Consider the following 57,671-nt stretch of genomic DNA (forward strand, 5'->3'; position numbering starts at 1 on the left):
AATCTCGCATCACATCGGGGAGATAATGAAGAGTAGCAATAATTTCATGAATACCATGACGTTTGAGCAAATTGATGATGTGTTCTGCAATGGGTCTGTTTAAAACTGGAACCATCGGCTTAGGTAGGTTACAAGTCAATGGACGTAACCTTGTCCCAGAACCTCCAGCCATTAAAACAGCACGCATATAACCTCCTACTCTCTATGATGATCAATTATTAAATGTAAACTATTTTTTCGTAATATTAAATCATTATTTATCTTTCTTAATTGAAATACTGTGGTTTCTGTTACTTAAAAATAACTTCAGTTCGGTTTAAAAATATCTGATAAAGGCAGGTTTCAGGTAGCAGGTTTAATATGATAAAAATACCATCAGTCATTACCTCAATTGCGACAAAACATAGCTTTTATTTATCTAAATGATAATAATTATAAGTAGAAAGAATATAAGATCATGAAAAATGTAGCTAAAATTTCACTGTGGGAACATAAATTATTAAATAATCGGCTTATACTGAAGAATCTAAATATCAAAGAAATTTAATAAAAAGTGAATAATATGCCTAAATTTCAATTAATCAGCAATGAGCAACCAATTACTTCTCAAAGTGATTCCCAGCAATTTCTGACACAACAACCAGTTCATCATAACTTCTCTTCAGAAAAAACTTATCATTACAAGTCAGAAAAACGTTATCTAGCTTGGAAAGTAGCCACCAATTTGGGATTGAGTTTTAGATATGCTTGGCAGGGAGTAAAATATGCCTTTACCACTCAACGCAATTTTCGGATTCACACGGTAATGACTAGCGTGGCTTTAGCTTTAGGATTTTATCTTCATGCAACCACTGTCGAAATGGCTTTAATTTCCCTGACTTGTGCTATGGTAATGGTTTTGGAATTGTTGAATACTGCTTTGGAGTCTGTAGTTGATCTTACCGTCAAGCAGACTTATCATGACTTAGCAAAAATTGCCAAAGATTGTGCGGCAGGAGCTGTTTTAATTGGTTCTATGGCTTCTCTATTGGTGGCAGGTTTTATTTTGTTACCTCATGGGATAGACTTAATAATCTCAATCTTAAGCTAAAAATTATATAGAGGAGAAAACAGGTTGATTCTGGTTATCGATAATTACGATAGTTTTACTTACAATTTAGTACAGTATCTAGGTGAACTAGCTACGGATTACAAGGTAGCACAGGACATTAGGGTTGTTCGCAATGATCAAATTTCTTTAGCAGAAATTTCCGCTTTAAAGCCAGATGCGATCGTAATTTCTCCCGGTCCTGGAACTCCTGATTCTGCTGGTATTTGTTTAGAATTAGTCGAAAAATTAGGTCAAGAATATCCCATTTTAGGGGTTTGTTTGGGACATCAGACTATTGGACAGGTTTTTGGGGGAAAAGTGGTATCCGCACCAGTGTTAATGCACGGAAAAACATCAGAAATTAAACACAACAACATCGGAGTTTTTCAAGATTTACCTAACCCTTTGACCGCCACTCGTTATCATAGTTTAATTGTGGAAAAAGAGACTATTCCCCCTGTTTTAGAAATAACTGCATGGACAGAAGATGGAATTGTAATGGGAATTCGTCATCAAGAATTTAGACATATTCAAGGAGTTCAATTTCATCCTGAGAGCATCCTTACCGATTCTGGGTTAAAATTATTAGGCAATTTCCTGAAAGATTTAGATTAATGAGTATGAAACGCCGTGATTGGATTCGCTTCACAAGCTGTGGTTTGTTAACTACTTTTTTAACTCTCAAGTATTCTCCCTCTAGCTCTGCTCAAAATAATACGGGGGTTACAATTCAATGGCTAGGTCATAGTGCTTTTGTTTTCAGCAATCCTCAAGCGAAAATTTTGGTTAATCCTTTTACGCCTTTAGGTTGTACCGCAGGATACCCCAAACCAAATCCAGAAGTAGAAATTGTGATGATTAGCAGTCGCTTGTTAGATGAAGGTTCGGCGGCAGGTTTACCAAATAATCCTCAATTAATGGTTGAACCGGGGGTATATCAAGTAAAAGCGATCGAATTTCAGGGCATCAAAACTTTTCATGACAGAGAAGGAGGTAGAAGATTTGGTGATAACGTGGCATGGAAATGGACTCAGGGAGGTTTAAAAATTCTTCATTTGGGGGGAATCGCCTCTCCCATTGATATTGAACAAAGAATTCTTATGGGTTCTCCTGATGTCTTATTTGTACCTGTAGGGGGAAGTGCTAAAGCCTATAATGCCCAAGAAGCGATCGCAGCTATTAAGGCTTTAAATCCCAAAGTTGTCTTCCCCACTCAATATTTAACCGATGCGGCTGAACCGGGGAAATGCGACTTAGCAAGGGTAGATGAATTTTTAGAACTAGCCAAGCAAGAAGAGGATATGGGTATCAAAATCATTCAGGGAAACCAAACTACCATCAAACCCCAAGACTTACCGCCAAAAGGTACTTTAATTAGAGTTTTCAGCAATTAGTGAATAGATTTCTCCAAAAGGACAAGGGGCAAAGGGCAAAGGTAAATAGTTGATAATTAATAACTTCTAACTCTTAACTCCTAACTCCTAACTAGTTTCTCTCTAACACCCCAATACCCCAAAACCGTAAGGGTTGAATATATTAAACCTTTACCACCTGCAACCCGAAACCTCTTTCTAAACTTTGAACTCAAAAAAATATGACTTCTTCCCGTTGGTTAAAAACTCTTAATCCTTATCTATTTCTCCTTCCTGCTTTAATAGTTTTAGGGATTATTGTCTTTTTTCCCGCAATACAGGCTTTTTCTCTGAGTTTTACCCGTTACGAATATGATTTAACTCAACCACCTGAATGGATTGGTTGGGAAAACTTTCGACAGTTGAGCGAAGACAAGGTATTTCGACAGACTTTAATTAATACCTTTATCTATTTACTTGGTGTTGTACCTCCTTTAGTTATTCTCTCTCTATTGTTAGCGATTCTTGTCAATCAGAAATTAAAAGCAATTACTTGGTTTCGAGGAGCTTACTATACACCTGTAGTTGTTTCCATGGTAGTGGCAGGATTGGCTTGGAAGGGTCTTTATTGGTCAAATGGTCTTTTTAATCAATTTTTGCGTAGCATAGGCTTAGAGGACGGCATTCCTTGGTTAACTAGCCCTAATTGGGCAATCTGGAGCTTAATGATTGTCACCATTTGGAAAGGTTTAGGGTACTACATGGTTATCTATTTGGCAGGATTACAAAGTATTTCCCCAGAATTGTATGAAGCAGGTGCAATTGACGGTTCAGATGGTTGGCGTAAACATCTTGATATTACAATCCCTTTGATGAGTCCTTATATTTTTTTGGTGGCAGTAATTTCAGCATTAAGTGCAACTAAAGTTTTTGAAGAAGTTTATCTTCTCACTCAGGGAGGCCCCCGCAACGCTTCTAAAACAGTAGTCTATTATCTTTATGAAAAAGCATTTAAAGAGTTAGACATTAGTTATGCTTGTACGATGGGATTAGTTTTATTTGTTTTTATTTTAGTTTTATCAATTGCTAATTTATATCTTTCAAAAAGAGTCAATAATTAGGGGTTGGTGGAAAATGGTGTTATGACCATAAGCAATAAGCCAGAGTATGATTTATTATTAATTGAAGTTAATTACTGTTTTACATTTTTCTCTTAACTCTCAATAAAAATAAAATCAATTTATCTACTTTTTTTATCTTATAAACATTGTAATTGTTTGTGTAAATAACGTTGTCCTGATCTACTACTATAAAACAGTAAATCTGTCAAAACTTTAAGGGCTAAAGATAGTTTTTGTTCTTGATTCAAATTGAGGGATAAATTTTCTTCTGATTCAGATAAACTAGAGAAGTTATCAAGATATTCTTTGACTATTCCATAGTAGTTATTCTGTTCAGAGTTTTCTATTTGTTCAAGCAAAGAACAAGCCCTTCTGATTAATTCTTCGTTTTTTTGCAATACTTTACTTATATATTCTACCACTAAATCAAGCTCAGATTTACTAATAGGAATAACCATTGATTCTAGTTTAATTCCTAGTGCTAAAACACCTAAATAAATTAGCTTTATTTTATTAGGAGTAAGGTTCACTTTTTCTACATCAATAAAATTTTCTTGCCCGTTATCTTGTTCTTCTAACATATCACTACAATATGAATAAAATAGTTTTTAAATTACCAGAAACTTTTGCTTATAATCTTTTTAAGCTCAATCAAATAGATTGTTATTTATACGATACCTTAACTTCTACTAATGACCAAGTATGGTTACTGGAAAAGCAAAATAATATTCCCTTTCCATTCGTGGTTATGGCAAAGCAACAAACTGCAGGAAAAGGGCAAAGAGGTAATATTTGGCGATCGCATCTCGGTGGTTTATACTTAAGTTTAGGTTTAGAGTTAAACTTGCCTGTTGATTGTTTACACCATCTTACCCTATTCAGTGCAAGCGAGATCGCATCTGAGTTTAATAAGATAAAAATTCCTGTCGCCATTAAGTGGTTAAACGACTTGATTTTGGAAGGCAAAAAATTAGGGGGTATTTTATGGGAAACAAAAATAGAGAAATCGATAATCAAAAAAGCGGTTATTGGAATTGGCATTAATTATCAAAATAATTCTCCAACCAATGGAATCAGTTTAAACGATTATTTGTGTGTTGGTGAAAATCCTGATATTGATAGTATAGAAAAAATAGGTTTTTTCGTGATTAAAGCAATAATGAATGGTTATTACTTTTACAAAAATTATGGCATTGATTCTGTCATCAAAGAATATAATAGCCGACTTTATAATCACAAAGAAACAGCACTAATTAATCAGCAAAAAGGAGAAATATTAGGAGTTAATAAAAACGCTCATTTATTGATGAAAGTTTGCTCTCAAAATGCAAAAACTATCATCAAGTTATCTCCTGAAAAATATAGTATTAGTTACAATAAAAATTCTCAAGGATACTTTGTATTAGAAGGAAAATAAAGTTATTTAACCTCAGTTTGACTTAAAAATATCAGATAAAGTAAGGTATCAGGTTCAACGAAGTAATGATAATTATTAATAAATAGAAGTAACAAAATCAGGAGTTTTTATTCTTAACTATTATCTATTTGCTTTTTCTTTTCCTTGACTTACTAAAAAAATCTAATCTAAGTTATAAAAATATAATCACAATAGGTTTTAAAAGACTTATCCTCAAATATTTCGATTATTCGATAGCCTGATAAAGTATTAGCAATTTGAAAATGGGGTTTATGTCTGTCAATTTGAAACATTGTTGATGGAGTAAGAAAAAGATGTATATTTTGATAGGAAATATAGCTTTCTTGGTGATAATGTCCACAAAAAAATCTAAAAGTCTTGTTTGATATAGTTGAGAGTTTTTCTTTGATAATTTCCCAGTTTGCCAATGAGTGGTTATTATCCATAAATGGAGAAGCACAAGTCATAGGAGGATGATGGATAAAAATAATTGTATTGTCATCCGTGGATTCAATTAACCAATCAATTTGAGTATCAGAAAGTAATTTATCATTAGTATCTAAACATAAAATATTTATGCCTGACAAATTTAATTGATAGTTAAGTTTATTTTTTTCAATATCAATCAGAAACGGCAAATTAAAAACCTGTTTCATGTTATCAACATTATCATGATTACCTGCCATCCAAATAATTTTACTGTTATAGTTTTCTGTTTTTTTTGCTAACCACTCATAAGAATTTAAACTACCCTTATCGCTAATATCCCCAGAAAAAATAATTAAGTCAAAATCTTTTTTTTCAATAGTTTGCTCAAAAACCATGGCCAGTTTATCATAAACATTATGCCCATGAGTTGTGGATTTTTCGTCAAGATGAGTGTCTGTGATTTGTAATATTTTTTTTATTGCTACTACCATTTATTTTTATCAATAAAAATACTTAAAATTCTTCCCGTTAAAAGAACGATTGCCGTGTTTTAGTTTTATTCTATAGTAAAAGACTAATATTCCCACTTTGAAAAAGTAACGCTTTACTTATATGTCTTGTTACATTTTCCCTACTATCCATGAAAAAACACATATCTTAATTCTTGACTGACTAACCAATCAGAAAATAAATACATAGAATAACCGAACTAAAAATGACGGAAAACCAGAAAGAATAAAATATTATAGTTTTTCTTGTTGATTTATAATAGAAAGTGAATTAAAAATAAGATTTTTTAGTAATAATTATTTACATTTTTTCCTAGTTATTAGTAATTAATAATTAATCACTCTGAAAACAAGGAGAATTATTTTTTTATGAATGGTAACATCAGAGTCGGCAGTTTATTTGGCATTCCTTTTTATATCAATCCCTCATGGTTTTTGATTTTAGGGTTAATGACTTTAACTTTTGGTACAGATTTAGCCTATCAAACAAATTTACCCGGTTTAGTTCCTTTTTTATTGGGATTAGTTGCTTCTTTACTGCTATTTTCTTCCGTTTTAGCCCATGAATTGGGGCATAGTTTTGTAGCAATTAGTCAGGGAATAGAAGTAAAATCAATTACATTGTTTATTTTTGGGGGTCTAGCCGCCCTTGAAAAAGAGTCTAAAACCCCTGAACAGGCTTTTCTCGTGGCGATCGCAGGTCCTGTGGTCAGTTTAATCCTTTTTGCGATTTTCCTCATCATAGAAACGAATTTCACTTTACCTATAGCACTACAACTAATAGTATCTCTCTTAGCAACCATTAACCTTGTCTTGGCATTATTTAATATGATCCCCGGATTACCCTTAGATGGTGGTAATGTATTAAAAGCCATTGTGTGGAAAATTACAGGTAATCCCCAGAAAGGAGTAATTTTTGCGGGGCGTTTTGGACAGTTTTTTGGTTGGACAGCTATTACTATAGGGGCAATGGGAACATTAGGAGTAATTCCTTTTGGTAATTTTTGGACTGTCTTAATTGGTTGGTTTTTACTGCAAAATGCGGGAACGGCGGCACAATCTGCCCAATTAGAAGATAAATTGAATCATTACTACGCTAAAGATGCGATTTCTCCCGAAAGTCCTGTTATTCAAGGTAATTTAACTATCAGACAATTTGTTAACGAATACGTAATTGGCAAACAACCATGGCGTAAATTCCTCGTCACCGATGAAGATGGTATTTTAACAGGTGTGTTGCATCTGGATGACATAAGAGCGATCGCAACTTCTCAATGGAATGAAGTATTTGTACATCAAGTGATGAAATCAAAAGAAGAAGTAAAAACCGTTGTGGATACTTTATCTTTATTGGAAGTGGTTAAACTTTTAGAACAACAGCAGGATTTGGAATTAACAGTAGTTAAAGAAAATGGTTTTGTTGTGGGATTAATTGAGAAACAAGGTATCATTAAGTTTTTACAATCTCAAGTAGCATAAAAATTCTTACTCATTAGCTCAGTATTATTTTTATTCCATTTTTATTTGACAGTATTTTTCTTCTTAGAGAAATCCACAACTCAGGTTAATTGAAACATCAAATCTACGCTAAACTTGGTTAAATACAAAATCTTGCTTTTTCTGGTTAGGATTGATTAAGTATCGACTATGCAAAATTTACGGACACCAGTGATTAACTATTACCAAGTATTGGGCATTTCTAGTGATGCCTCTCCTGAAGACGTTAAAAAAGCCTTTCGCACCTTAGCAAGACGCTATCACCCCGATGTTAATCCGGGAGATCAAAATTCTGAGGAAATGTTCAAGCAAATTAATGAAGCCTACGACATCCTATCTGATTACACAAAACGTCAACAGTATGATAGTCAATTTCTGGGTGGCAAACGTAGATTTGTTGGTAGTCAAACGAAAAAACGCCCTAGTAATGGCTTTCCTTTTCCTAATGCTAATATTGGCGGTTTTTGGCAAGATAATGTTCGATCCTCTAATGGTGCTTCCTCTGGTAATAAAAATTCTACTTATCGCCCCAATTCTCCTAATATCGGTGATTTTCGTCCGGGGACTACTAAAACCATCAAGTCCACCCCCTCTCCTCGCACCCAACCCAAAGACATTGAGGCTAAACTGACTTTACCTCTGACTAAAGCCTATGAAGGGGGAAGGGAAAGAATCAGATTGGAAGATGGGCGATCGCTTGAAGTAGATATGCCACCATGTATGTATCATGGGCAAAAAATACGCTTGAAAGGTCAAGGTATTAAAGGAGGAGATTTGTATTTAAAGATTTTAATTGAACCTCATCCCTTTTTCACTCTACAAGGTTCTGATATTTCCTGTGAAGTTCCTTTGACTCCATCTGAAGCAATAGTTGGAGGTGCGATCGAAGTTCCTACCATTGATGGTTTAGTGAAAATGAATGTTCCTGCTGGGGTAAAATCAGGACAAAGATTAAAATTAGCCAATAAAGGTTATCCTAATATACGAGGAGAAAGAGGAGATCAATTAGTTATTATTAATATTGTTATCCCACCTGAAGTGAGCGAGGAGGAGAAGGAGCTATACGCCAAAATCAGGGAAGTGGAACAATTTAAACCCCGTCAAGATTTTATTGATCTTTATACACATACACGATTGTAAAAAAAATATAGAATCATCGGGTCAAAGCTAATTACAAATTCCTAAAGGTCTATTGTGTTAGCATCTTAATAAAGAGAAACCATCCTCTAGTTAAAATTAACTGGATATTCCTACATCCTAAATATAGAGTTTTGAGACGAGTTAATTGAATATGAAAATTACTAAACGTGGGCTAATTTTGGGAGCAACTGCCTTAGCTGTTTCTAGTGTTGCTATGACAGGTATTGGCTTAAGGGTGTCCCAAAGTCAAGCATTTTTTGAAGATAGCCCCAAAGAAATCGTTGATGAAGTTTGGCAAGTAATTAATAGACAATATGTAGATGCCACTTTTAATGGAGAAGATTGGCGAGGAATTAGACAAGAGTATCTCGACAAGGAATATAGCGATAAGGAAGAAGCCTATGAAGCAGTCAAGGAAATGCTGAAGAAGCTCAATGACCCTTATACTCGTTTTATGAATCCTGAAGAGTTTAAGAGTATGCAAATTGATACTTCAGGAGAGTTAACAGGGGTAGGAATCCAAATCACAAAAGAAGAAGAAACCAATAATATTGTCGTTATTTCTCCCATTGAAGATACTCCTGCGGCTGAGGCTGGTATTATTTCTAAAGATATTATTCGCAAAGTTGATGGTAAAAATACCGAGGGGATGGAGTTGAATGACGTTGTTTCTCTAATTCGTGGCAAACCCGGTACTCAGGTAACGTTAACTATTGAAAGGGAAGGAAAAGTAAAAGATTATACTCTCACTAGAGCCAAAATTGAAATTCATCCTGTAAGAGCAAGAATCGAAAATACTCCTAACTTAGGAAAAATTGGCTATATTCGTTTGGTTCAATTTAGTGGTAATGCCGCCCAAGAAATGAAAGATGCGATCGAACTTGGGGAAAAAGAAAATGTAAATGGTTATATCCTAGATCTGCGATCGAATCCCGGTGGTTTGTTATATTCCAGTGTAGAAATTGCCAGAATGTTTATCGATAAAGGTCGAATCGTCTCTACTGTTGACAGAGTTGGAGAAGTGGATGTTCACAATGCTAATGGTAGCGTTTTAACCAATAAACCTATTGTTGTTCTCGTCGATGGTGGTTCTGCTAGTGCCAGTGAAATTCTCTCCGGTGCATTGCAAGATTATCATAGAGCAACAGTTGTGGGAACACAAACTTTTGGTAAAGGTTTAGTACAATCGGTCAGAGGCTTAGGGGATGGTTCAGGATTAGCGGTAACTATCGCTAAATATCTAACTCCAAAGGGCAGAGACATCAATAAAGAAGGAATAACTCCTGATGTTGTCTATGAAATGACAGATGCGGAAAAAGAAGTTCTGATCCAAGACCGTGATAAAATCGGTACTCCAGAAGATGCTCAATATCGCAAAGCCTTAGAAATACTTTCCCAACAGGTGGCGAAAAAATAATTAATAGGTTACAGGTTTCAGGTGTTAGGGGATTGGGGTATTGGGGTGTTAGGGAAGCGTGTTAATTAAACACTTTTGCCCCTTGCCTCGCCTGAGTTCGATGATAAAAACCCTGTAGAGTAAAGCATAAGAGGGATCATTAACTCTCTTGATACCGATAAAAACTATTAAACTTAGAAAAAAAGATGTAAAATCAATTTGTTTATTATTTTTGTCAATACACCTAAGTTTTAACTCCGAACTCCGAACTCAGGTTGCCTCTTGCCCTTTTCAATCAATTAAGAGAATAAATTTTGCCGTCAATCAGAATACGACTAATACCTTTTGCTTTGAGGTAGATAGAGGTTTTCTGTAACATTTTACCGTCAGGCACTTTGATGACCTTTCCTTTGCGATCGCAAAATCGTTTAGCAACTTTATGATTATCGAAAATAGGTAGGGTTAATTGTAAAATTTCTGACCCGGGTATTTTCCCCAGATGTCCAAAATCTTTGAGGGGCTTAGTCACCAACTCCGCATAACGATCAATCACAAGATAACAAACTTTAGGGAAAGTAGCATTTTCTAGGGGTAGCACTTGTAACTGACTTTCGGCAATAGGATTAGAAACAATGAGTTTTTTCTCTATTTCTTCATCCTCGAAATCTTCCTCGGCTTCTTCATCTTCTTCTATGTCTTCTATTTCATCTTCCATATCCTCTCCATACATTGCCGCCAAAACTTGGACAGACTCTAATACTTCTTCCTCCTCTTCGTTAATTTCTATTTCTTCTGATTGTGCCTCTAGTATCACATGATTAGCTGTTTTATCTTTTTCCTTAAGTTGTATTTTTGGGGTTACGGAAATGTTCTCTTGATGAAGAGAAATTGTTTTTAATTCCTGTGTTTCTGAAGATAAAGATAAATTCTCGTTTTCGTCTTCAAAATATAAATTTAACTGTGCCTCTTCTTGATCTTGTTTAATGGTGCTAGAATCCTCATCAATATCATTTTCCATAGCATCTTTGGAGGAGTGATCGATTATTTTTTCCTCCATTTCCTCCTCGGGGTTTTTTGTGGTACGTGCTAAACGTTTTTCTTGAATTAAATCTTCGTATTCCGTTTCCGTGAGACTATTTTTAAGAAAACGACTCACTGTAGAACTGCTTACCCCAAAACGTACCGCCAATGTTGAGGTTGTCTCGTTGGTATTGCGATATAAAGATAATATTTCTTGGCGATCGCCATCGGATAATTTTCTTGGACTCATAATCTCAACCCTACCCCAATTAATTAAGCGTCTAACTCAAACAAACTATTGCCATTATTAATGTGACTGATATTAGTTATGTTTGTCAAGAATAGCTCAAATAACAGTAGCATAGAAACGTTAAATTAGTGTATGTTGATGAGGATGAGAATAAATAATCAACCACGAGAATTGTTAAGTAAAATATAAAATCCATCACCACTGCTTATGTCTATTTTTAGTTTTAAACCAGCATTGTTAGTTTTAGCAGACGGCACTGCCTATCAGGGTTACTCCTGCGGCGCTACAGGAACAACTTTTGGAGAGGTTGTTTTCAACACGGGAATGACAGGTTATCAAGAAGTGATGACAGACCCCAGTTACTGCGGACAAATAGTTACTTTTACTTATCCTGAATTGGGAAATACAGGAATTAACCCAGAAGATGATGAATCCCATCAACCCCACATTAAAGGTGTTATTGCCCGTAATATATGCGATCGCCCCAGTAATTGGCGTTCTACCCAATCCCTTCCAGACTATCTAAAACAACATAATATTATTGCTATCTACGGCATCGACACCCGTGACCTAACTCGCCGTTTACGCATCTCTGGTGCGATGAATGGAGCTATATCCACAGAAACCCTAGATCCAGAAGAATTATTAATTCAACTTCGTACAGTGCCTTCTATGGCAGGTTTAAACCTTGTTAAAGAAGTGACCACCAAAGAAGTTTACGAATGGCATGAAAGCACGAATTCTGAATGGGAATTTAGTCCTAAAGCCAGTTTAGCGGATAAGGAAAAATATACAGTAGTTGCCATCGATTTTGGTATCAAACGTAATATTCTTCGCCGTCTAGCGAGTTATGGTTGTAAAGTAATTGTTGTTCCTGCTAATACCTCCCCCGAAGAAATCCTCAAATATAATCCTGATGGTATATTCCTCTCCAACGGACCGGGGGACCCCTCTGCGGTAGCCGAAGGTATTGCCACAGCAAAAGCTCTTTTAGAGGCGAAAAAGCCCACTTTCGGGATTTGTATGGGACATCAAATTCTTGGTTTATCTCTAGGGGCACAAACCTTTAAACTAAAATTCGGACATAGAGGTTTAAACCAACCTGCAGGATTAAAACAAAAAGTAGAAATTACCAGCCAAAATCATGGTTTTGCGGTGACAGAAGAATCTTTAGGGGCGGATGTAGAAATAACCCATCTCAACCTTAATGATCATACTGTGGCAGGTTTGAAACACAAGAATCTACCATTTTTCTCAGTACAATATCATCCTGAAGCAAGTCCAGGCCCTCATGATGCTGATTATTTGTTTGAACAATTTGTAAAATTAATGAGGGATAATAAATAACCTGAGTTTGGGATAAATTTTTATCTATGAGTGATGGCGACAAGGGCAAAAGGCAAAGTTAAAAGGGCAATGGGCAAAGGTAAATAATGTTGGGGTGAATAATTAAAAACTCCGAACACTCATTACTCGTTACTTATTACTTTCTCCCAACACCCACAACCTGAAACCTGACACCTCCGAACTCGTTTCTCCCCAACACCCCAATACCCGAGCTACCCCTCTATGACATCACTTTTAAAGGTGAATTGATGGCATAATCTTTCCATTTATCTTGATTATCCATCAAAATTAGTTGGGGCGAATTTTGCTTACCATAGGCTTTGATGGAATCTATTTCTAAGCTGAAAACACCTGCCCGAAAAGTGGGATTATATGCACCATCATATTCAAATTTACTCAACATTAGCTGTAAAGAGTAAACTTTGGTTTGATCAAATTTATCTGCATTGATGGTTTTCGCCCGAAATACAGGTATTAAATCTCTGAAAGGTATATCAATAGTCATCCAAACATTCGCAATCGTATTAAAGGAATAACAATAACTGATACCGTCCCATTTTCCCTCACAACGGGTAATAAATTTGTATCTATTTCCATCTCCTTGTACTCTCAATCGGATACCCTCATAAGCCGATAAATCCCAAGGGGGATTAAAATTTTTGCTTCTCACAGACACAAAACCGCCGTTGTTATCTGTCGAGACGTTGCCAGTAAAGATGGCTTTATCTTCCTTAAAAAATAAGTTACTACTACTCACTCCTCCCATTACCACATCATCTACTGCACCCCAAATATATCTCTGATTTTCATTGCTATGGCGTAAGTCACATAAAATGATTTCACTGGGAAAAAGTTGTTGATTAATCAGATTGATTAAATTATTAATACCAGGTTGAGGAAAACAAAAAATGCGATCGACTCTTTCCAATAAATGGGGTGATAAACTGTCTTGGAGAAAGTTGATTTTTATAATTTCAGTTTGTTCAGAAGGATTAAGATTAAACGAAGATGTGTTAAGAATACGCAGAGGTATATTTTGTTTTTGAAGATTGTTGAGGGTTTCTTGGGCTAAAGGACTATGATCATAACAAATTAGAGTAAAATTCATGGTTGAAATTAGAGGTGAAGTTTTGTGTTGAGAAATATTGAAAAAATTTGTAAAACAGTTAAAAAAAGGAATAACCTCAAAAAAAGTAAGAGTTTCCCATAATTGTTTGATGTTCATAACTTAAAATTATTTCAGTAAACCATAAGAATATTTGACTTAACTAAGTTTTAGCCTGATTGTGGTTTTAATTTCACTATTTTCATTAATAACGGGCTTAAGAGTTAAAAAAAGTAAAGTTTTAAGCGACTAAATAAGAACCCAAAGAATAAATACCAAAAATTAGTAATATCGCTCCACTAATAGGATTAATCCACTGGGTAATAACTCGTAAATTTAATAAACTTTTTAATGTGCCTGTAAATGTACCTGCTAATATCAAAGGAAAAACATATCCAATTGCATAACTTACCAGTAATAAAGAACTTAAAAATATATTTTCGCTACTGGCAACAAAAGCTAATAGTGTTATCAAAACAGGGGTACTACATGGAGAGGCAATTAAACCAAAAGTTAGTCCTAGAAGATAGGATTTAAGGCTATTAGGAAAGTTATCTTTTACCCAATTACTAGCATCCCAATTAGGAAATTTTAAAGGTACTATTTCTAATAAATTTAAACCCATTAAAATTGCGATCGCACTTACAAATATTGGTAATCCAGTACCAATTTGACCATAAACCCTACCTAATAAAGCGGCGAAAACTCCCAACAAAGCAAGAGTTGTCGCTAATCCTAAAGCAAAATACGCTGATTGCAAAAAAGAAGATAATCTCCCTTTACTTTCATAACCGCCAATATAAGCAATAGTTAGAGGAAGCATCGATAACATACAAGGAGTTAAACTGGTGATTAAACCAGTTACAAAAATAATCAAAAAACTAAAAATAGAGACTTGATGTAATTGATTATTAACTAATTCGTTGGCAAACTGTTGTAGATAATAAAGTTGATTAGAAAAAGACTCTAACATATTTATTTTTTTACGATTAGAATATTGACTGCTTTTGCCCTAATCTATGATACACCGACAGAAGCTAAGACGCATTTATCCATATGATTTAGTGTTATTTATTTTGGTCCAAAATATGAAAATAAAATTTATTACTGATTATTTTATCTCGCTACCAAAAATTTCCATTATTGTCAATTCTCTATAAGTATTTTGAATTAGATTGATCTTAATCAAATAGATATTGAATTTTATAAAAATAAATTATAAGATTAAAGATGGATAGAATTTTGATGTAGTGTTATTCAAAAACTATTGCAATTATCTAAGAAAAGCAAATATATTTTAAATAAATATTCTTCGCAAACACGTAACATTTATTGCTAAGTAAAGATTGCAAAAAAAATATTTTGTATAATAATAAAAAACAAAATTATATAGATTAAATCAATTTAATTAGATTTAAAACGCCATTAAATTTAAGCTAAATAAAAATCATGTCTAAAACTAAAACTCAAGAAGAAAAAAATTTAGAGGAGAAAAAACTAAGAGAAATATTGATACTTCTTGATCAACTTTTTCGTAGAGAAGAAGCTACAGCAAAAGGAATTGTTGGCTGTCTCTATGATATTGCCACTATCAATTTAATTAATAAGTATTGTCCACTATGGGGAATCAACGCAACTCTCAAATATCTAACTCGTTTTCCTCGCCCTTTAGCCAAATCTTTGGGAGTAAAACTATATTTACAACCCAAATGTCCTCAATTAATAACAGATTGGTTATATAGCCTTGTTGAGTTTCCCGAAAAACAAACTACTGCTATTGAACCTGAAATAATAGAAACAGAATTGTTGCCAACTATTAGAAAAAACCGTTTAGAAATAGAATCTTTAAGACATAAAGTAAAACTTTTAACGGGTACTTTAGTGACAACTTTTATCTTGTTTAGTAGTGGTTTTGCTTGGGTATCTTACAATTTACAAATGAATCCTATGGAGTTATTAACTACTTCTACATTCATAGAAAATGAAAAGTAGCTATCATCTCTGTTCAACGAATGTCTGTTCAACGAATGACAAGTTACCCCGATTCTTTAGCAAGAAAAAATCGCTGATTCAGATAAATTCCTAATTCCTAATTTTTCAAGGATTTAAACCCACCAAGGTTTTTCCCCTGTGCGAGGATCATTTTCCATCCAAGGAGAAATCCTGATATAATCACCGTCAATATTTATATGTGCTAATTTTAACGGTAAAGGGGCAGGACCTCGAACAACTCTTCCCTCCTCATCGTACCTTGACCCATGACAGGGACACTGAAATTGATTTTCATTACCATTCCAGGGAAAAGTACAACCTAAATGAGTACAGTTATCGACAATTCCCCAAGGATGTAATGTTCCATCATCTTTAATAGTTAAGTAAGTTGGTTCTCCTGCTAAACCCGCTACTAAAGCTCTTGTTCCCATCGGTTCTGCTAAAATTTGAGAAGCAGGAATTAAATTACCATTAACATCTTTCGCCAAAATCGAGCCGTCTTCTCCCACATCAGAAGGGGGAATAAAAAATTTTCCAACAGGATATAATACTCCACCAGCCGTAACTGCGATCGCCGCTCCTGTGATAAAATTTAGTAAATTTCGTCTCGACATTGATGCACTTTGATCATAAGGAAAACTCTGTTCCATAATCTATATGTCCCCTAATTTTTGTTTACATTCTGTTGTTTTTGAAGTCTATTCTGCGTGAAATCAAGATAGAAAGAGCCACATCATATCTCGGTTAATTTTGTTTAGAACCAGATAAAATCTAGTATTTGATATTAGTATTTAGAACTTTCACGGGCGTTGTTAGTATTAATACCCAATACGGTGTAAAGAAAGCAAAAACCAAATACACCACTAATTGTTAACAATACCGATGCAGTCGCTAAACCAAGACCTAAAGCAGTTCCATCATAGATGAATAAGCCTAAATAGCCTAAAATAGAAGCAAAAATTAAACGCAAAAAGCGATCGCTTTTTCCCACATTGTTTAACATCATTTTTCAACCCCAATTGATTTTTTATTGAATCGAAATGCTATGACAAAATAAATAATTACTGTTGATCGTTATTTTGTTTACAAATCTTAATCAACTAATTATCATTATATAACTAAATAGCAATATTGACAATTCTACAAAATAATGAACTTCAAATTAAGCTCTTATGATCAACCTTCTTCACTTCCAGTAGGTCTTAATTCTTCCATAATAGTAAAAGAAACATGATTAATTGCTAATTGACCAATAGAAGTTGTTTCCTTATTAATCAACTCCCCTTCACTTTTTAAGGTTTCAAAAGGTACATCTTTCGCCATTTCCACATGATACCAAGATAAACCCATAAAGAATCGAGTGGGATAAATATTAGAATCTTCTAAATCATCTGGGTTAGACTCCATCGGCAACCAACCAATACCAGGCAAATAAAACTCCATCCAGACATGATTAAAATCTGGCACTAAAGGTATCCCAAAATGGAGTACTTTTAATGGACATTTGTAGCGACCAACCGTGCGACAGGCAATTCCATTTAATCTTGATAAAGCCAGTAACAAACCCAAATATTCACCGCAAGAACCAACGCCCCTTTTTAAAACAATATCAGGGGTGTCAATATGAGGCTTAATACCGTAAGTCAAATGATCATAGACATAATTACGAATATTATACATTTTGCGTAATAGATTTGTTTCTGAACCTCTAGCATCTTCTGCCGCCCTTAAAATAACATCTGTATTCATTGCCAAATTATCATCATCAACCAAATATTTACTTTCGTATTCAGGCGACAATGGAGGTAATGCTTCACAATCACGGGGCTTTAATTGATACTTAATGCTCCAAACCTCTAATATCACCCGCCAACCAAAAACATAGCGCTCATCAGTGTTAAATTCTGGGAACTTAAATAATGCAACTTTTTGACCTTGATAATCTTCTTCTATATATGGCAAACCAACTGCTTCGATACTTTTTATTTTTTGTCTCGCACTCTCTGTGGGTAGAGCAATACGCCATTCTAAATTTTTAAGTTCTAAATGATCTAACGGAGAAATTTCTTCTACATAAGTCATTTCTAACAAAAAGCCATTAGAAAGAGTATATTTATTTTCTTCATCAAAATAGAAATATAAAGGATGAATAAAAGTGCGATCGCGATATAATAATTCATGATTCGGTTCTGCATTGGGATTATCACGAATATAAGGCTCTTGATCACTATAAGCTACATATAAAGTCTCCTTTCCTGTTTTTTCATCATAGTAAAAAGCCAAAGCCGTAGGAGATTCAAAAGGAGTTAAAATACTATATTTAACTTCTCCTGTCGCCCTATCCAAGCAATATACAGTTTGTTCAATAGAGTCACATAACCAAATTTCTTCTCCTTTTACGGTAATATTTTCCGCACCAATACCCGGAGCATAAAATTTAGTAATTGCAGTACCATCCAAAGAATAAACTAGAATATGTCCTGTTCTCTGGGTTGTAATGTAAATAGTATTTTCCCAAACCGCAATTCCATTAGCAGGATAAGAAAGAGAAAAAGCACAAAAAGGCTTAGAAGTAATAACAAGATTATCCTTTTCCCATTCAATGGAACAATAATAAATATACTCCCTACTTGTAAACCATAGCTTATTCTCAGAAATACACAGCCCCTTTGCACCAATAAAATCTTGCCAAGAAGAATTGTTGACAATTTTCGTGACACTATTCTTCGGATTAATTAATAATAGATAACCATTACGAGAATCGATCGCCAATAAATGATTATCAATAAAAATAAGACCATCAACAGAAGTAGCAATAATTGGTCTAATAGTTGCAGAAAAAGCAGATTCACAAAAAGGAGAATTCATATCAAGTTAAAATAATTTGATTATCTGACCACAATTTATTTTAATTAGTCAGTCGTTATCAACCATTAGACAACATAACAAATTTATTTCCCTAGGAATTGCTTATGATGAACAATTAAGAGACATAAATAAAAAATCACCTACACAATGTGAGGTGATTCTTTGTCTTTGATGTTTCGATGAAAGATAGAATTGTAAAGAATGAATGTTGAAGCTGGCATGGAACTATTGTCCCACTCGGTCTCCCAAGCAGTATCGTCGCCGCTACTATGTTTCACCCACGAGTTCGGGATGGTTCGTAGTGGTTCCATAATGCTAATCACACCAGCTATACTCTCGAAGGAACAACCTTCAAGACTGCATAGAATTTTATAGTTCCTTAGGTCAAGATGACGGTCTATTAGTACACTTCGGCTTCATACATTACTGCACTTCCACCTTGTGCCTATTTACGGGTCTTCTTCCCGTGACCTTACACCAGAATACTCATCTTGAGGTGGGCTTCCCACTTAGATGCTTTCAGCGGTTATCCTCTCCGCACTTGGCTACCCTGCGTTTACCGTTGGCACGATAACAGGTACACCAGCGGTGCGTCCTTCCCGGTCCTCTCGTACTAAGGAAGGCTCCTCTCAATATTCTCACGCTTACACCGGATATGGACCGAACTGTCTCACGACGTTCTGAACCCAGCTCACGTACCGCTTTAATGGGCGAACAGCCCAACCCTTGGGACGTACTTCCGCCCCAGGTTGCGATGAGCCGACATCGAGGTGCCAAACCTCCCCGTCGATGTGAACTCTTGGGGGAGATCAGCCTGTTATCCCTAGAGTAACTTTTATCCGTTGAGCGACGGCCCTTCCACACAGCACCGTCGGATCACTAAGACCGTGTTTCCACCCTGCTCGACTTGTTGGTCTCGCAGTCAAGCTACCTTCTGCCTTTGCACTCTTCGACTGATTTCCAACCAGTCTGAGGTAACCTTTGTACGCCTCCGTTACCATTTTGGAGGCGACCGCCCCAGTCAAACTACCCACCTGAAACTGTCCTCAAATGAGTTAGAATTCTAGCTAGCAGAGAGTGGTATCTCACCGTTGGCTCTGTATCCCCCACAAGGAATACTTCTTCGCCTCCCACCTATCCTGCGCACTGCCAGCCCGAACACAATTCCAAGCTATAGTAAAGCTTCATAGGGTCTTTCTGTCCAAGTGTAAGTAGTCCGTATCTTCACAGACAATCCTATTTCGCCGAGCCTCTCTCCGAGACAGCTCCCAGATCGTTACGCCTTTCGTGCGGGTCGGAACTTACCCGACAAGGAATTTCGCTACCTTAGGACCGTTATAGTTACGGCCGCCGTTCACCGGGGCTTCAGTCGCTAGCTTCACTTTCGCTGACCAACTTCTTTAACCTTCCGGCACTGGGCAGGCGTCAGCCCCTATACCTCCTCTTTCGAGTTTGCAGAGACCTATGTTTTTGCTAAACAGTCGCCTGGGACTCTTCACTGCGACCACCTCTCGGTGGCACCCCTTCTCCCTAAGTTACGGGGTCATTTTGCCGAGTTCCTTGGAGAGAGTTACCTCGCTCCCCTTCGTATTCTCTACGTGCCCACCTGTGTCGGTTTCGGGTACCGGGACTTAATTCTCAACATTACTACAGCTTTTCTTGCCGCTATCTTTCCACACTCACGATTACTCGCTCCCAATCCACTCAGGGTGTGCTTAGTTTTCACGGGTCCCTGTAGCAACTCCAATTAAGCCACGCAGGAATATTTACCTGCTTGCCATCGACTACGCTTTTCGCTTCGCCTTAGGTCCGGGCTAACTCTCCACGGACGAACCTTCTGGAGAAACCCTTGGGCTTTCGGGGTTAGGGATTCTCACCCTAATTTTCGCTACTTAAGCCGACATTCTCACTTCTATCTCGTCCACATCTGCTTGCCGCTAATGCTTCACCCTTAATAGAACGCTCCCCTACCACTACAATGTAGTCCATAGCTTCGGTGACTAACTTAGCCCCGTTCATTTTCGGCGCAGGAGCGCTTGACCAGTGAGCTATTACGCACTCTTTCAAGGATTGCTGCTTCTAGGCAAACCTCCTGGTTGTCTAAGCACTCCCACCTCCTTTCTCACTTAGTTAGTACTTGGGGACCTTAGCTGATGGTCTGGGCTGTTTCCCTCTTGACGATGAAGCTTATCCCCCACCGTCTCACTAGTGCTACCATTCATCGGTATTCTGAGTTTGTCTCATCTTGGTACCAGTCTCCCAGCCCGCAACGAAACAGTGCTTTACCCCCGATGACCTTTCACACCGCTGCGCCTCAACACATTTCGGGGAGAACCAGCTAGCTCTTGGTTCGATTGGCATTTCACCCCTAACCACACCTCCTCCGCCAATTTTTCAACATTGGTCGGTTCGGACCTCCACTACCTGTTACGGTAGCTTCATCCTGGACATGGTTAGATCACCAAGGTTCGGGTCTACAAACCGTGACTAACGCCCTTTTCGGACTCGGTTTCCCTTTGGCTTCGACTTTTCATCTTAACCCGCCACGACCTGTAAGTCGCCGGCTCATTCTTCAACAGGCACACGGTCATCCCTTCTAATGAGACTCCCATTGCTTGTAAGCCGATGGTTTCATGTTCTTTTTCACTCCCCTCCCGGGGTTCTTTTCACCTTTCCCTCGCGGTACTTTTCTCTATCGGTCACACAGTAGTATTTAGCCTTACCACGTGGTCGTGGCTGATTCACCAGGGATTCCACTTATCCCTGACTACTCGGGATTCACCTATGCCTTGTCAGTTTTCAATTACAGGACTTTCACCTTCTTTGGTCTAGTTTTCAGCTAGTTCATTTAACTTTCTTGGTCACTTTTTGGTGTCCCACTACCCCATTCTCCTTAGACAATGGTTTAGGCTTTTCCCGCTTCGCTCGCCGCTACTAGGGGAATCACTTTTGTTTTCTCTTCCTCTGGCTACTAAGATGTTTCAGTTCACCAGGTTCGCTCATCACCTAAATCATAGGTGTGTTTTTAGGGTTGCCCCATTCGGACATCCTCGGCTCTACGTCTGCTTCCGACTCCCCGAGGCTTTTCGCAGGTTGCTACGTCCTTCTTCGCCTCTGTGTGCCTAGGTATCCACCATCGGCCCTTCTTTTCTTGACCTTTTTTTCCCTATTTTTCTATGCAGTTTTCAAGGTTCTCACTGAACACCATGTTCAGCAGTAGCGATTTCTCACCGTGCTAAACTTTGTTCTTCTGGAGGTAAGCGGACTCGAACCGCTGACATCCTGCTTGCAAAGCAGGCGCTCTACCAACTGAGCTATACCCCCAATGGGCCATCCTGGACTTGAACCAGGGACCTCACCCTTATCAGGGGTGCGCTCTAACCACCTGAGCTAATAGCCCCAACACCTCTTTCTTTATTTTCCTAGCCACCCCCATTTCCTTGCTGACTTCTTAATAGAAGTCTCCCTTAAAGGAGGTGATCCAGCCACACCTTCCGGTACGGCTACCTTGTTACGACTTCACCCCAGTCACTAGTCCCACCTTCGGCGTCTCCTTCCACTTGGGTTAGAATAACGACTTCGGGCGTGACCAACTTCCATGGTGTGACGGGCGGTGTGTACAAGACCCGGGAACGGATTCACCGCAGTATGCTGACCTGCGATTACTAGCGATTCCTCCTTCATGCAGGCGAGTTTCAGCCTGCAATCTGAACTGTGGCTGGGTTTGATGAGATTCGCTCCACCTCGCGGTTTCGCTCCCCTTTGTCCCAACCATTGTAGTACGTGTGTAGCCCAAGACGTAAGGGGCATGCTGACTTGACGTCATCCCCACCTTCCTCCGAGTTCTCCCCGGCGGTCTCCCTAGAGTCCCCAACTTAATGCTGGCAACTAAGGACGAGGGTTGCGCTCGTTGCGGGACTTAACCCAACATCTCACGACACGAGCTGACGACAGCCATGCACCACCTGTCTCTGCGTTCCCTTAGGCACTCTCAACTTTCATCAAGATTCGCAGGATGTCAAGCCTTGGTAAGGTTCTTCGCGTTGCATCGAATTAAACCACATACTCCACCGCTTGTGCGGGTCCCCGTCAATTCCTTTGAGTTTCACACTTGCGTGCGTACTCCCCAGGCGGGATACTTAACGCGTTAGCTTCGGCACAGTCCCTTTTACAGCACTACGCCTAGTATCCATCGTTTACCGCTAGGACTACAGGGGTATCTAATCCCTTTCGCTCCCCTAGCTTTCGTCCCTCAGTGTCAGTATATGCCCAGTAGAGCGCCTTCGCCACTGGTGTTCTTCCTAATCTCTACGCATTTCACCGCTACACTAGGAATTCCCTCTACCCCTACTATACTCTAGCTCTTCAGTTTCCACTCCCTTTCCGAAGTTGAGCTTCGGTCTTTGAAAGCAGACTTGAAGTGCCACCTACGGACTCTTTACGCCCAATGATTCCGGATAACGCTTGCATCCTCCGTATTACCGCGGCTGCTGGCACGGAGTTAGCCGATGCTTACATTAGGTACCGTCATTTTTTTCTTCCCTAAGTTTTGAGGTTTACAACCCAAGAGCCTTCCTCCCTCACGCGGTATTGCTCCGTCAGGCTTTCGCCCATTGCGGAAAATTCCCCACTGCTGCCTCCCGTAGGAGTCTGGGCCGTGTCTCAGTCCCAGTGTGGCTGCTCATCCTCTCAGACCAGCTACTGATCGTCGCCATGGTAAGCCTTTACCTCACCATCTAGCTAATCAGACGCGAGCCCCTCTCAAGGCGATAAATCTTTTACCTATTCGGCTCATCCGGTATTAGCAGTCGTTTCCAACTGTTGTCCCCGACCTTGAGGCAGGTTCTCACGCGTTCCTCACCCGTCCGCCACTAGCTCCGAAGAGCCCGTTCGACTTGCATGTGTTAGGCATACCGCCAGCGTTCATCCTGAGCCAGGATCAAACTCTCCATAGTGGTTATTACTCACAATTGCTTGTTTTCACAACCTGATTCCTGTTTTTTTGTTTTTCAATTAAATGAATTGAACAAGGATTATTATTTGGTTATGATGGCTAGAAAAATATTGAATTATCGAGGTTCGTGGTGTGTCAGAGTTGAGCGTGGTGGCTCAATCGCACAAATACTAATATAACTAACCTTTTTTTATTTGGCAACTTTTTCTACATACTTTTTTCCTTTTTCTTCCTCTTTATTCTCTGAAAGCTATATATATCAAGGATTAAAATTTTTAAGATTATTCTTGTTTTTTTTATTGAAGGTATCGATTGGTGTTTTATGAGGAAAAGTATGGACACTATATCTGTTTTAGTGGTGGTATTATTTCCCAAAATTATGCTTTAGATATTATTCAGATTCTTTCCTTTCCTTGAGAATCACACTTGCAAAGGTTTAGTATTATGCTTTAATGTCCATGTGTTATCAAAAATCTAAGCAAAAAAAGATGAGCATTGCTCACCCTAAGCTAGACGATTATTTAGAGGCGGTTTATGTCTTTGTTCGAGCCAATAACTACCATTGATAAACCTTTTGTTAATACAAATTGTGGTGGTGGATTAATAATAAATTTATCATCATTCCCAACAGCTAATACATTGAGTCCATATCTGCTTCTGAGTTTCATTTCAGCTAGAGTTTTTCCATCAAATTCTTCGGGAATCGCTATTTCAACAATACTGTTGTCTGGGTCTAATTCAAAACGATCTAATATTCCGGGCTTAGTAAGGGTATAAGCTAATTCGCATCCTGCTTCGTATTCAGGATATACAACTAAATCTGCACCAACTTTTTTGAGGAGTTTTCCGTGGGTCTCTGAAGATGCTTTAGCTACTATATATTTAACTCCTGCTTCTTTGAGGTTTAAAGTTGTTATGATACTCTCCTCTAAGTAGTTTCCGATCGCAACTATAACAGTATCTAATTCAAAAATCCCAGCTTCTTTTAAAGCACTAGCTTCGGTACAATCTAAACGAATAGCACTAGAGGCGATTTTGTCGGTTAATGCTTGAGCAACCAACTTTTCTTCTACATCAGCACCCAATACGTCATAGCCCATATTGTAAAGAGTTTCGCATACTGCCCTGCCAAATCTTCCCAAACCGATAACAGCAAACTGACGAGTTTCTCTTCTTAGATTACTCAAAAATTTTAAAGAACCTAAATCTAAGTTAAAAAAGGTTCTGAATCTTTGATAATTGTCTAAATTGGGTTGGGTTTGTTTATTTTCCGCCATAATTTGTTAACCTACTAAAAGATTTTCTTCGGGATATTCAATTCGACTGGGACGAGGATCACCAACAATAGCCGCCATAAATAATAATACTCCCACTCGCCCTAAGTACATTGTAAAAACAATTGCGAGTTTGGAAAGAGTAGATAGACTTGCGGTTATACCTGTAGATAAACCTACAGTGGCAAATGCAGAAATCACTTCAAAAAGAATTGCTAAAAACTCAAAGTCAGAATGAAGTAGAGAAATAAAAAATGTAATAGAAACAACGGTGACACCAGAGCCAAATACTACTGCCATCGCTTTCAGAATAAGGGATACAGGCACTTCTCTTTTGTGCATAATTACTTGTTCTTGACCTCTTAGAACTGCTCTCGTACTATTAAAAAGAATGCTTAAAGTAGTGGTTTTGATACCACCTCCCGTACCACTGGGGGATGCACCAATAAACATTAAACCAATAGTGATAAATAGTCCTGCTTTAGTCATAGCGGCAATATCGATGGAATTAAAACCCGCAGTTCTCGTGGTGACAGACTGAAACCAAGCGACAAGTAATTTATCTTTGAATGATAGAAGAGCGAATGTTTCTAAGTTATGAAATTCGGTGATAAAAAATCCGATCGCACCCAAAATTAAAAGAATAATTGTTGTTCTAGTGACAACCTTAAAGTTGAGGGAAAATTCATAATGGGGATGTACTTTTTGTTTAAAGAAATCAAGAATCCAAAGACAAAATTCTATTATTACCTGATAGCCAATACCACCAAGAATAATTAAGGTTGTGATTACAATATTTATGGGTATCGAAGTTTGATATTGAATTAGACTGTCAGGAAAAAGACTAAATCCTGCGTTGTTCCATGCACTTACAGAATGAAATACGGCAAACCATATTCCGTTTTGCCAACCATAATCTTGGGAAAATGCCGAATATAGAATAAGTGCGGCGAAGAATTCAAGAATAAAAGTCGTGACAAAAATGGAAATAACCAAATTGCGGCTTCCTTGCAAAAAAGGTCGGTCAAAAGATTCATTAATAGCAATTTTTTGCCTAAAATCAAATTTTTTACCGATAAGGAGAATTAAAAAAGTGCTAGTTGTCATGTAGCCTAGTCCACCTATTTGGATTAAGCAGAGAATTATTAACTCCCCCCAAAAGGAAAAATATGTGCCTGTATCTACGACAATTAAACCCGTTACACAAACAGCAGAAGTAGATGTAAATAAGGCAGTAATAAAACTACCCCAATTCCCTGTTTCAATGGCAAAAGGCATCATGAGAAGAATTGTACCAACAGAGATGACAGCAATAAATCCGAGACAAATAGTTCTGGCAATGGTCATTTCACATTTAGCAATTAGATATTGAATTTATGTTGAATGTAAAGTACATAGATTACCTTTGTGCGAATGAGGTTTAAGGAATTAAGCATCTACAATACTAAAATACTAATATACGGGGAATATATTTCTACAATTTTTTTAGTTCCCTCAGATGTCAAACATTATTGGGTTGATTTAGTACCACAATGAAATTGTATTTAAACCAAGAATGACAAGGTTGAGATTGTTAGCTATTTCTCAAAATGGAAATTTTAGCTTGTTAAGACCTAAATTTTTAGTCAGATTAGTTATTCCTATTCCTCATTCAGAGTCAAAGTAATCTTAATTTTTATGAAATGGAAAAATCTTTTGCAAGAAAAAAAATACTATGTTGAAATTATTGATTAAGGGCTTCCAATACTTTTTCATGAATGTTGCCATTGCTAACCACTACACCTCTATTTTCCATCATCTTAGTGGCACTGAAAAAGTCTAAAGGTTTGCCGTACATATCTGTAACTTTACCTCCAGCCTCTTCAACAACGATCGCACCTGCGGCGTGATCCCAGATATTTTCTCTGTAATCAGGATATTTTGGAGAAGGTAAGCGTAGATAAAGAGCGGCTTCTCCACTGGCAACAATACCATACTTAGCTTGAGAATCAACTCTGACGGATTGACTCGTAATTCCTACTGCTTGTGCGATCGCATTTTGTCTTTCTTGGTCTCCATGACTGGCTTCAACACTTTCTACAAAACGAAAACGTTGTACATCATCATTACTAACAACTTGTAATTTAGTCATTTCTCCGCCATTTAAGGGCATTCGATAACTTCCTTCTCCTCTTGCCGCTACAAAGATACAACCTTGCTCCTGAGTTTGATTAATGTTCAAAGCGGGACATCCTAAAATCCCTAATTTAACCTCTCCATCTTCAATTAAAGCAAGTGCGATCGCATATTGATCTTGTCTTAAAAAACCTTTTGTACCATCAATGGGGTCTAAAGTCCAAAAACGACGACCAACTTTGCCATTACCGTAGTCAATCCAGTCTAAAACCTGATTTTCCGAAGCATCATCAATAATTTGCTTTACATATTCTGTTATTTTCGTCAGCGTGTTTTTCTGTTCAGATTGTCTTAACTCTGTCGCATCTTCTTCCCCGACAATGGGAGTATCAGGAAAAATATCTTTTAAGGCTTTACAAATAATTGCCTGAGAACCAAAGTCAGCCACAGTAACAGGACTTTTGTCTTGTTTTTCTAAAGCAGGGGGAATATCTTGTCTAACTTTTTGACATAGTTCAGAGGCTTGTAAAACAGCCGAAATAGCGATTTCTTTTTCTTTTTGATACATAAAATTACAAAACTTTTCTTTGAACACTAATCATTATCAATGATTCCCTACACTTTGACTATTTTTTCTCGGTGCTTAGTCAAACAAGCTAAAGAGGGAAAAAAGTTTTTTTCATGTTATAATGCTCTTTAGGAAAAAGCTCTACTATAAAAAATGCTTAGTAAACTTAGGGAATGTAAGCGTTTACTTTGACTGGAGAAATCAGAATCAAAACACTTTATCTAATAGAAATTAATATCTTAAGTCTGTTTCTCTGAATTTCTTTCTGGGGTTCAAGTGGGTACTCTAAGATTATCTGCTCTTTTGATTTGTTATCAGAAGTTGATAGTGCCTCTTTCTATTTACTCTGAAAATAGTCAAAGTTTTTGAGAAGAGTAAAAAACCATGAGCGAAGTGGGACTATCCCGCTTTTTTTATTGTCTTTTGACTATGTAACTGAAAAATTTGTCTGAGAAAAATCATTCTATGACTCATCCTCTAATACCTTCTATTTTGGAACTAGCTGAACCTATTGCCCAAAAATTAAACCTTGAAATTGCAAATATAGTTTTTCAAACGAACAAAAATCCACCTGTGTTGAGAATAGATATAAAAAGTGTTGGCGGAGACACCAGTTTAGATGATTGTGAAAAAATGAGTCGTCAACTAGAGGAAATTCTTGATGTGGAAAACACTCTTCCCTCTGCCTATGTTTTGGAAATTTCTAGTCCTGGAATTGGTAATAACTTAGAGAGCGATCGAGAATTTGTCAGCTTTAAAGGTTTTCCCGTCATTGTCGAAACTAATACGATATTCAAGAAAAAAAACCGATGGGAAGGCACATTACAAGGTAGAGATGATCAATTTGTCTATATAAATAGTAAAGGTAAAATTACAAAAATTCCCAGAGACATTATCCAATCAGTGCAATTACATAATCCCAGTTAATTTTTCCTAACTACATCATCAAACATACAAATATATTATTTTATTTTCAAAAATCTATGAGCATCGTTAAATTATCAGGTTTACAAGCCTTAATTAGTGAAATTAGTCAAACCCACAATTTACCCAGAACTTCCGTAGAAGAAGCCCTTAGAGAAGCATTATTTAAAGGCTATGAGCGTTTTCGTCGGTCTAAATTAGGAGAAAAAGCACACAATATGTTACCTCCTGAATATTTTGATAATTTCCGAGTAGAATTGGATTTAGAAGAGGAAGGCTTTAGAGTTTTAGCCCTAAAAATGGTGACAGATTCTGTGGAAGAGCCTGATCATCAAATTGCTTTAGCTGAAGTTCAAGAGTTTAATGAAGAAGTACAATTAGGTAATGAAGTTTTAGTTGATGTTACGCCTGAACAGAAGGATTTTGGTCGCATGGCGGCGATGCAAACAAAGCAAGTCTTGCAACAAAAACTAAAAGAGCAACAAAGGGCTATTATTCAAGCAGAATTTACGGAGTTGGAAGGAACAGTTCTTTCTGCTAAGGTATTACGCTTCGAGGGACAGTCTGTAATTATGACGGTGCAAAGTGCTTATGGAAGACCAGAAGTTGAAGCTGAATTACCAAGAGGAGAGCAACTAAGCAGTGATAACTATCGTGCCAATGCCACTTTCAAGGTTTATTTAAAACGGGTAAAAGAGGGGGTTCATCGAGGTGCCCAATTAATAGTATCCCGTGCTGATGCTGGTTTAGTCGTTTATTTATTTGCCAATGAAGTGCCAGAAATTGAGGAAGGAATTATTCGCATTGTGGCTATTTCAAGAGAAGCGAATCCCAGTAAACCAGATATTACAGCAAGAACAAAAATAGCTGTAGATACCCTAGAAAGGGATGTTGATCCTGTCGGGGCTTGTATCGGTGCAAGAGGTTCTCGTATTCAGGCAGTAGTGAATGAACTTAAGGGAGAAAAAATAGATGTTATTCGTTGGTCCCCAGATCCTGCTACTTACATAGCAAATGCTTTGAGTCCAGCTAAAATAGACATCGTAGAACTGATTGACCCTGATGAAAAACAGTCTTTAGTGGTAGTTCCCGATAATCACTTTAGTCTTGCTATTGGTAAGGATGGGCAAAATGTTCGTTTAGCGGCACGTCTCACAGGATGGAAAATTGACATCAAAAAGAAATCTGACTATTTGAATGAGGAAGCTGAATAAAATTAAAAATTACCGCCGTTGTATTAGTTGTCAGAAAATCGATCATAAAAATAATTTTTTTAGGGTGGTGAAAAATAATGCCCAACAAATTATTACTGTTGATCAAGGAATGGGAAGATCAGCTTACATTTGCAAAAATGTCGATTGTGTTGCGATCGCAGAAAAAAAACGCCTAGCAAAAGCCCTTAAAACGCCCATTTCCTCAGACATCTATCAACAATTGTGGCAAAAACTCAAAGAAATGAAAAACACTGTAAAATAAGAATCAGGATAATTATGACTTAATTTTTCTTAATAGATTCTTGATTATTTGTAAATCAAAATAGTCATAATATTGTAGATGTTCAACAACAGACCATTTTTTATGAATATAAATAATTTCATCTGATTAAACACTGTTATATCAAACATCTTAAAACTTTCTTAAAGTCACTCAAAAAACGCAAAATATAGTAAACTTAAGGCAATTTGTGGATGAAAAACGGAAAAGTAAGAATATACGATTTATCAAAAGAGCTTGCATTAGACAACAAGGACGTATTAGAAATATGTTCTAAGTTATCCATTGAGGTAAAAAATCATAGTAGTACCATCACTGAATCCCAAGCACAAGATATTAAAGAAGCAGTAAAAAAAGCCTCCATGACATCGGCACAAAATCCAGCAAACAAAAACACCCCTGACAAATTGAAAACCCCCTCCACCAGCATTAAAAAGCCCAATAAAAAGCAGGAAATATTGGCTGTGTACAAAAATGATAGACAGTCAGAACAGGAAAAAAATAACGCTAACTCCCCTGTATTGTTAAGTCCTCCTCGCCCTCCTCAGCCTTCAAAGGACTATAAAAAAACTCCTAATCATTCGGAAATGGTACAGGAAAATGATAATAACTCCCCAAATAATGTTCAAAGTATGGATAAAAGTCTTAAGCAACCTCCAGCACGTCCCTCTTTAGTCGAAAAACCAGAGTTAAAAAGTCCTTCTGCCCCCGAATTGAAAAAGCCAACTACTATCAGTAAAACTAATAATAAAGAAGGTGATGATAAAAAAGTAGTTAGCCGTGGTGAAGTATCTGTGTCCACTTCAGAAGAAGAAAAAAGGGCAAAAGGCAAAAATAATAACAAAGCTAAAAACAACTCTCGCCGCACTAAAAATAATCAAAATTTACCCCGTCGTAACGATAAAGAAAGTATCAGCAGTGGAAAATTTATAGGAGAAGAAAAAGATTCTCTTCCGAAACCTGCTAAACCCATAGTTATTAAGGATGCAAAAAATTCAGCCGATTCAGATAAGCTCAAATTATCACCAAAACCAAAACTACAAAAACCCCCTCAACGTCCTCCTGCGATCATTGACACTGATTTAGATGATGATGATTTAGAAACCAAAGCAAAAGGTAGTGATGAAGATGATTTGGATTCAGAACCAATGTTGCTGGAAAAACCAAAAATCAGAAAGCCAAAACAGAAAAAATCAACCACGGAAAACTCTTCTTGGGATGATGAAGACGATGATTCTGATAAATCAGGTAAAAAAGATGCGAAGAAAGTCAAGAAGCGTCGCTCCTTAGTCATTGATGATGATGATGACTTAGAAGATTATTTTGATGATGATCAAGAAGATTCTACGGTTATCGATTTAGCTTTAGCTCGTCCTCCTAAACAGAAAAAAGAAGCCACAAAAGCTACAGAAAAAACTCGTGCACCTAAAAAACAACCTGTTAGAAAGGATAAATCGGAAACTAAGTCCGAAAGAAAAGGAAAACAGGAGAAACAAGAAAAACCAGAATTTATCGTCCTTAAAAGTGCTCCTACGGTTCGGGAATTAGCAGACTTATTAGTTACTCCCGATACTGAAGTCATTAAACTTCTTTTCTTCAAAGGAATTGCCGTAAATATCACTGAAACTGTCGATTTAGAGATTGCGGAAATGGTGGCCAAAGAGTTGGGAGTGGAAGTAATTACGGAAGAGGAAAAAGCTAGTGCGGCTAAAACAGATATGTTAACAGAGGGAGATTTAGACAAACTGCAAAAACGTCCTCCTGTTGTAACAATTATGGGTCACGTAGATCATGGTAAAACAACCCTTCTTGATTCCATAAGAAACACAAAGGTAGTTCAGGGAGAAGCAGGGGGCATTACTCAACATATTGGTGCTTATCATGTAGATGTAGAACATGAGGGAGAAACTCAACAAATTGTGTTCTTAGATACTCCGGGTCACGAAGCCTTTACTGCAATGAGAGCAAGAGGTACAAAAGTCACTGATATTGCCGTGTTGGTGGTGGCGGCAGATGACGGAGTACGTCCTCAAACAAAAGAAGCTATTAGTCATGCTCGGGCGGCAAAAGTCCCCATTGTTGTGGCTATTAACAAAATTGATAAGAACGAAGCAAATCCCGATCGCGTCAAACAGGAATTAGCTGAATTAGAATTAGTTCCAGAGGATTGGGGAGGTGATACCGTCATGGTCCCTGTAAGTGCTTTAACTGGTGATAACTTAGATGCTCTTTTAGAGATGATAGTCTTAGTCTCTGAAGTGGAAGAATTATTAGCTAATCCAGATCGCAACGCTAAGGGAACTGTAATTGAAGCCCATTTAGATCGTGCAAGAGGACCTGTGGCAACATTGTTAGTACAAAATGGTACATTGAGAGTTGGTGATGTCATTGTTGCTGGTTCTGTAATGGGTAAAATTCGGGCGATGATCGATGATCGAGGTACAAAAGTAGAAGTTGCGAGTCCTTCTTTTGCCGTTGAAATTCTGGGTTTAAGTGAACTTCCAGAAGCAGGAGATGAGTTTGAAGTTTATTCCAATGAAAAAGACGCAAGAGCGATCGCAGAAAGCAGAGCGTCCGCAAAACGTGATAATCGCTTACAACAGGCAATGTCATCTCGCCGGGTGAGTTTAAGTAGCTTATCAGCACAAGCACAACAAGGAGAACTAAAAGAACTTAATTTGATTCTTAAAGCCGATGTACAGGGTTCTGTTGAAGCTATTTTAGGTTCATTAAAACAACTACCTCAAAATGAAGTACAAATCCGAGTCTTATTATCAGGTGCAGGAGAAGTAACAGAAACAGATGTAGATTTAGCCGCAGCTTCTGGAGCGGTAGTTATCGGATTTAATACAACTCTTGCACCCGGTGCACGCCAAGCCGCCGAACAAGAAGGGGTAGATATTCGAGAATATAACGTCATCTATAAATTATTAGATGAAATAGAAGGTGCAATGGAAGGCTTATTAGATCCAGAGGAAGTGGAAGAAAGTCTAGGAAGAGCTGAAGTGAGAGCCGTTTTCTCCGTTGGAAAAGGAGCTGTGGCAGGATGTTATGTCTTGTCAGGCAAAGTTGTCCGTAATCGCTTTATTCGAGTATTACGCAACGGAACAGAAATTTATAATGGTAATTTAGATTCTTTACGCCGTGTCAAAGACGATGTTAAAGAAGTTGCCTCTGGTTTTGAATGCGGTATTGCTGTTAATAAATTTAGCCAGTGGCAAGAAGGAGATATTATCGAGGCTTATGAAATGGTCTTTAAACGTCGTACTCTTTCCGCTTAATTACAAAGGTGTAAAAAGGTGTGAAATACACCTACACCTCTATTAGACATTTTTAGATATTTAAGGTTTAGATTAGGTGTTAGCTATTTTTACTCTTCGCCTTAGATGGTTTTTCTTGAGCAAAATAATTAATCTATTCAACTTTTTGTCGAGACCATTTTGTCATCTGCCAAGTCATAATAAACAAGATACCAGAAATTAAAGCTCCTAAATTCCATTTAACGGATTGTTTAATTAAAGATTTTCTTCGTTGATTATTAGCTAAATCGGTTTGACTATTCAACTGATTTCGAGAACTTGTAATAAATTCTCCCAATCTCTGCTTCGCTTCAGTCAATTGTTGATCATTTTCAATGGTTGGAGCATTATTGTTACTTAGTTGGCTTATCAATATCTGCATTTCCTCTCGACTTTTGACATCTTTCAGTCTTGTTTCTACTTGCTCTAAAACTTCCAATCTTTGATTAGTTTGTTCTGTTAATCGGGTGGTTGCTTGAGTATCAATACGAATAGTATTAATAACCCCCAAAGGTACTGCCAAAATAAATAAAACACCTGCAATTAAACATAACCATGATAAGGCAGTTAAAACTAAATATTCCCATCCTTTTCTCAGATAATTGCCCCCAAAAAAAATAAAGAGTAGAGCAATAAAAGGAATTGCAACTCTTTCTACTACTTCACCTAAAGTTTGAAATTCCCACTGAGGATTTAAAAAATTGGGGGGAATAAAAATGGCCGCTAAATCTAAAGCAAATAGAACTAAAAAACCATAGCCAATTAAACGCCATAGGACTAAAGACCTTAGCATATTTAAGCTGAAATTTCCTAATTTATCGACTTTTTGCGTCAATTTGGCTTGATAATCGCTATTATATTCTTGATTATCAGAATAAGTCGAATTTATATTTTCTTGATCAAATTGAGTCATTGAGGTTAAGTAATAAAATGTTGTGTTTAATCAAAAAGTAAAAGATTTTAATATTTTTTGTTAGTAATAACACTTAAGTATAACACTGACAAAAAGTTAGTATGAAAAATAAAAGTTAAGATTTTTGTCAAGTAATATATTGATGATTATCTATAGATACTTTCAATGAAAATAAATTCAAAATGCAGATTATAATGAAATGATGAATTAGTGACAAAGAATAATCCCGTGACTGATACACAATTAAAACAAGTAAAAGAAGAAGAAAGAAAGCCTAATCAGAATAAAAAAAATTCTTCCTCCTCAAAGTCTGGGAAAAAATGGCTCGTGTGGGGAAGTGTCTTATTGATTGGTAGCGCAGGAACTATTGGTTGGTTTTTTTGGCAAAATCGTCAGGTTGCAACTTCTGCAGGAGTTAGTAACACTATGCCCCCTGTACCAGTTACCCTTAGCACCCTAGAAACAGAACCCATCAAAACAAGCACTGATGTACTTGGGACATTGGAGGCAAGTCAAACAGTCAATCTACAATCAGAAATTGAAGGAAGATTGGTGGATATATTGGTTCGAGAAGGGCAAAATGTGAATAGAGGAGAGGTCTTGTTTGCCTTAGAAAGCGATTCGTTACAAGCCCAACTAGATTCTGCTCGGGCAACTTTAGCTTCTCGTCAAGCTCAGTTAGCGGAACTGGAAGCCGGAAGTCGTCCAGAAGAAATTGCGTCTGCTCAAGCCCGACTCAACAGGGCAAAAATTAGATTAACTAATGCGAAAAAAGGTTCTTCCCAAGAGGAAATTGCCCAAGCTCAAGCACAATTAGAGTCTGCTAAAGCTCAAAATGAGTTAGCACAACAGAGATTAAATCGTTATCGTAATTTGAGAGACGAAGGTGCGATTTCTAGTGATCAGTTTGATAGTTTTGCCACGGAAGCAAAAACGGCTAAAGCCAATTTAGAACAAGCTCAAAGACGTTTAAATCAATTACAAGAAGGCACACAATCTGATGTGAGAGCATTACAAGCAGAAGTGGAAGAAGCCGAACAAAATTTGTTGTTGTTACAAAATGGAGCAAGACAGGAGGAAATAGATCAAGCTAGAGCCTCTGTGCGGGAAGCAGAAGCAAATGTGAGAAGATTAACGGTGGAATTAGACAAAACAATGATTAAAGCTCCGATCGCAGGTAAAATTAGTAATATACCCGTTAAGGTCGGTGATTTTATTGAAACAGATACCACATTGACCAGTATCACTCAAAATGATCTTTTAGAATTAAACATATCTGTACCATTAGAAAAAGCTCCTGATCTTGAATTGGGTTTACCAGTAGAAGTTTTAAATGCTCAAGAAGAAGTAATAGCGGTGGGAAAAATTGATTTTATTTCTCCGAATGTTACATCTGACTCCCAATTAGTTTTGGCAAAAGCCTTCTTCAGCAATGATGTTCAAAACAAATTATTAAATCGCCAATTCATTCCTGCCCGAATTGTTTGGGATAGTAGTCGAGGAATTTTAGTACCTTCTAGTGCTATTTTCCGTATTGGTGGTCAAGGTTTTGTATTTGTAGCTGAAAAAAACCCTGAAGGAGAGGGATTAATTGCCAAACAAAGACCGATTAAATTGGGCGAAATCTACGACAATGCTTATGAGGTTTTGGAGGGTTTACAAGCAGGTGAAAAGATTATTAGTGCTGGAATTTTAAAGGTACAAGAAGGTAGTCCCATACAGGAAATGCCTGAAAATGAGACTAAACCCATTAATTCTAGTAATTAATTCAGGTTCTTACTTCTGAAAACTAAAATCAAAAACAAACCCAATTCATATATTTAATTATGTTTTTATCTGGCTCTTTTTACCATATTTTGAAATAAAAATTAATATTAAGTGTCGAGCTTCAGGAGAGTAAATGAGCAACAAATAGGTACTAGATACCCATTAACGATTTTAGTATTATCAGTAATTTTAGATGTAAACGAGACAAGATACTGAGATGATTGATTTTTTTATTAAACGACCTGTTTTTTCATCCGTAACGGCATTAATTATTCTTTTTGTGGGTTTAATATCCCTTTTTAATTTGCCCTTAGCTCAATTTCCTGAAATTAGTCCAGTGCAGATACAGGTAGCGGCTAATTATGACGGAGCAAGTGCTGAGGTGGTAGAAAATGCAGTTACTACTGTTTTAGAACGTCAAATTAATGGAACTCCGGGATTGAGATATATAACCTCTAGTAGTTCCAATAGCGGTACAAGCACTATCACCGCAACCTTTGCTTCTGATGTGGATCAGGATTTGGCGGCTGTGGACGTACAAAATAGGGTTTCAGTGGCTGAGGCTCAATTACCAGAAAGTGTGCAACGAAATGGTGTTAGTGTCACTAAGCAATCTAATAATATTCTTTTAGGGATTGGACTTTATAGCGAAGATAACCGCTATGATAACCTTTTTATGAGTAATTATGCGGATTTGTATTTAGTTGATCCATTAAAACGGATTAATGGGGTGGCAGATGTGCGCATTTTTGGGGAAAGACGCTATGCAATGCGCTTATGGTTAGATCCTGAAAAGTTGTCTAGTCGTGGCTTAACAACCACTGACGTGATTCAAGCAGTTTCCGCTCAAAATAATCAAATTGGGGCGGGGAAAATAGGTGCTGAACCTGTCCCAGATGGGCAGGAGTTTCAAATTGATTTAAGGGCGGTTAGTCAATTAACTTCTGCACAGGAATTTGAGAATTTATTACTCAAAACTGATGCTAATGGTGCTTTGGTAAGGTTCAAAGATGTGGGTAGAGTTGAGTTGGGGGCGGAAGATTATACTTCTTTCTTACGTTATCGTCGGCAATCAGCCGTGGGATTGGGGATTTATCAGTTAACGGGTTCTAATGCTTTGGAGGTGGCAAGGCAGGTAAAAACACAAATAGAGGAGTTGTCTAAGACTTTTCCTCCGGGATTAAAATATGAGATTGCATTTGATACAACCCTTTATGTTCAAGAATCGCTACGAGAAGTGGTTAATACTTTATTTATTGCGGTTTTTTTGGTAATTTTGATTATTTTAGTGTTTTTGCAGAACTGGCGAACTACGTTGATTCCCGCGGTGACAATTCCTCTTTCTTTAATTGGTACTTTTGCTTTTGTGAAGGTATTTGATTTTTCCATCAATAGTTTAACTTTATTTGGTTTGACTTTAGCAACGGGGATGGTGGTAGATGATGCGATCGTAGTTGTGGAACAGATTGACCGCTATATTGAAGATAAGGATATGAGTCCTTTTAAAGCGGCTCAGTTAGGGATGAAACAGTTAACAGGAGCAGTAATAGCTACTTCTTTGGTGTTAATGGCGGTGTTTGTACCTGTGGCTTTCTTTCCGGGTACGACAGGGGCTTTATATCGTCAGTTTGCTTTAACGATCGCATTTTCTATTGCTATTTCTACTTTTTTGGCTTTAACTTTAACTCCCTCTTTATGTGCATTATTGTTAAGACATCATCAAAAATTACCAGCATGGTTACAAGTTCCTTGCGATATTTTCAACAGCTTTTTAGACAATGTAACGAAATCTTACCGTCGTAGTTTAGTCGGTTTAGTAAGGATGCGAACTATCGTTATTGCTGTTTTTGTTTTGCTTTTAGCAGGTACAGGATGGCTTTATATTACAATACCTCAAAGTTTCTTACCAGAAGAAGATCAAGGCTATTTTATCACTATTGTTCAAGCACCTGAAGGGGTATCGCTACAATATACTAGCGATGTAATGGAGAAGATCGAAAAAACTATTTTAGAAGAACCTGAAGTTCAAGCAACCTTTGGGGTGGGGGGTTTTGCATTTAGTGGTAATAGTTCCAACTCTGGGGTGATTTTTACCCCTCTTAAACCTTGGGGAGAAAGAAGAAGTCCAGAGCAGTCAGCAGAGGCGGTAATTGGTCGTTTATGGGGTAAGTTTGCCATGATTCCAGAGGCGAGAATTCTTCCTTTAAATCCTCCAGCCATTCGAGGTTTAGGTAGTTTTGGCGGTTTTACTTACCAGTTGCAAGATTTGCGTAGTGATGGTGACATCAATTCTATGATGGAGGTTTTGGGTAGTTTATTGGGACAGGCTAACCAAACAGAGGGTTTAACAAGGGTTTTTACGACCTTTACAGCTAATAGCCCCGAATTAGTTATTGATATTAACCGCAATAAAGCCCAAGCTCTCAATGTCAATATTGATGAAGTTTTTCGGACTTTGCAAACGGCTTTTGGCTCTAGTTATGTTAATGATTTTTCCTTACAAAACAGGACTTATAGAGTTTATGTACAAGCAGATGGTAAGTTCCGCACCCATCCTGATGACATTGAAGAGTTATATGTTCGTAGTGCTAACGGTACGATGATTCCTTTATCTAATTTGGCAACTATTACTCCTAGCACCAGTCCTCAAGTTATCAATCACTATAATTTATTTCGTTCGATCGAGGTTAGTGGTTCTGCCAGTGTGGGGGCAAGTTCAGGAGATGCGATCGCAGCTATGGAGAGGTTATCTGCTCAAATTTTACCGAGAGGTTTTGGCTATCAATGGTCTGGGCAATCTTTAGAGGAAATTGTTTCAGGAGGACAAGCACCGATTATCTTTGGTTTAGGGTTATTATTCGTTTTCTTAGTTTTAGCGGCACTATATGAAAATTATATTGATCCTTTAATCATTCTTTTAGCTGTACCGTTGGCTATCTTAGGAGCATTGTTAGCACAAATGTCTAGGGGATTTTCCTTTGACGTTTACAGTCAAATTGGTTTAGTGATGTTGATTGGTTTAGCTAGTAAAAACTCAATTTTGATTGTTGAATTTGCGAATCAATTACGCAATGAGGGTTTGCCCATTGTCAAAGCTGCGATCGAAGCCTCACAAGCTCGACTCAGACCCATTTTAATGACGGCATTTTCCACTCTTTTAGGTATTTTACCTCTTGCGATCGCTACTGGGGCAGGTTCAGCTAGTCGTCAATCATTAGGTACAGTCGTATTTGGAGGAATGTTAGTGGCAACTTTCTTGAGTTTATTTGTTGTGCCAATTGTCTATATTGTAATCAAAATGTTTACCGAAAAATTTGTACCCACTCAAAACATTGTTTCCGAGGAAAAACTAAGCTAAGTTCGGAGTATTGTGTTAGGAGTTAAAATTAAGAGAGATAATAGTCCTTGAAATCTAAAACTCTAATCAACTATTAAACCATTGTATTTTTAGTAAATTATGAACTTAATCAGTATAGAAAAAGAAAAACTAGCTATTTCACCTCTACAATTACATTACTTGGGCGATCGCACCCTTAGACAAAATGCGAAAAGAATCAACAAAATAGATGATAGTGTCAGAGAGTTAGCCAAACAAATGTTGCAAACCATGTACACAGAAAACGGTATTGGTTTAGCCGCGCCCCAAATAGGTGTACACAAACAAATGATTGTCGTCGATTGTCAACCCGATAATCCTGCATCTCAAGCAATGGTATTAATAAATCCTGAAATTACAAAATTCAGTAAAGATTTATGTGTTGCCGAAGAAGGTTGTTTAAGCATCCCCAACGTTTTTCTTGACGTAATTCGTCCTCGAAATATAGAACTTACCTATAAAGATGAATCAGGCAAAAAACATAAAATTAAAGCATCTGGATTACTTTCCCGTGTAATTCAGCACGAAATGGATCATCTTCATGGCATATTATTTGTAGATAGGGTAAAAAATAGTATTGCTTTAGGAGAAGAATTGAAGAAAAAAGGTTTTTCCATCGAAGCAGTTCAACCAGTTCATTAGAAAAAATGGGGTTTGGAGTAAAAATCAAGAGCTATTCAGGAAAAAACTAGATAAATTGATTTTATTTCTCAGAACATATAATGAAGCTAGGAATAAATACCTGATCAAGATATAATTTTGTTGTTTGTTTATAAAAAATATTAAGGAAAATACCATGGCAGAAAAAAAAGGATTCGGTTTAGGCTTAGGTAAAATGAAAGAACTAGCTAACGCCTTCCAAAAAGCTCAACAAATTCAGGAAGATGCTAAAAAATTGCAGGAAGAATTAGAAACCATGCAAATTGAAGGGCAGTGCGAAAACGGTTTAGTTGTAGTCACCATGAGTGGCAATCAAGAGCCTTTAAAAGTAGAAATAAAACCCGAAGCTATGGGAGAAGGAGCAGAAAAACTTTCTGAAATGGTGACAGAAGCTGTTAGAAACGCATATCAAATTTCTACTACTACTATGCGTGAAAAAATGGAAGCGTTAACAGGTAATCTTGGTTTACCCGGAATGTAGTTCAATTAGTGAATAGGTTATAGAAGGGCAAAGGGCAAAGTTAAAAGGGCAAGGGGCAAGGGGCAAGGGGCAAGGGGCAAGGGGCAAAGGTGAAGAATTAAGAATTAAAAACTCCTAACCCCGAACTCCTAACTCCTGACTTCTACTTATTTTATTACTTGTTATTTTGGGCTTTATTTATTAAGGAAAAATGGAGAAAACAAAACTATTATTTGTCTGTTTAGGGAATATATGTCGATCGCCTTCAGCAGAAAATATCATGAATCACTTAATAGAAAAAAAAGGTTTAACGGAACAATTTGAGTGTGATTCCGCAGGAACATCAAATTATCACATCGGTTCATCGCCTGATAGAAGAATGAAGGAAGCGGCTAGAAAAAGAGGCATAGAATTGAGAGGAAAGGCAAGACAAATAGAAGAATTTGACTTGGAGTATTATGACTTAATTTTGGCAATGGATAAGTCTAATTATCACAATATTTTAGCTTTAGATCCCAAAGGCAAATATAAACACAAAGTTAAATTAATGTGTGATTTTGCTAAAAATTTTACAGATCAAGAAGTACCTGATCCCTATTATGGTGGAGAATCAGGTTTTAATTATGTCATCGATTTATTATTAGATGCTTGTCAAGGATTACTAGATTATTGTCAAGAGAAAATGGTGAAAGGCTAATTTTTTTTAGAATCTTCTTTTTTCCCATAATTAATTGAGTTCAATGAAAAAATCATTGAATAATCAGGATTTGAAACCTATTAATTATAGTTTATGTCAACTATCAACACTGTTGCCTGTTGCCCATTCCCCATTGCCTACCTTAATCAACAATTTTAGATCTAATCTAAAGTGTAACTATTCCCCTGTCTGCACTCTCCATAAATTGCTATAGACTCCGCCTTTTGTAACTAAATCCTCGTGTTTACCTTGTTCGACAATCTGCCCTTTTTCTAAAACATAAATACAGTCTGCGTGGCGAATGGTAGAAAGACGATGGGCAATCATAATGGTTGTTCTATTTTCTGTAATATGAGTTAAAGAACGTGCGATCGCAGCTTCAGTGTCATTGTCAACGGCAGATGTAGCTTCATCAAGGATGAGAATAGGAGGGTTTTTGAGAATAGCCCTAGCAATAGATAAACGTTGTCTTTGCCCCCCTGATAATTTCTGCCCTCTTTCTCCGACGATAGTATCATATGCTTCAGGTAATGACATGATAAAATCGTGGGCTTCTGCCATTTTTGCGGCGTTGATAATTTCCTCATCACTAACATGGGGATTACCATAGGCGATATTTTCCCTTACACTGCCATGAAATAAAAACACTTCCTGAGATACTAAACCAATGGCACGACGTAAATCATAAAGCACTATTTCTCTTATATCCATACCATCAAGAGTAATGCTTCCTTTTTGAATCTCATAGAAACGTAATAATAACTTAACTATGGTACTCTTTCCCGAACCTGTTGAACCAACAATGGCAATAGTTGCCCCCGCAGGTATTTCTAAATTAAATTCTTCGATAACTGGTTGTCTTTGATGATAGGCAAAGGTAATATGATTAAATGCGATCGCACCTTTCACATTTTCTAAGGCTAGGGGAGTATCTCCCGAATGAATGGTAATAGGAGTATCTAGTAAATCCATAACTCTGGCAGTGGAAGCCATCGCCCGTTGATATAAGTCTAAAGTTTGCCCAAGACGAGTTAAAGGCCATAATAACCTTTGGGTCATAAATACTAATACGCTATAAGTACCTACTGCTAAATTGCCTTTCTCTACTTCCATCCCCCCGAATAAAAGAATCGCAGTAAAAGCCACTAAAATCACTAAACGAATTAAAGGCACAAAAGCCGCACTCAGAGCGATCGCTTTTTGGTTACTATCTAAATAGGCTTCACTATCTTTTCTTACCCGTTGAATTTCATAATGTTCTGTGGTGAAACTTTTGATGGTTGTAATGCCCGTCAAATTATTGGCTAGTCTGCCATTAAGTAAACTAACCTTTTCTCTCACATCACCATAACGAGGGGCTAATAGTTTTTGAAATGCGATCGCACCCCAAATAATTACAGGAATTGGAAGAATTGTCATCCAAGCAGTAGAAGGAGAAAGAAAGAAAAAAGCTCCACTGATAATAACCACAGTAGTTAAAACCTGTAAAATTTCATTTGCCCCCACATCCAAAAATCTTTCTAACTGGTTAATATCATCATTCAAAATCGACAACAATCTTCCCGTGCTACGACTTTCAAAATACTCCAATTCCAAATCCTGAATATGACTATAAGCATTAAGCCTTAAATCATGTTGAATATTCTGAGCTAAATTACGCCATAAACGCTCGTATCCATACTCAAAAAGCGATTCTAAACCCCATATAATGACCGATAGTATCGTTAAAACTGTTAATTGACCAAAAACATCCTTCACTCCAAATTTAGCGATGATAGAGTCTTGTTTTTGAACAACCACATCCACTGCCGCCCCAATTAACACAGGAGGAGCTAAATCAAACAACTTGTTAAGAATAGAACAGGTTACAGCTTGATAAATGGAAGAGCGATATTTACGAGAGTATTTCAACAACCGTGATAGAGGATGATTGATGTCAGAATTCATGAATAGGAAGATATAATTTTGATTGAAATATAAGTCTTTATTATAAAACTAGACTGCATGAACTAGACGTATTCCGATGCAATCTCTGAATAACAGCTTGGTGTTTCAGCAAGAATATTTGATGTAGTTAGGTTTCAGGCAACAGGTAACAGTAAAAAATCAACTATTTCCTTGTAGAAATTGATTTTAGTTTAATTTTGCATTCGTGTTTAATCAAAGAGTTTAAAATGCTGATAGTTTTTCCATGAAAACCTAAGCTAAGAAGCATTTACAAGTAAATTTTCAAGTAAATTAATGAGCTATCAAAACAGATGCTATAATTTTGTCATAAGCTAATCAAAAAGCCTTTACCCTTCCACGATGGATAAGTCATGAAATCTCAATCGGAATTACAAACAAAACCTTGGTGGAATCGTCCTTTATTTGGTGGAGTTAGTTTGATAGAAAGGATTTGGGGGGCTTTAAATCGTCAAGAAATACCTGAATTAGCATTATCGCTACATGATACTGAATTCGAGGAGTTAGAAAAGATTTTTCCGACAATGAAAATGCTTGATAATGAGCAATATACGGATGAGTTTTTGCTATATATAAGAATCAAGAATAAAGTAGAAAATAACTTAGAAGAATATAAGGGTTTACATACTTTTATTAAAATTTTTAGCTTTACTACTAGGCATATTAATTATTTTCGTACTATCAGAAGAATAGAGCTAGATTTTCAGGGTAAGACTCAGGTAGAATTATATAATTTTATCGACGAACAATTAAACTTAACTTCTGACCCTAATTTATTTAATCAGATAGTAATAGAAGAAATTGATAGACTGATAAATATTATTCGTAATGAACCAACTAAAGAGGCTTTATTATCTTATAAAAATGCGATCGATGCTATTAGTAAAGATGAGATAGGTTTAAATTTATTAATCTTATTTAAAAAATATAATCTAAGTGACTATTCAATTTTTAATGTTATCAATGCAATCTTAAAAAAATTAAAAAAACAGAATTTAGAAACGTTGAAGGCTTTAGTATTAGTGGTTAAAGTTAACTATGATGAATTAGAAAAACTAGGGCATCTAGTTGGTATTCCTAATAATGAAGATAAGGTTATTATTTATGCAAAAATCCTTCAGTATATAGCACTTTCTTACCGTTATGAAAATTTACTTTATCGTTTTAATCAACTTTTGGAAGTAGTCAAAAATTGGAATAAGCAATATCAAACCTTACTACAAATTAGACAGGAATATCCTAGTCATAAATATAAAATACCAGAGTCTTTTCTGAAAACTATTCCGGGGGAATATATATATAATAAATATCAAGAATTTATTTAGATTAATTTCAGTTTGGTATAAGGGCAGATTTGGCAGAGTAATGAGTAATAATTATTCTTCTTTCTTCCTTAGCCTTTTGTTTGTTGTGCTTTTTCTTTTAACGAGTATAGTAACCAAGCAAAGTAAGCGGTAAGGGTTTCAGCAACAATACTACTGAAGCGAAATAAGGCAACAACGATAATTATTTTATCACGGGGAAAGATAGTTGGATCTAAAGATGCGATCGCAACTGCTTCAAAAATACCTAAACCGCCGGGGGCACCGGGTACAATTAAACCAATTAACCATGCGAAACTAAAAGCAGTCAATATTTGAGGAATTAAGATAACATTTAAGTCAATAAAAGGTATCATTAAAGCCATAAAAGCACTACCTCTTAAAAGCAAAAAAAATAGCTCTCCCATTAAAGGTAAAAAAGGATATTTATTTAATTGAATATTTGTCTCTACTTTCCCTTTATTTATTACTAATTTCTTCAAAACTGGGTTAATAAATTTAGGATGAATTCCCATTAAAACTATTAATATAAAAATTAATAATAGGGAAAAAATAAAAGGAGAAAACTTTACTTCTAAAATTCCTAAACTAACGCTAAATATGGTAATTAATAAAGATGCGATCGCCATTAACAAAGGTTCAAGAACCACAGGAAAAGTTCCCAAGGCAATACTATCACCTTGATTTTGAATTGCTTTTACCCTGCCTACAAAATGCCATATATTACCCGGAATATACTTACTGATATTCGTAATTAAGTAAATTTTTATCGCAGAAAAACCACCTAGTTTACAGTTAAATAAAGCTAAAATCCAAGTCCATACCCAAGCCGAAAAAACATGAGCAAAACTATTTAATATTAAACTAATAAAAATAAGTAAAAAAAGATAATTATTAAATTCTACACTTGTAATGCTACGCCAATTATTAATAATAGTAGTGGCTAAAAAAAATAGAGTTATTCCAAAAATAAAATAGCGAAAAAACTGCTTTAATAACTTCATTAACCTGAGTTCGGGATAAATTTTCATCTATGAGTGATGACGAAAAGGCAATAGGGAATAGGCAATAGGCAACGATGCACAGAAGAATAGTTGATAATTACTCATTACTCCCCTAAACCTGAAACCTGCAACCTGACACCTATTTCCGAACTCCGAACTCCTAATTCTGGTTATTGAACTTTTTTAAACATAGTCATAGACAATGGAGGAACGGTTATTTCTAAAGCATAAGGCCAGGGGCAATGATTCCAATCTTTAGTTTTCACTTTTTGATTTACTACTCCACTACCACCATATTTAAGATCATCGGTGTTCATGATTTCTTCATAAGTACCAGCCTCGTTGACTCCTAACCAATAGTGATAGTAAACGTCGGGTTTGAAGTTACACACTACCACTAAGACTTCGTGAGTGTTTTTATCTCTACGCATAAAAGTAAGCATACTGCGTCCTGCGTCATGGCAATCAATCCATTGGAATCCATCATGGCTGAAGTCATCGGTATAAAGGGCAGGTTGACTGCGGTATAAAGTATGCAAATCTTTGACTAATTGTTGTAATTGACGGTGAGGTTGCCAATCTAATAACCACCAGTCGAGATCGAGAAAATATTTCCATTCTCGTCGTTGTCCTAATTCCATGCCCATAAAGAGAGTTTTCTTACCGGGATGGGCGAACATATAACCAAACAATAGGCGCATATTTGCCATTTGTTGCCATTCATCCCCCGGCATTTTTTGCCATAGGTGTCCTTTACCATGTACAACTTCATCATGAGAGAGGGATAACATAAAGTGTTCAGTAAAAGCATACCACATACTAAATGTTAACTTATTGTGGAAGTTGGGGCGATCGTGGGGATGGGCAAGGAAGTATTTTAAAGTGTCGTTCATCCAACCCATATTCCATTTATAGTCAAAGCCTAAACCGCCGTATTTGGTAGGTTGTGAAACGTTTTCCCAAGTGGTAGATTCTTCGGCGATGGTTAAGACTCCGGGGTAGTTTTCCTTGATGGCGTTGTTTAATTGGCGGATAAAGTCGATTCCTTCAATGTTTTCTCTGCCCCCGTATTGGTTTCTTACCCATACTTCTCTTTCATAGTCAAGGTAAAGCATGGAAGCTACTGCATCGACTCGAATGCCGTCTATGTGGTATTTTTCTAACCAGAATAAGGCACTGGCAATTAAAAAGTTACGGACTTCGTTGCGTTCATAGTTAAATACTAATGTACCCCATTCTAAGTGTTCCCCTTTACGCCAGTCGGAGTATTCATATAAATGTGTACCGTCAAAACGGGCTAATCCATGTTCGTCTTTGGGAAAATGCCCCGGCACCCAGTCGATCAAAATTCCGATACCTTCTTGGTGGGCGCGATCGACGAAATACATGAAATCTTGGGGGCTTCCATAACGGGAAGTGGGGGCGAAAAAGCCGACTACTTGATAACCCCATGAACCATCGAAGGGATGTTCGGTAATGGGCATTAATTCAATGTGAGTATAGCCCATGTCTTTAACGTAGGGGATGAGGCGATCAGCTAATTCTCGGTAGGTTAAAAATCTTGCACCTTGTTTATCTGGTACTGGTACGATAACACCATTTTCGGGAGGATTCTCAATATTTTCGTGCATCCATGAGCCTAAATGAACTTCATACACAGAAATAGGTTTTTCGTAAGAGTGGTTTTGGTGTCTTTGAGTTAACCAAGTGCGATCGCCCCATGTATAAGATATATCTCGCACAATAGAAGCAGTAGCAGGGCGAATTTCCTGTTCAAAGCCGTGAGGATCAGTTTTAAAGCAATTATAACCGTGATGGTTTTTGACAGCGTATTTATATTTATCTCCTTCCTTCATCCCCGGCATAAAGATTTCCCAAATACCCATGTTGTTGCGTTTCATGTTGGTATGTTCCGCTTGCCAGTTGTTGAAATCTCCCACTAGGGATACATTCTGAGCGTTGGGCGCCCACACAGCGAAATAAACCCCCGATTTGCCGTCTCTTTCCGTTAAATGAGCCCCTAATTGTTCATAAATGCGATAATGAGTCCCTTCGCCGAATAAGTATAAATCAACTTCACTAAACCAATCTTGTTGCTTTGTTTGTGCCATAATCATATTATTTTATAATTGCTTGATGAACTTGGGATAATTTGCGATTAATTTTATTATTTATTAATAATATTCATTTTTATTTTTTTTGCTATTTTTTCACCGTTAGCATTCAGTCAGCTTTTTCGTTGCTAATTAATTCCTAATTCCTAACAGAGGAATTGTTTTATAGCTCAATGCCTGTTTCTTTAAATAGTTCCACCATATCTTTAGCCATTAATTTGTCTTCACATAACATAGATAAACAACGTTTAGCAAAGTAGTCATCATTTTGAATCTTTTTCACTAAAAACTCTTTAATGGTAGTAGGATTAACTTTTTGAGGGACATATAATTTTTCAATGTCTTTAGGATTACGAGGAATAAATAGTTTTCTTTCCTCTATGGCTTCATCTTCATAAATTACCTCTTTACTTACCCATTCCCAATCAACCCGTTGAATCCACAATTTTTCATCGGTGTAAATAGAGTTGATATTGAGGGTTAAATCATCGGTGACATACCAGTAAGTTTCTGAATCATCATACATCGCCCCTTCTAAACTATTGGGTATGGTAATATGACGACCAGAAAAAGTACGAATATTTACATTGGCGTTTTCAGTGGTACGGTAAGCCAATTTTAAACGAAGGTAAAGCCCTTCTTTTTCATATTTATTCTTGCGAGGCAATACATTACGGAAACAAATTGCCGCACCAGCTCCATAAATCTCAATTAATCCTGCTTCTTGATCTAAATACCAATTATCTCCATAAATTGCCGCATTTACGGCTAATGCTGTGCCTTTTTGTCCTAACACATCTGTTTCCTCTGTGTAGTAAGGACGAGGCATAACGGTTTTGCGGACTAAGGGGAAAAATTCTCTTTTTAGTTCCATGTTTAATCTATATCGTTACTAACGTGATAATTGGGTCTAGTTTAAGTTTTGATTAATGGTATTTTTCAAATCTGGTGTCATATATAATCTGTTAAGGTCTTAGTGTCAAGAGAATTAAGAATGATTAAGTTTAAATACGATCCTCATAAAAGTCAATCAAATGTAAAAAACATGGTATGGATTTTGTTGAAGCACAACAGTTGTGGCAAGATGAAGACTTACTTGAAATACCTGCCAAAACAGAAACTGAACTAAGATGGGTTGTAATTGCTAAACTAAAAGAGAAATATTAGACTGTTGTAATTACTTACTATTTAATTTATTTATCTCCACTTTTCCTTGAGCATTTCTAGGAATTTCTGTGACAGAATACCAGATTTTAGGGATTTTATAATTGCTGATTTCTCCTCTTAACTTTGCTTTTATTTGTTCTGGTTTAATCTCTTTATTTTTTGGTACATAAAAAGATGCGATCGCATCTCCCCAATAAGGATCTTTTTCTGCTTTAATCACCACATCTTGAACTAAATTAGTGTTGAGAATTGCCCTTTCTATTTCTTGGGGAAAAACATTTTCTCCTCCCGTAATTATTTTTTGACTATTTCTACCTAAAATATATAAAAATCCGTTTTGATCAAAATAACCAACATCATCAGTAAGGTAAATTTCTTTTTCTTCATAATGAGGATAATAACCTTTAAATAAAGACATTGCTTTAATAGTAATAATATTCTGTTGATAACTTGAGTATTGTAAAAATCCCTTTTGCCTATCCTCATCAGTATCTTTTATTTCTTGACTAAATATAATCTTTGCGTGGGGTAAAATTTGACCACTACTATTATTGTTGTTAGTAAAATATTCAGGTTTTAAAATCGTAATTCCCGATGCAGTTTCCGTCATCCCATAAGTTAAAGCAAGAGGTAAATTATATGTCCTTGCTAAATTAATTTGTTGAGGTGAAATAGATGCTCCTCCGACTAAAATAGTTTTAAACTGTTGCAGAAAAAAAGGATTTTTATCTAAGAAAAATTGTAATTGAGTTGGTACTAAAGAAATAAAATAATCTTGATAATTAACAATGCTTTTATGATTATTTTTTAGATAATTAAAAGTATGAAAAATAAACTCCCCTTTACTAAGGAAACTACGGACAACCTGCATTAAACCACTAACATGATAAAGAGGTAAACAACAGAAAGAATTAATAGGAAGATTGCCAAAAAATTGATAGAAACTCAGAGCAGAATTAGTTAAAGTTTCCCACGTGTGGATCGCAAATTTTATTTGTCCAGACGTGCCTCCTGTGGGTATCATTATTCCTTTAAATCTAGTTTGTTTTTTATTTTGATCTTTATTAAATTTATAATTAATATCACCAAAAATCAGATCAGGAGTTACTATTTTCTCTACTTGTTGCCATTCTTGTTTACCCCAATTAGGATTCACTAAAAATAAGCTAACATTACTATTGATACAAGCAAAAAAAGCTGAAACAAAATGAAGAAAATCTTTTTCTCCTAAAAAAACAATTATATTTACTTCTTGATTAAAATTATTAATAATAGATAAATATTTTTCTAATAATCTTTGCTCAAACAATTTAGCCTCTTTTAACTTTAAGTTTGATTTAATTATTGCTTAAAAAAGGTGTTAGGTTAAATAAAAACTGTCGTTAAAATCAATTTCCATAGGTAGATACTTAATTTTCTTAATCTTTAATTCTTTCATCCATGTCTTTATCTCGTATCATCACAATTATTGTCGGTATTAGTGCTATTTTTGGCTTGATGTTATGGCTAATTAGTAGTTTATCGAGACTTTACAGTGAAATTGCATGGACTAGCCCATTTTTAGCTAATTTTCTGGTATTTATTCTCATTATCTTACTGATTTGCTTTATTGTTCTTTTTATCTATTATTTAGGTGTTACTCCTAACAGCAAAGGGAAGGGTAAACGAAGAAGAAGAAAAATATTACCTGCTTTGCCTTCTGAAAAAAATGAAATTGCATCGGAAACAATTAAGGCCGTCAAAAAACAGGTAGCACAAATACAAGATGAAGTTGCCCAGAAAGCTCTTTTAGCCAAGTCTCAAGCTATTGAAGCTAGTTTGACTCACGGAAACTTAAAAGTAGTGGTATTTGGTACAGGAAGTGCGGGAAAAACCTCTTTGGTTAATGCGTTAATGGGGGAAATGGTGGGAGATGTTCAAGCTAGTATGGGTACAACGACAGAAGGAGTTATTTACACTCTGAAATTACCTAATCTTAACCGAGAAATTGCGATCGTTGATACCCCTGGAATTCTGGAAATGGGAGCGCCGGGAGAAATTAGAGAACAATTAGCAAGGGAATTGGCAACCTCGGCGGATTTATTAATTTTTGTGTGTGATAACGATTTAAGGGCTTCAGAATTTAAACCTCTGGAGGCTTTAGCTAGTATCGGGAAGCGATCGCTTCTTGTTTTTAATAAGATAGACTTATACTCAGAGGAGGAACAAGAGATTATTTTAAACCAACTTCGAGAAAGGGTAAAAAGTTTTATTACCTCCGTAGATGTATTAAAAGCCTGTGCCAATCCTCAACCCGTGCAGTTTTCCGAAGGTGAAATTATACAACCAGAAATAGAAATAATCGGAGTAATCAAGCGTTTAGCGGCAATTTGTCGAGCCGAAGGAGATGATTTATTAGCAGACAATATTCTCTTACAGTCTCAACGATTAGGAGAAGAAGCCCGAAAATTAATTAGTCAACAACGTAGTCGAGAAGCCGATAAAATTATCGCCCGTTATCAATGGATTGGGGCGGGGGTAATTGCTTGTACTCCTTTACCCGTAGTGGATATGTTAGCAACGGCGGCAGTGAATGCACAAATGGTAGTAGAAATTGGACAAGTTTACGGTTGTGAGTTAAATAGTGATACAGGAAGAGATTTAGCCCTTTCTTTAGGAAAAACATTGGTTAGTTTGGGAGTAGTAAAAGGAGCGGTGGAATTAGTAGCAAAAGCCCTTCAATTCACGGCGGCTACTTACGTTATTGGCAAGGTTATTCAGGCAATTAGTGCCGCTTATTTAACTCGCATTGCAGGAAAAAGTTTTGTGGAATATTTCAGCCACGATCAAGATTGGGGGGACGGCGGAATTACAGAGGTTGTACAACGACAATTTAAGTTGAGTCGCAAGGATGAATTTATTAAAGCCTTTGTACAGGATGCTATTACCCGTGTTATTGAACCTATTAAAGATACTTTAGACTATAGTAATGAGGAAGAGGAGAGTAACGACATTTATTTTGACGATAATGATGATTGGAGCAAAGAATCAAACAACATTGATCAATGGTAGTATGATCCTCGAAAGTAAATAGTGAATAAATTTCAATAAAAAATTAAGAGTTAGTTTCTCCTTTTCCCCTCATCTATCCTTCTCCCTAATTCCCGAATTCCTCAACACCACGAAATTATTGGTTCAACGTAGTCGCACTTTATGCGATCGCAGCTACTTTTTGATTATTCTTAAGAATTGCCCTCGCCGCTTGTAATCCAGAAATTGTTGCCCCTTCCATACTGTCGATATAATCCTGTTGAGTATAACTACCTGCAAGGAAGAAATTGGGGATAGGAGTCGCTTGAGAAGGGCGATATAAATCCATTCCGGGGGCTTCACGATAGAGAGATTGAGCCAGTTTTACCACACTATACCAAGTCATATTTAACTCACGGGAAGAAGGGAATAACTCATGAACTTGTTTTAAAACATGATTAGCAATATTTTCGTTACTTTCCTTGATAAAAGGATCACCCGGTGTTAAAACTAATTGTAATAAAGATCCTTGACCTTCTCTATAATAATCCGCAGGACTAGATAAAGCTAGATCCGAAAAACAAGAAAAGTCCGCATCCGCAGTGTAGAGTAAATTATCAATACCTTCCGCTTTGTCTAATTGACGGCGTTTTTCCTCATCATTTAATTCCGTTACCCAACCATCAAACCTTAATTGTACCGTAGCCACAGGTACAGCAGTTAATTTGTAAATGTTATCAAACTCAGACCATTTACGCCAACCATCAGGAATCAATTTTTGAATACCCGGCACATCACAGGCACACACATAAGCATCCGCCGTGATAACTTCCTCTGTTTCTCCTTTGGCAATCAATAACCCCGTAACGGTAGTTTTATCCCCTTCTTGATATTGAATTTCTCTGACACGACGACGGGTATGAATTTTTACTCCTCTGGATTCCAAATAGTTAACAATGGGTTTATGTAAATATTCATGGGGTGAACCTTCTAACATTCTTAACACAGAAGCCTCGGTTTTTGCCGCAAAAAATTGGAAAATTGTTAACATACAACGGGCAGAAATATTCTCTGTATCGATAAATCCTAAAGCATAGGCAATGGGATTCCACATTTTATCTAAACTGCCTTGATTCCCCCCATGTTTGCGAAACCAGTCAGCAAAACTAATACCATCTAAATCTCTAATTTGACGCATTGCCCCGTGAAAATCAATTAAACCTCTAACAATAGGGCTAGTGCCAAGGGCGAGAGAATTGGCAATCTTATCCACAGTTGAGAGTTGAGAAGTAGTAAAAAAGGCTTTTAAACCATTAAATGGAGCTCCAGTGGGAAAACGAAAATCCAATTCCCCGACTCTACCACCTTGATTAATAAAAGTGTGAGTATGTTCTTTTAAACGCAAATTTTCGATCGCACCTACTTTTTTCATTAAAGCAAAGAGATTATAGTAACAACCGAAAAAAACGTGTAAGCCCATTTCAATATGATTACCGTCATTATCAACCCAACTGCCGACTTTTCCTCCAACAAAAGGGCGAGACTCAAATATTTCCACTTCACAACCTGCATCAACTAATTCAATGGCTGTGGCTAATCCTGCTAATCCAGCACCTACTATGGCAACTCGCATTCTCTATCCTAAATATTTGCTTAACTTTTCTTTACATATTTTACTAGATTGTGGGGTCATTCGGAGTTCAGAGTTCAGAGTTCAGGGTTAGGGTGTTAGGAAGAAGTTATAGATTAGTTTCCCCCAATACCCCAACACCTCTTTCCCAACTTTAACAAGTCAACTACGCAAAGTAACAGCAAATTGTTTAGTCAAAGCATCCCGAATTTTATTATGGATAGGATCAACATCAGTATCTTTTAATGTACCATCGGGCGATCGATATACTAAACTAAAAGCAAGACTGCGTTTTCCTTCCTCTACATTTGCACCCTTATACTCATCAAATAATTTTACATCCACAAGAGTTTTACCTCCTGCTTTACGCATAGCATTAATAATGTCTGCGACGGTTAAATCGGTGGAAGCAAAGAAAGCTAAATCACGTTCTACAGAGGGATAAGTAGAAAAGGCTTTGAAAATAGGAGTTTGTAAATATTTTTGGTTTAACAAAGCGATTAATGGCTCTAATTGCAATTCAAACACATAAACAGAGTTAGGTAAATCCCTTTCTTGACATAATTGGGGATGAAGTTGCCCAAAAACACCGATTCTAGTCTTATTTAACCATAAACCTGCGGTACGCCCCGGATGGAGGCGATTATCTTCCGATTCTGCTTGATAGGTAATAGGTGATTTTAAAGCCTTGAATAGACTTTCTAAAATGCCCTTGGCTTCATACCAAGTCATGGGTTGAGGTTTACCGCTTCTTGTCCAGATACCATCGGTATATAAATCACCGCCTATAATGCCTCCTAGTGCGTCTCCTTCGGCTTTATTTCCATCTTCGAGCCAAAAAACTCGTCCAATTTCAAAACCTTTTAAATAGCCATTTCCTTGAGCCTGATTAAATTCAAAGGCATTGATTAAACCATCGATGAGGTTACTACGCAACGCAGAATATTCGCTGAAAAGGGGATTAGCGATTTTAATTTGGGCTTGATTGGCACTAACGAGGGAGTATTGCATTAATTCTGTTAAGCCTAACCCTTGTAAACTAGCACGGACTTTCCGTTGAATTTGCAAATTAGTGGGAATATAACCGACTTCTGATTGAGTGGGCAAAGTATCGGTAAAATGATCATAACCGTATAAACGGGCGACTTCTTCAATTAAGTCAATTTCTCTCTCTAAGTCACGATAACGGTAGGGAGGTACTGTAACAAGCCAGATTAAAGGAGATTCGCTCTTTACTTCCAGTTTACAGCCTAAATCCTCCAAAATTCTCACTATATCTTCTCTGGGTACATCAATGAGGTTTCCTCCTTGTTTGACTTTCCCTAACACTTGATAGATGCGATCGCATCTTAATTCTATGGTATTTTGGAAACTGCTACTACGATTATCAGCGACAATTTGAGTGGAAACATTACCTCCTGCTAATTGGGTAATAAGAGAAACCGCACGATTTAAGGCTTTTTCTAATTCGACTTGATTAACCCCCCTTTCATAACGGGTAGAAGACTCCGTGCGAATCCCCTGACATTTACCACTGCGACGAATAGGCACAGGCTCAAACAAAGCCGCCTCTAGGATAAGATTTTGGGTATTATCATCTACCTCGCTATCTTCACCCCCCATAACCCCCGCTAAAGCAACGGGATGATTATTAGCGGTAATGAGTAAATTTTGGGGTTGTAAATTACGTTTTTGCCCGTCTAAAGTAGTTAAAGTTTCTTTCTCTTCGGCAAAACGCACCCCAATGGTTAACTCTTGAGAGTTGGCAATATGGTAGAGTTTTTCCCTGTCAAAGGCGTGTAACGGTTGCCCCCATTCCAATAAGATATAGTTAGTGACATCTACAACGTTATTAATCGGGCGCACTCCTCCTGCTTCTAAACGCCATTGCAACCACTGAGGAGAAGGGGCGATTTTCACATTTTCAATCATTGTACCAATATAAGCAGTACAAGCAGAAGGCTCATCAATTTTGATTGCTGTCAATCCTCCCTGTTGATTGGGGTTAATGTCTCCGTCAATGGAGGGTAAGGTTAATTCTCCTCCTGTTAAGGCGGCAACTTCTCTGGCAACCCCCACCATACTTAAGGCATCAGCACGATTAGCGGTGGCGGTAATGTCTAAAATAACGTCATCTAAGCCTAAAATGGGTCGAATATCCTGCCCTACTTGCAAATCCCCTTCTAAGATTTTAATTCCTTCGCTTTCCTTTGCCAAGCCTAATTCTGCTAAGGAGCAAATCATGCCTTTACTTTCTACTCCCCTAAGTTTGGCAGGTTTAATTTTTATATCCACGTTGGGTAAATAAGTGCCGAGGGTGGCAACGGGTACAAATATATCTTGTCTCACATTGGGCGCACCACAAACGATTTGGGAAGGGGTTTCTTCTCCTATATCCACTTGACATAAACTAAGTTTATCAGCATTGGGATGGCGATCGCATTTTATCACTTTTCCGACAACAACTCCATCTGCCCAACTTCTCCTATCTTCCATGTCTTCCACTTCAAAACCGGCAATGGTAAGGATTTTGCCTAATTCTTCAGAGGTAATGGAAATATTAACTAATTCTTTTAACCAGTTGAAAGAGATACGCATTCTTTAATATCAAATTACTATATATAAATGAGCTAATCTTCTATTATCAATGAATTTCGATCGTGAGTAAACTCTATTCAAAACTTAGTTTAAAACACATCATTCACAAAATCGATTAAATTAGACATAGGTGAAATAAAAGTTGGTAAATTTTGATTTACATTTTTAGCAATAAAAGATTTATCAAAAAATTTCAACATTCCCCTTTGTTGAGGATTATTAATTTCATTGTAAAAGTTAATCGTAGCAAAGCAAATTTTAGGTAAAATTTTAGCATTATAAACAATATCATATTTATCCTTTACTGAACAATCATCGGATATAGCAATTTCCATTAACAATTTCCATTTATAGGTTTGTGCTGCCCTTTCTCTTAAAGATGTTTTTAAAGATAAAATCAGACAGTTAGCTAATTTATTATCGTCAGAAACGGAATAAATAACTAAATCACAATCGGGTTTTTGAGTTTCTTCTCCTATCTTAATAGTTGCTACATCCTCAAAACCATTAATTTTAGACAATTCGCTAGTTATATAGATATTGTCTTTTATATTTCCTATTATTTTATTATGTAAAAATATATAAATTACAGCAAAAGGAAATGTATTACCTACTACAGTTTTACTTGCTTGTTGCTTATTTGTAATTTCACCTCTTTTAATTCTTTCATCTAAAATCAAATCAACCTCTTTATGAGCATTGGTAATAATATTAAAAAGTTCATTAAAAACTAATTTCCATACCTCTTTCTTATCTTTGGAAGAATCAACAAATTTATCAATCCTAGATAAAGTTGGTTGAATATAGTAAGTCTTTATTATTTTATTTAACTCTTTTTTTTCTTGTTTATTTAAGTTATAGCAGCTCATTTTTTATCAAAAAACTAAGGGTAATTCTAATTGTTTAATTGTACTAGGTTTTATTTCTAAAAAAATTTTATTACTTAATGATTTAATCATTTCTTTTGCTATTTCTTTAACAATAGGTACAGCAACAGAATTTCCAAATTGTTTGTAAGCTCTAGTATCACTGACAATGATTTTAAACTCATCTGGAAAACCCTGTAATCTTGCACATTCTCTGGGGGTTAATCTACGAGGATTTTTTCCAATTTGAGGAATTAGAATTTCCGATCCATCTTTGTAATATCTTGCACTTAGAGTTCTACTTTTACCTTTTAAATCAACTAAACCAAAACCAAAACCATTTCCTTTTTCCTTATGTTTTTGAGCATAATTTTGTAAATATTGCCAAAGGTGATCTGTCAAAGTATATTTATCTTCAACGTCCGATTCTAAAATATCTTCTATATTTATATTTATAGGATTGATTATTGGAAAATTAAATTTTATTGGTTCTTTAAAACCTACTAAAAAAATTCTTTTCCTATGTTGAGGAAGTAGTAAACTCGCATCAATAACTTGATAGTAAAGATGATAACCTAATTCTTCCCTTAATGTACTTTCAATAACTGAAAAAGTTTTTCCTTTATCATGGCTTAAAAGATTTTTTACATTTTCTAATAAAAAGGCTTGGGGAGATTTATCCTTTAAAATTCTAACTATTTCAAAAAATAATGTACCTTGAGTTGAATGTTTAAAACCGTGTTTATTCCCTAGAGAATTATGCTTAGAAACTCCTGCTATACTAAAAGGTTGACAAGGAAAACCAGCTGTTAAAATATCGTGTTTTGGAATATCTTTTGATTCAATTTTCTGTATATCTCCTGCGGGAATATCTCCAAAATTATCTTGATAGGTTTGTTGTGAAAATTTATCCCATTCAGAAGCAAAAACACATTCACAACCTAAAGACTCAAATGCTAATC

44 protein-coding genes, 2 tRNA genes and 3 rRNA genes (2 of these 49 only partly in view) are annotated in these 57,671 nt (G+C 36.6%); 22 read left to right on the forward strand and 27 right to left on the reverse strand.

Going from position 1 to position 57,671, the window contains the following annotated elements; all coding sequences use genetic code 11:
• Positions 1-187, reverse strand: the start of a protein-coding gene (locus Dongsha4_RS03005; RefSeq protein ID WP_330204283.1) for a mannose-1-phosphate guanyltransferase. It extends 2,327 nt beyond the left edge of the window; the window shows 187 of its 2,514 coding nt (coding positions 1-187); it begins with the start codon at positions 185-187; its stop codon lies beyond the left edge, outside the window.
• A gap of 375 nt (positions 188-562) precedes the next feature.
• Between Dongsha4_RS03005 and Dongsha4_RS03010 the strand changes: the two genes are divergently transcribed.
• The 4 genes from Dongsha4_RS03010 to Dongsha4_RS03025 all read left to right on the forward strand — a co-directional run bounded on the left by Dongsha4_RS03010 (position 563) and on the right by Dongsha4_RS03025 (position 3,563).
• The gene (locus Dongsha4_RS03010) at positions 563-1,090 is read left to right on the forward strand and encodes a diacylglycerol kinase family protein (protein ID WP_330204284.1); all 528 of its coding nucleotides are present in this window, start codon (positions 563-565) and stop codon (positions 1,088-1,090) included.
• A gap of 24 nt (positions 1,091-1,114) precedes the next feature.
• Positions 1,115-1,705: an aminodeoxychorismate/anthranilate synthase component II gene (locus Dongsha4_RS03015; protein WP_330204285.1), complete on the forward strand. Its 591-nt coding sequence runs from the start codon at positions 1,115-1,117 to the stop codon at positions 1,703-1,705.
• 5 nt (positions 1,706-1,710) lie between these two features.
• A complete protein-coding gene (locus Dongsha4_RS03020) occupies positions 1,711-2,484 on the forward strand; it encodes an MBL fold metallo-hydrolase (protein ID WP_330204286.1) in 774 nt (257 codons plus the stop codon).
• 200 nt (positions 2,485-2,684) lie between these two features.
• Positions 2,685-3,563 (forward strand): sugar ABC transporter permease, encoded by an 879-nt coding sequence (locus tag Dongsha4_RS03025; protein ID WP_330204287.1) that lies wholly within the window; start codon positions 2,685-2,687, stop codon positions 3,561-3,563.
• Between the two features lie 137 nt (positions 3,564-3,700).
• On the opposite strand, the gene Dongsha4_RS03030 is transcribed toward Dongsha4_RS03025, so the two are convergent.
• Positions 3,701-4,144, reverse strand: coding sequence for a DUF3038 domain-containing protein (locus Dongsha4_RS03030; protein ID WP_330204288.1), 444 nt, complete (start codon positions 4,142-4,144; stop codon positions 3,701-3,703).
• Between the two features lie 11 nt (positions 4,145-4,155).
• Here Dongsha4_RS03030 and Dongsha4_RS03035 point away from each other — a divergent pair, with 11 nt between their 5' ends.
• Entirely contained in the window at positions 4,156-4,980 is an 825-nt protein-coding gene (locus Dongsha4_RS03035; RefSeq protein ID WP_330204289.1) for a biotin--[acetyl-CoA-carboxylase] ligase, read from the forward strand.
• Positions 4,981-5,147: 167 nt separating this feature from the next.
• Here Dongsha4_RS03035 and Dongsha4_RS03040 read toward each other — a convergent pair whose 3' ends face one another.
• Positions 5,148-5,900, reverse strand: coding sequence for a metallophosphoesterase family protein (locus tag Dongsha4_RS03040; RefSeq protein WP_330204290.1), 753 nt, complete (start codon positions 5,898-5,900; stop codon positions 5,148-5,150).
• Positions 5,901-6,287: 387 nt separating this feature from the next.
• Between Dongsha4_RS03040 and Dongsha4_RS03045 the strand changes: the two genes are divergently transcribed.
• The 3 genes from Dongsha4_RS03045 (at position 6,288) to ctpC (ending at position 9,972) form a co-directional block, all read left to right on the forward strand.
• Positions 6,288-7,397 (forward strand): site-2 protease family protein, encoded by a 1,110-nt coding sequence (locus tag Dongsha4_RS03045; protein ID WP_330204291.1) that lies wholly within the window; start codon positions 6,288-6,290, stop codon positions 7,395-7,397.
• A gap of 168 nt (positions 7,398-7,565) precedes the next feature.
• Positions 7,566-8,555 carry a J domain-containing protein gene (locus Dongsha4_RS03050; protein ID WP_330204292.1) on the forward strand — a complete coding sequence of 330 codons (990 nt, stop codon included), beginning with the start codon at positions 7,566-7,568 and terminating at the stop codon, positions 8,553-8,555.
• Between the two features lie 151 nt (positions 8,556-8,706).
• Positions 8,707-9,972: a carboxyl-terminal processing protease CtpC gene (ctpC, locus tag Dongsha4_RS03055; RefSeq protein WP_330204293.1), complete on the forward strand. Its 1,266-nt coding sequence runs from the start codon at positions 8,707-8,709 to the stop codon at positions 9,970-9,972.
• Positions 9,973-10,246: 274 nt separating this feature from the next.
• On the opposite strand, the gene Dongsha4_RS03060 is transcribed toward ctpC, so the two are convergent.
• Complete coding sequence (locus Dongsha4_RS03060) at positions 10,247-11,221, reverse strand: transposase (protein WP_330204294.1); 975 nt, start codon at positions 11,219-11,221, stop codon at positions 10,247-10,249.
• A gap of 207 nt (positions 11,222-11,428) precedes the next feature.
• Here Dongsha4_RS03060 and carA point away from each other — a divergent pair, with 207 nt between their 5' ends.
• The gene (gene carA, locus Dongsha4_RS03065; RefSeq protein ID WP_330204295.1) at positions 11,429-12,568 is read left to right on the forward strand and encodes a glutamine-hydrolyzing carbamoyl-phosphate synthase small subunit; all 1,140 of its coding nucleotides are present in this window, start codon (positions 11,429-11,431) and stop codon (positions 12,566-12,568) included.
• 220 nt (positions 12,569-12,788) lie between these two features.
• Here the strand turns inward: carA and Dongsha4_RS03070 are convergent, their stop codons facing one another.
• Positions 12,789-13,676 carry a CIA30 family protein gene (locus Dongsha4_RS03070; RefSeq protein ID WP_330204296.1) on the reverse strand — a complete coding sequence of 296 codons (888 nt, stop codon included), beginning with the start codon at positions 13,674-13,676 and terminating at the stop codon, positions 12,789-12,791.
• 238 nt (positions 13,677-13,914) lie between these two features.
• The gene (locus Dongsha4_RS03075) at positions 13,915-14,646 is read right to left on the reverse strand and encodes a cytochrome c biogenesis protein CcdA (protein ID WP_324282376.1); all 732 of its coding nucleotides are present in this window, start codon (positions 14,644-14,646) and stop codon (positions 13,915-13,917) included.
• Between the two features lie 476 nt (positions 14,647-15,122).
• Between Dongsha4_RS03075 and Dongsha4_RS03080 the strand changes: the two genes are divergently transcribed.
• The gene (locus Dongsha4_RS03080) at positions 15,123-15,665 is read left to right on the forward strand and encodes a hypothetical protein (protein ID WP_330204297.1); all 543 of its coding nucleotides are present in this window, start codon (positions 15,123-15,125) and stop codon (positions 15,663-15,665) included.
• Positions 15,666-15,778: 113 nt separating this feature from the next.
• On the opposite strand, the gene petC is transcribed toward Dongsha4_RS03080, so the two are convergent.
• The 11 genes from petC to Dongsha4_RS03135 form a co-directional block, all read right to left on the reverse strand.
• Positions 15,779-16,315, reverse strand: a complete 537-nt coding sequence (gene petC / locus Dongsha4_RS03085; protein ID WP_330204298.1) for a cytochrome b6-f complex iron-sulfur subunit — start codon at positions 16,313-16,315, stop codon at positions 15,779-15,781.
• A 134-nt stretch (positions 16,316-16,449) separates the two neighbouring features.
• Positions 16,450-16,671 (reverse strand): DUF2892 domain-containing protein, encoded by a 222-nt coding sequence (locus tag Dongsha4_RS03090; RefSeq protein WP_330204299.1) that lies wholly within the window; start codon positions 16,669-16,671, stop codon positions 16,450-16,452.
• A 170-nt stretch (positions 16,672-16,841) separates the two neighbouring features.
• Entirely contained in the window at positions 16,842-18,533 is a 1,692-nt protein-coding gene (locus Dongsha4_RS03095; RefSeq protein WP_330204300.1) for a transglutaminase family protein, read from the reverse strand.
• A 212-nt stretch (positions 18,534-18,745) separates the two neighbouring features.
• Positions 18,746-18,862, reverse strand: a 5S ribosomal RNA gene (gene rrf / locus Dongsha4_RS03100).
• A 51-nt stretch (positions 18,863-18,913) separates the two neighbouring features.
• Positions 18,914-21,690: ribosomal RNA gene (locus Dongsha4_RS03105) — 23S ribosomal RNA — on the reverse strand.
• Positions 21,691-21,784: 94 nt separating this feature from the next.
• Positions 21,785-21,857: transfer RNA gene (locus Dongsha4_RS03110), tRNA-Ala, on the reverse strand.
• Between the two features lie 2 nt (positions 21,858-21,859).
• Positions 21,860-21,933, reverse strand: a tRNA-Ile gene (locus tag Dongsha4_RS03115).
• Between the two features lie 69 nt (positions 21,934-22,002).
• A 16S ribosomal RNA gene (locus Dongsha4_RS03120) occupies positions 22,003-23,488 on the reverse strand.
• Together the 16S, 23S and 5S rRNA genes with 2 tRNA genes alongside form the textbook arrangement of a ribosomal RNA operon.
• 520 nt (positions 23,489-24,008) lie before the next feature.
• A complete protein-coding gene (locus tag Dongsha4_RS03125) occupies positions 24,009-24,764 on the reverse strand; it encodes a TrkA family potassium uptake protein (RefSeq protein WP_330204301.1) in 756 nt (251 codons plus the stop codon).
• Positions 24,765-24,770: 6 nt separating this feature from the next.
• Positions 24,771-26,108: a TrkH family potassium uptake protein gene (locus Dongsha4_RS03130; RefSeq protein ID WP_330204302.1), complete on the reverse strand. Its 1,338-nt coding sequence runs from the start codon at positions 26,106-26,108 to the stop codon at positions 24,771-24,773.
• 376 nt (positions 26,109-26,484) lie between these two features.
• Entirely contained in the window at positions 26,485-27,444 is a 960-nt protein-coding gene (locus Dongsha4_RS03135; RefSeq protein WP_330204303.1) for a 3'(2'),5'-bisphosphate nucleotidase, read from the reverse strand.
• 465 nt (positions 27,445-27,909) lie between these two features.
• Between Dongsha4_RS03135 and rimP the strand changes: the two genes are divergently transcribed.
• The 4 genes from rimP (at position 27,910) to infB (ending at position 33,143) form a co-directional block, all read left to right on the forward strand.
• Positions 27,910-28,371 carry a ribosome maturation factor RimP gene (gene rimP, locus Dongsha4_RS03140; protein WP_330204304.1) on the forward strand — a complete coding sequence of 154 codons (462 nt, stop codon included), beginning with the start codon at positions 27,910-27,912 and terminating at the stop codon, positions 28,369-28,371.
• Between the two features lie 56 nt (positions 28,372-28,427).
• The gene (gene nusA / locus Dongsha4_RS03145; protein ID WP_330204305.1) at positions 28,428-29,582 is read left to right on the forward strand and encodes a transcription termination factor NusA; all 1,155 of its coding nucleotides are present in this window, start codon (positions 28,428-28,430) and stop codon (positions 29,580-29,582) included.
• On the forward strand, positions 29,566-29,844 hold the full coding sequence (locus Dongsha4_RS03150; protein ID WP_330204306.1) for a YlxR family protein: 279 nt from the start codon (positions 29,566-29,568) through the stop codon (positions 29,842-29,844). Before nusA ends, Dongsha4_RS03150 begins: the two co-directional genes overlap by 17 nt.
• 212 nt (positions 29,845-30,056) lie before the next feature.
• Positions 30,057-33,143 carry a translation initiation factor IF-2 gene (infB, locus tag Dongsha4_RS03155; protein WP_330204307.1) on the forward strand — a complete coding sequence of 1,029 codons (3,087 nt, stop codon included), beginning with the start codon at positions 30,057-30,059 and terminating at the stop codon, positions 33,141-33,143.
• Between the two features lie 133 nt (positions 33,144-33,276).
• Here infB and hpsJ-A read toward each other — a convergent pair whose 3' ends face one another.
• Positions 33,277-34,074 (reverse strand): HpsJ-like protein, cyanoexosortase A-associated, encoded by a 798-nt coding sequence (gene hpsJ-A, locus Dongsha4_RS03160; RefSeq protein WP_330204308.1) that lies wholly within the window; start codon positions 34,072-34,074, stop codon positions 33,277-33,279.
• Positions 34,075-34,302: 228 nt separating this feature from the next.
• On the opposite strand from hpsJ-A, the gene Dongsha4_RS03165 reads away from it, so the two are divergent.
• The 5 genes from Dongsha4_RS03165 to Dongsha4_RS03185 all read left to right on the forward strand — a co-directional run bounded on the left by Dongsha4_RS03165 (position 34,303) and on the right by Dongsha4_RS03185 (position 41,034).
• Complete coding sequence (locus Dongsha4_RS03165) at positions 34,303-35,841, forward strand: efflux RND transporter periplasmic adaptor subunit (protein WP_330204309.1); 1,539 nt, start codon at positions 34,303-34,305, stop codon at positions 35,839-35,841.
• A 217-nt stretch (positions 35,842-36,058) separates the two neighbouring features.
• On the forward strand, positions 36,059-39,199 hold the full coding sequence (locus Dongsha4_RS03170; RefSeq protein WP_330204310.1) for an efflux RND transporter permease subunit: 3,141 nt from the start codon (positions 36,059-36,061) through the stop codon (positions 39,197-39,199).
• Positions 39,200-39,298: 99 nt separating this feature from the next.
• Positions 39,299-39,859: a peptide deformylase gene (gene def / locus Dongsha4_RS03175; protein WP_425590777.1), complete on the forward strand. Its 561-nt coding sequence runs from the start codon at positions 39,299-39,301 to the stop codon at positions 39,857-39,859.
• Positions 39,860-40,013: 154 nt separating this feature from the next.
• The gene (locus Dongsha4_RS03180; RefSeq protein ID WP_330204311.1) at positions 40,014-40,358 is read left to right on the forward strand and encodes a YbaB/EbfC family nucleoid-associated protein; all 345 of its coding nucleotides are present in this window, start codon (positions 40,014-40,016) and stop codon (positions 40,356-40,358) included.
• Between the two features lie 190 nt (positions 40,359-40,548).
• Positions 40,549-41,034 carry a low molecular weight protein-tyrosine-phosphatase gene (locus Dongsha4_RS03185; protein WP_330204312.1) on the forward strand — a complete coding sequence of 162 codons (486 nt, stop codon included), beginning with the start codon at positions 40,549-40,551 and terminating at the stop codon, positions 41,032-41,034.
• Between the two features lie 177 nt (positions 41,035-41,211).
• Here the strand turns inward: Dongsha4_RS03185 and Dongsha4_RS03190 are convergent, their stop codons facing one another.
• Positions 41,212-42,981 (reverse strand): ABC transporter ATP-binding protein, encoded by a 1,770-nt coding sequence (locus tag Dongsha4_RS03190; protein WP_330204313.1) that lies wholly within the window; start codon positions 42,979-42,981, stop codon positions 41,212-41,214.
• 371 nt (positions 42,982-43,352) lie between these two features.
• Here Dongsha4_RS03190 and Dongsha4_RS03195 point away from each other — a divergent pair, with 371 nt between their 5' ends.
• The gene (locus tag Dongsha4_RS03195; protein WP_330204314.1) at positions 43,353-44,324 is read left to right on the forward strand and encodes a hypothetical protein; all 972 of its coding nucleotides are present in this window, start codon (positions 43,353-43,355) and stop codon (positions 44,322-44,324) included.
• A gap of 68 nt (positions 44,325-44,392) precedes the next feature.
• Here Dongsha4_RS03195 and Dongsha4_RS03200 read toward each other — a convergent pair whose 3' ends face one another.
• From Dongsha4_RS03200 to Dongsha4_RS03210, 3 genes are all read right to left on the reverse strand, one after another.
• Entirely contained in the window at positions 44,393-45,325 is a 933-nt protein-coding gene (locus Dongsha4_RS03200; RefSeq protein ID WP_330204315.1) for a lysylphosphatidylglycerol synthase domain-containing protein, read from the reverse strand.
• A gap of 170 nt (positions 45,326-45,495) precedes the next feature.
• Entirely contained in the window at positions 45,496-47,442 is a 1,947-nt protein-coding gene (glgB, locus tag Dongsha4_RS03205) for a 1,4-alpha-glucan branching protein GlgB (RefSeq protein ID WP_330204316.1), read from the reverse strand.
• A 160-nt stretch (positions 47,443-47,602) separates the two neighbouring features.
• On the reverse strand, positions 47,603-48,313 hold the full coding sequence (locus Dongsha4_RS03210; protein ID WP_330204317.1) for a hypothetical protein: 711 nt from the start codon (positions 48,311-48,313) through the stop codon (positions 47,603-47,605).
• A gap of 176 nt (positions 48,314-48,489) precedes the next feature.
• Between Dongsha4_RS03210 and Dongsha4_RS03215 the strand changes: the two genes are divergently transcribed.
• Entirely contained in the window at positions 48,490-48,606 is a 117-nt protein-coding gene (locus Dongsha4_RS03215) for a hypothetical protein (protein WP_330204318.1), read from the forward strand.
• 10 nt (positions 48,607-48,616) lie between these two features.
• Here Dongsha4_RS03215 and Dongsha4_RS03220 read toward each other — a convergent pair whose 3' ends face one another.
• Positions 48,617-49,915, reverse strand: a complete 1,299-nt coding sequence (locus tag Dongsha4_RS03220; RefSeq protein WP_330204319.1) for an AMP-binding protein — start codon at positions 49,913-49,915, stop codon at positions 48,617-48,619.
• Between the two features lie 131 nt (positions 49,916-50,046).
• Between Dongsha4_RS03220 and Dongsha4_RS03225 the strand changes: the two genes are divergently transcribed.
• A complete protein-coding gene (locus Dongsha4_RS03225) occupies positions 50,047-51,657 on the forward strand; it encodes a GTP-binding protein (RefSeq protein ID WP_330204320.1) in 1,611 nt (536 codons plus the stop codon).
• Between the two features lie 139 nt (positions 51,658-51,796).
• Here Dongsha4_RS03225 and zds read toward each other — a convergent pair whose 3' ends face one another.
• The 4 genes from zds to dcm all read right to left on the reverse strand — a co-directional run.
• On the reverse strand, positions 51,797-53,248 hold the full coding sequence (zds, locus tag Dongsha4_RS03230; RefSeq protein WP_330204321.1) for a 9,9'-di-cis-zeta-carotene desaturase: 1,452 nt from the start codon (positions 53,246-53,248) through the stop codon (positions 51,797-51,799).
• A gap of 159 nt (positions 53,249-53,407) precedes the next feature.
• Positions 53,408-55,843 (reverse strand): phenylalanine--tRNA ligase subunit beta, encoded by a 2,436-nt coding sequence (gene pheT, locus Dongsha4_RS03235; RefSeq protein WP_330204322.1) that lies wholly within the window; start codon positions 55,841-55,843, stop codon positions 53,408-53,410.
• 89 nt (positions 55,844-55,932) lie between these two features.
• On the reverse strand, positions 55,933-56,712 hold the full coding sequence (locus Dongsha4_RS03240; RefSeq protein ID WP_330204323.1) for a BsaWI family type II restriction enzyme: 780 nt from the start codon (positions 56,710-56,712) through the stop codon (positions 55,933-55,935).
• 6 nt (positions 56,713-56,718) lie between these two features.
• Positions 56,719-57,671, reverse strand: the 3' portion of a protein-coding gene (gene dcm, locus Dongsha4_RS03245; protein WP_330204324.1) for a DNA (cytosine-5-)-methyltransferase. It continues 40 nt past the right edge of the window; only the last 953 of its 993 coding nucleotides appear in the window; its start codon lies off the right edge, out of view; it ends in the stop codon at positions 56,719-56,721.

The sequence above is a fragment of the Cyanobacterium sp. Dongsha4 genome, from assembly GCF_036345015.1.
Taxonomy (GTDB): Bacteria; Cyanobacteriota; Cyanobacteriia; order Cyanobacteriales; family Cyanobacteriaceae; genus PCC-10605.

What these genes read in the sequence shown, in the direction of transcription:
- Dongsha4_RS03195 (WP_330204314.1), top strand. Translation starts at nt 43,353, where the DNA reads ATGAAATCTCAATCGGAATTACAAACAAAACCTTGGTGGAATCGTCCT.
- Dongsha4_RS03225 (WP_330204320.1), top strand. Translation starts at nt 50,047, where the DNA reads ATGTCTTTATCTCGTATCATCACAATTATTGTCGGTATTAGTGCTATT.
- Dongsha4_RS03200 (WP_330204315.1), bottom strand. Translation starts at nt 45,325, where the DNA reads ATGAAGTTATTAAAGCAGTTTTTTCGCTATTTTATTTTTGGAATAACT.
- glgB (WP_330204316.1), bottom strand. Translation starts at nt 47,442, where the DNA reads ATGATTATGGCACAAACAAAGCAACAAGATTGGTTTAGTGAAGTTGAT.
- Dongsha4_RS03210 (WP_330204317.1), bottom strand. Translation starts at nt 48,313, where the DNA reads ATGGAACTAAAAAGAGAATTTTTCCCCTTAGTCCGCAAAACCGTTATG.
- Dongsha4_RS03185 (WP_330204312.1), top strand. Translation starts at nt 40,549, where the DNA reads ATGGAGAAAACAAAACTATTATTTGTCTGTTTAGGGAATATATGTCGA.
- Dongsha4_RS03025 (WP_330204287.1), top strand. Translation starts at nt 2,685, where the DNA reads ATGACTTCTTCCCGTTGGTTAAAAACTCTTAATCCTTATCTATTTCTC.
- Dongsha4_RS03035 (WP_330204289.1), top strand. Translation starts at nt 4,156, where the DNA reads ATGAATAAAATAGTTTTTAAATTACCAGAAACTTTTGCTTATAATCTT.
- petC (WP_330204298.1), bottom strand. Translation starts at nt 16,315, where the DNA reads ATGGAACAGAGTTTTCCTTATGATCAAAGTGCATCAATGTCGAGACGA.
- Dongsha4_RS03075 (WP_324282376.1), bottom strand. Translation starts at nt 14,646, where the DNA reads ATGTTAGAGTCTTTTTCTAATCAACTTTATTATCTACAACAGTTTGCC.
- Dongsha4_RS03040 (WP_330204290.1), bottom strand. Translation starts at nt 5,900, where the DNA reads ATGGTAGTAGCAATAAAAAAAATATTACAAATCACAGACACTCATCTT.
- infB (WP_330204307.1), top strand. Translation starts at nt 30,057, where the DNA reads ATGAAAAACGGAAAAGTAAGAATATACGATTTATCAAAAGAGCTTGCA.
- carA (WP_330204295.1), top strand. Translation starts at nt 11,429, where the DNA reads ATGTCTATTTTTAGTTTTAAACCAGCATTGTTAGTTTTAGCAGACGGC.
- rimP (WP_330204304.1), top strand. Translation starts at nt 27,910, where the DNA reads ATGACTCATCCTCTAATACCTTCTATTTTGGAACTAGCTGAACCTATT.
- Dongsha4_RS03135 (WP_330204303.1), bottom strand. Translation starts at nt 27,444, where the DNA reads ATGTATCAAAAAGAAAAAGAAATCGCTATTTCGGCTGTTTTACAAGCC.
- nusA (WP_330204305.1), top strand. Translation starts at nt 28,428, where the DNA reads ATGAGCATCGTTAAATTATCAGGTTTACAAGCCTTAATTAGTGAAATT.
- ctpC (WP_330204293.1), top strand. Translation starts at nt 8,707, where the DNA reads ATGAAAATTACTAAACGTGGGCTAATTTTGGGAGCAACTGCCTTAGCT.
- Dongsha4_RS03030 (WP_330204288.1), bottom strand. Translation starts at nt 4,144, where the DNA reads ATGTTAGAAGAACAAGATAACGGGCAAGAAAATTTTATTGATGTAGAA.
- Dongsha4_RS03190 (WP_330204313.1), bottom strand. Translation starts at nt 42,981, where the DNA reads ATGAATTCTGACATCAATCATCCTCTATCACGGTTGTTGAAATACTCT.
- Dongsha4_RS03080 (WP_330204297.1), top strand. Translation starts at nt 15,123, where the DNA reads ATGTCTAAAACTAAAACTCAAGAAGAAAAAAATTTAGAGGAGAAAAAA.
- Dongsha4_RS03060 (WP_330204294.1), bottom strand. Translation starts at nt 11,221, where the DNA reads ATGAGTCCAAGAAAATTATCCGATGGCGATCGCCAAGAAATATTATCT.
- Dongsha4_RS03240 (WP_330204323.1), bottom strand. Translation starts at nt 56,712, where the DNA reads ATGAGCTGCTATAACTTAAATAAACAAGAAAAAAAAGAGTTAAATAAA.
- Dongsha4_RS03180 (WP_330204311.1), top strand. Translation starts at nt 40,014, where the DNA reads ATGGCAGAAAAAAAAGGATTCGGTTTAGGCTTAGGTAAAATGAAAGAA.
- Dongsha4_RS03090 (WP_330204299.1), bottom strand. Translation starts at nt 16,671, where the DNA reads ATGATGTTAAACAATGTGGGAAAAAGCGATCGCTTTTTGCGTTTAATT.
- Dongsha4_RS03020 (WP_330204286.1), top strand. Translation starts at nt 1,711, where the DNA reads ATGAAACGCCGTGATTGGATTCGCTTCACAAGCTGTGGTTTGTTAACT.
- Dongsha4_RS03215 (WP_330204318.1), top strand. Translation starts at nt 48,490, where the DNA reads ATGGATTTTGTTGAAGCACAACAGTTGTGGCAAGATGAAGACTTACTT.
- Dongsha4_RS03095 (WP_330204300.1), bottom strand. Translation starts at nt 18,533, where the DNA reads ATGAATTCTCCTTTTTGTGAATCTGCTTTTTCTGCAACTATTAGACCA.
- def (WP_425590777.1), top strand. Translation starts at nt 39,299, where the DNA reads ATGAACTTAATCAGTATAGAAAAAGAAAAACTAGCTATTTCACCTCTA.
- pheT (WP_330204322.1), bottom strand. Translation starts at nt 55,843, where the DNA reads ATGCGTATCTCTTTCAACTGGTTAAAAGAATTAGTTAATATTTCCATT.
- Dongsha4_RS03150 (WP_330204306.1), top strand. Translation starts at nt 29,566, where the DNA reads ATGAGGAAGCTGAATAAAATTAAAAATTACCGCCGTTGTATTAGTTGT.
- Dongsha4_RS03125 (WP_330204301.1), bottom strand. Translation starts at nt 24,764, where the DNA reads ATGGCGGAAAATAAACAAACCCAACCCAATTTAGACAATTATCAAAGA.
- Dongsha4_RS03045 (WP_330204291.1), top strand. Translation starts at nt 6,288, where the DNA reads ATGAATGGTAACATCAGAGTCGGCAGTTTATTTGGCATTCCTTTTTAT.
- hpsJ-A (WP_330204308.1), bottom strand. Translation starts at nt 34,074, where the DNA reads ATGACTCAATTTGATCAAGAAAATATAAATTCGACTTATTCTGATAAT.
- Dongsha4_RS03170 (WP_330204310.1), top strand. Translation starts at nt 36,059, where the DNA reads ATGATTGATTTTTTTATTAAACGACCTGTTTTTTCATCCGTAACGGCA.
- Dongsha4_RS03070 (WP_330204296.1), bottom strand. Translation starts at nt 13,676, where the DNA reads ATGAATTTTACTCTAATTTGTTATGATCATAGTCCTTTAGCCCAAGAA.
- Dongsha4_RS03010 (WP_330204284.1), top strand. Translation starts at nt 563, where the DNA reads ATGCCTAAATTTCAATTAATCAGCAATGAGCAACCAATTACTTCTCAA.
- zds (WP_330204321.1), bottom strand. Translation starts at nt 53,248, where the DNA reads ATGCGAGTTGCCATAGTAGGTGCTGGATTAGCAGGATTAGCCACAGCC.
- Dongsha4_RS03050 (WP_330204292.1), top strand. Translation starts at nt 7,566, where the DNA reads ATGCAAAATTTACGGACACCAGTGATTAACTATTACCAAGTATTGGGC.
- Dongsha4_RS03130 (WP_330204302.1), bottom strand. Translation starts at nt 26,108, where the DNA reads ATGACCATTGCCAGAACTATTTGTCTCGGATTTATTGCTGTCATCTCT.